Annotated in this window: 50 protein-coding genes and 1 pseudogene (2 of these 51 cut by a window edge); 24 read left to right on the top strand and 27 right to left on the bottom strand. The window is 62.7% G+C overall.

What is annotated here, in order from left to right; translation table 11 throughout:
- On the top strand, positions 1–180 hold the end of the coding sequence (locus tag ACF8RA_RS19235; protein ID WP_392462249.1) for an HD domain-containing protein. Its footprint begins 477 nt before the window's first position; only the last 180 of its 657 coding nucleotides appear in the window; its start codon lies beyond the left edge, outside the window; the stop codon is at positions 178–180.
- Positions 181–209: 29 nt separating this feature from the next.
- Here the strand turns inward: ACF8RA_RS19235 and ACF8RA_RS19230 are convergent, their stop codons facing one another.
- Positions 210–1373, bottom strand: coding sequence for an AAA family ATPase (locus tag ACF8RA_RS19230; RefSeq protein WP_176684693.1), 1164 nt, complete (start codon positions 1371–1373; stop codon positions 210–212).
- Positions 1374–1517: 144 nt separating this feature from the next.
- Here ACF8RA_RS19230 and ACF8RA_RS19225 point away from each other — a divergent pair, with 144 nt between their 5' ends.
- On the top strand, positions 1518–1991 hold the full coding sequence (locus tag ACF8RA_RS19225; protein ID WP_176684692.1) for an anti-virulence regulator CigR family protein: 474 nt from the start codon (positions 1518–1520) through the stop codon (positions 1989–1991).
- An 80-nt stretch (positions 1992–2071) separates the two neighbouring features.
- Here ACF8RA_RS19225 and ACF8RA_RS19220 read toward each other — a convergent pair whose 3' ends face one another.
- The 3 genes from ACF8RA_RS19220 to ACF8RA_RS19210 all read right to left on the bottom strand — a co-directional run bounded on the left by ACF8RA_RS19220 (position 2072) and on the right by ACF8RA_RS19210 (position 5239).
- Entirely contained in the window at positions 2072–2836 is a 765-nt protein-coding gene (locus ACF8RA_RS19220) for a hypothetical protein (protein WP_103444599.1), read from the bottom strand.
- Between the two features lie 64 nt (positions 2837–2900).
- Positions 2901–4178: a bifunctional O-acetylhomoserine aminocarboxypropyltransferase/cysteine synthase gene (locus tag ACF8RA_RS19215; RefSeq protein ID WP_004575388.1), complete on the bottom strand. Its 1278-nt coding sequence runs from the start codon at positions 4176–4178 to the stop codon at positions 2901–2903.
- Between the two features lie 89 nt (positions 4179–4267).
- Positions 4268–5239, bottom strand: coding sequence for a GlxA family transcriptional regulator (locus ACF8RA_RS19210; RefSeq protein WP_392487583.1), 972 nt, complete (start codon positions 5237–5239; stop codon positions 4268–4270).
- A gap of 131 nt (positions 5240–5370) precedes the next feature.
- On the opposite strand from ACF8RA_RS19210, the gene ACF8RA_RS19205 reads away from it, so the two are divergent.
- The gene (locus ACF8RA_RS19205; protein WP_392487582.1) at positions 5371–6012 is read left to right on the top strand and encodes an HD domain-containing protein; all 642 of its coding nucleotides are present in this window, start codon (positions 5371–5373) and stop codon (positions 6010–6012) included.
- Positions 6013–6057: 45 nt separating this feature from the next.
- On the opposite strand, the gene ACF8RA_RS19200 is transcribed toward ACF8RA_RS19205, so the two are convergent.
- The gene (locus ACF8RA_RS19200; RefSeq protein ID WP_392462244.1) at positions 6058–7053 is read right to left on the bottom strand and encodes a 5'-nucleotidase; all 996 of its coding nucleotides are present in this window, start codon (positions 7051–7053) and stop codon (positions 6058–6060) included.
- A gap of 142 nt (positions 7054–7195) precedes the next feature.
- On the opposite strand from ACF8RA_RS19200, the gene ACF8RA_RS19195 reads away from it, so the two are divergent.
- Positions 7196–7681, top strand: coding sequence for a hypothetical protein (locus ACF8RA_RS19195; RefSeq protein ID WP_392462242.1), 486 nt, complete (start codon positions 7196–7198; stop codon positions 7679–7681).
- A gap of 75 nt (positions 7682–7756) precedes the next feature.
- Here the strand turns inward: ACF8RA_RS19195 and ACF8RA_RS19190 are convergent, their stop codons facing one another.
- Both ACF8RA_RS19190 and ACF8RA_RS19185 read right to left on the bottom strand, forming a co-directional pair.
- Positions 7757–8926: an MFS transporter gene (locus ACF8RA_RS19190; protein WP_392462240.1), complete on the bottom strand. Its 1170-nt coding sequence runs from the start codon at positions 8924–8926 to the stop codon at positions 7757–7759.
- Between the two features lie 14 nt (positions 8927–8940).
- Complete coding sequence (locus ACF8RA_RS19185; RefSeq protein ID WP_392462239.1) at positions 8941–10623, bottom strand: amidohydrolase; 1683 nt, start codon at positions 10621–10623, stop codon at positions 8941–8943.
- Between the two features lie 129 nt (positions 10624–10752).
- Between ACF8RA_RS19185 and ACF8RA_RS19180 the strand changes: the two genes are divergently transcribed.
- Complete coding sequence (locus ACF8RA_RS19180) at positions 10753–11373, top strand: TetR/AcrR family transcriptional regulator (RefSeq protein WP_019438822.1); 621 nt, start codon at positions 10753–10755, stop codon at positions 11371–11373.
- Between the two features lie 52 nt (positions 11374–11425).
- Here the strand turns inward: ACF8RA_RS19180 and ACF8RA_RS19175 are convergent, their stop codons facing one another.
- Positions 11426–12325 carry a LysR family transcriptional regulator gene (locus tag ACF8RA_RS19175; protein WP_392462237.1) on the bottom strand — a complete coding sequence of 300 codons (900 nt, stop codon included), beginning with the start codon at positions 12323–12325 and terminating at the stop codon, positions 11426–11428.
- 94 nt (positions 12326–12419) lie between these two features.
- On the opposite strand from ACF8RA_RS19175, the gene ACF8RA_RS19170 reads away from it, so the two are divergent.
- Positions 12420–13595: an MFS transporter gene (locus ACF8RA_RS19170; RefSeq protein WP_392462235.1), complete on the top strand. Its 1176-nt coding sequence runs from the start codon at positions 12420–12422 to the stop codon at positions 13593–13595.
- A gap of 51 nt (positions 13596–13646) precedes the next feature.
- Here the strand turns inward: ACF8RA_RS19170 and ACF8RA_RS19165 are convergent, their stop codons facing one another.
- Entirely contained in the window at positions 13647–14270 is a 624-nt protein-coding gene (locus tag ACF8RA_RS19165) for a glutathione S-transferase family protein (protein ID WP_176684683.1), read from the bottom strand.
- 197 nt (positions 14271–14467) lie between these two features.
- On the opposite strand from ACF8RA_RS19165, the gene ACF8RA_RS19160 reads away from it, so the two are divergent.
- On the top strand, positions 14468–14770 hold the full coding sequence (locus ACF8RA_RS19160; protein WP_392519438.1) for a DUF3077 domain-containing protein: 303 nt from the start codon (positions 14468–14470) through the stop codon (positions 14768–14770).
- A gap of 79 nt (positions 14771–14849) precedes the next feature.
- Positions 14850–15572 carry a hypothetical protein gene (locus ACF8RA_RS19155; RefSeq protein WP_176684681.1) on the top strand — a complete coding sequence of 241 codons (723 nt, stop codon included), beginning with the start codon at positions 14850–14852 and terminating at the stop codon, positions 15570–15572.
- A 75-nt stretch (positions 15573–15647) separates the two neighbouring features.
- Here ACF8RA_RS19155 and ACF8RA_RS19150 read toward each other — a convergent pair whose 3' ends face one another.
- The 6 genes from ACF8RA_RS19150 to ACF8RA_RS19125 form a co-directional block, all read right to left on the bottom strand.
- On the bottom strand, positions 15648–16199 hold the full coding sequence (locus tag ACF8RA_RS19150) for a WYL domain-containing protein (protein ID WP_176684680.1): 552 nt from the start codon (positions 16197–16199) through the stop codon (positions 15648–15650).
- 359 nt (positions 16200–16558) lie between these two features.
- Positions 16559–17191, bottom strand: coding sequence for a BRCT domain-containing protein (locus tag ACF8RA_RS19145; protein ID WP_176684679.1), 633 nt, complete (start codon positions 17189–17191; stop codon positions 16559–16561).
- 16 nt (positions 17192–17207) lie between these two features.
- Positions 17208–17603 (bottom strand): hypothetical protein, encoded by a 396-nt coding sequence (locus ACF8RA_RS19140; RefSeq protein WP_176684678.1) that lies wholly within the window; start codon positions 17601–17603, stop codon positions 17208–17210.
- Between the two features lie 135 nt (positions 17604–17738).
- Entirely contained in the window at positions 17739–18188 is a 450-nt protein-coding gene (locus ACF8RA_RS19135) for a hypothetical protein (RefSeq protein ID WP_392514368.1), read from the bottom strand.
- A gap of 23 nt (positions 18189–18211) precedes the next feature.
- Positions 18212–18682 (bottom strand): RHS repeat-associated core domain-containing protein, encoded by a 471-nt coding sequence (locus ACF8RA_RS19130; RefSeq protein ID WP_256122371.1) that lies wholly within the window; start codon positions 18680–18682, stop codon positions 18212–18214.
- Positions 18683–18772: 90 nt separating this feature from the next.
- Positions 18773–20197 carry a PLP-dependent aminotransferase family protein gene (locus ACF8RA_RS19125; RefSeq protein ID WP_176684677.1) on the bottom strand — a complete coding sequence of 475 codons (1425 nt, stop codon included), beginning with the start codon at positions 20195–20197 and terminating at the stop codon, positions 18773–18775.
- Between the two features lie 325 nt (positions 20198–20522).
- Between ACF8RA_RS19125 and ACF8RA_RS19120 the strand changes: the two genes are divergently transcribed.
- Positions 20523–21935, top strand: coding sequence for an amino acid permease (locus ACF8RA_RS19120; RefSeq protein WP_004575400.1), 1413 nt, complete (start codon positions 20523–20525; stop codon positions 21933–21935).
- Between the two features lie 3 nt (positions 21936–21938).
- Here the strand turns inward: ACF8RA_RS19120 and ACF8RA_RS19115 are convergent, their stop codons facing one another.
- Entirely contained in the window at positions 21939–22118 is a 180-nt protein-coding gene (locus ACF8RA_RS19115) for a hypothetical protein (protein ID WP_028698076.1), read from the bottom strand.
- 114 nt (positions 22119–22232) lie between these two features.
- On the opposite strand from ACF8RA_RS19115, the gene tam reads away from it, so the two are divergent.
- The gene (gene tam, locus ACF8RA_RS19110) at positions 22233–23009 is read left to right on the top strand and encodes a trans-aconitate 2-methyltransferase (protein WP_021783153.1); all 777 of its coding nucleotides are present in this window, start codon (positions 22233–22235) and stop codon (positions 23007–23009) included.
- Here the strand turns inward: tam and ACF8RA_RS19105 are convergent.
- Positions 22999–23370: a DUF2784 domain-containing protein gene (locus ACF8RA_RS19105; protein ID WP_209965292.1), complete on the bottom strand. Its 372-nt coding sequence runs from the start codon at positions 23368–23370 to the stop codon at positions 22999–23001. The two genes, tam and ACF8RA_RS19105, sit on opposite strands and share 11 nt — an antisense overlap.
- 152 nt (positions 23371–23522) lie before the next feature.
- Entirely contained in the window at positions 23523–24392 is an 870-nt protein-coding gene (locus tag ACF8RA_RS19100; RefSeq protein ID WP_020193277.1) for a LysR substrate-binding domain-containing protein, read from the bottom strand.
- A 243-nt stretch (positions 24393–24635) separates the two neighbouring features.
- Between ACF8RA_RS19100 and ACF8RA_RS19095 the strand changes: the two genes are divergently transcribed.
- The 5 genes from ACF8RA_RS19095 (at position 24636) to ACF8RA_RS19075 (ending at position 30814) form a co-directional block, all read left to right on the top strand.
- Complete coding sequence (locus ACF8RA_RS19095; protein ID WP_392462226.1) at positions 24636–25952, top strand: MFS transporter; 1317 nt, start codon at positions 24636–24638, stop codon at positions 25950–25952.
- A gap of 14 nt (positions 25953–25966) precedes the next feature.
- A complete protein-coding gene (locus ACF8RA_RS19090; protein ID WP_392519437.1) occupies positions 25967–27358 on the top strand; it encodes an FAD-dependent oxidoreductase in 1392 nt (463 codons plus the stop codon).
- Between the two features lie 97 nt (positions 27359–27455).
- Positions 27456–28169, top strand: a complete 714-nt coding sequence (locus ACF8RA_RS19085; RefSeq protein ID WP_004575404.1) for a YebC/PmpR family DNA-binding transcriptional regulator — start codon at positions 27456–27458, stop codon at positions 28167–28169.
- A gap of 137 nt (positions 28170–28306) precedes the next feature.
- Positions 28307–29251, top strand: a complete 945-nt coding sequence (locus tag ACF8RA_RS19080) for a LysR family transcriptional regulator (RefSeq protein ID WP_129931941.1) — start codon at positions 28307–28309, stop codon at positions 29249–29251.
- Between the two features lie 150 nt (positions 29252–29401).
- Positions 29402–30814, top strand: a complete 1413-nt coding sequence (locus ACF8RA_RS19075) for a DOPA decarboxylase (RefSeq protein WP_392519436.1) — start codon at positions 29402–29404, stop codon at positions 30812–30814.
- Positions 30815–30881: 67 nt separating this feature from the next.
- Here the strand turns inward: ACF8RA_RS19075 and ACF8RA_RS19070 are convergent, their stop codons facing one another.
- Entirely contained in the window at positions 30882–32255 is a 1374-nt protein-coding gene (locus tag ACF8RA_RS19070; RefSeq protein ID WP_176684672.1) for an MFS transporter, read from the bottom strand.
- Between the two features lie 289 nt (positions 32256–32544).
- Here ACF8RA_RS19070 and quiC point away from each other — a divergent pair, with 289 nt between their 5' ends.
- Positions 32545–34452 carry a 3-dehydroshikimate dehydratase QuiC gene (gene quiC, locus ACF8RA_RS19065; RefSeq protein ID WP_252459962.1) on the top strand — a complete coding sequence of 636 codons (1908 nt, stop codon included), beginning with the start codon at positions 32545–32547 and terminating at the stop codon, positions 34450–34452.
- Positions 34453–34517: 65 nt separating this feature from the next.
- On the opposite strand, the gene ACF8RA_RS19060 is transcribed toward quiC, so the two are convergent.
- From ACF8RA_RS19060 to ACF8RA_RS19050, 3 genes are read right to left on the bottom strand one after another with little or no spacing between them, the layout of a single operon-like run.
- Complete coding sequence (locus ACF8RA_RS19060) at positions 34518–35186, bottom strand: bifunctional 2-polyprenyl-6-hydroxyphenol methylase/3-demethylubiquinol 3-O-methyltransferase UbiG (protein WP_176684670.1); 669 nt, start codon at positions 35184–35186, stop codon at positions 34518–34520.
- 11 nt (positions 35187–35197) lie between these two features.
- Positions 35198–36550 (bottom strand): chromate efflux transporter, encoded by a 1353-nt coding sequence (gene chrA, locus ACF8RA_RS19055; RefSeq protein WP_176684669.1) that lies wholly within the window; start codon positions 36548–36550, stop codon positions 35198–35200.
- 17 nt (positions 36551–36567) lie between these two features.
- Entirely contained in the window at positions 36568–37431 is an 864-nt protein-coding gene (locus ACF8RA_RS19050; protein WP_176684668.1) for a sensor domain-containing diguanylate cyclase, read from the bottom strand.
- A 200-nt stretch (positions 37432–37631) separates the two neighbouring features.
- Here ACF8RA_RS19050 and ACF8RA_RS19045 point away from each other — a divergent pair, with 200 nt between their 5' ends.
- On the top strand, positions 37632–38117 hold the full coding sequence (locus ACF8RA_RS19045) for an isochorismatase family protein (RefSeq protein ID WP_020190308.1): 486 nt from the start codon (positions 37632–37634) through the stop codon (positions 38115–38117).
- 26 nt (positions 38118–38143) lie between these two features.
- Here ACF8RA_RS19045 and ACF8RA_RS19040 read toward each other — a convergent pair.
- Positions 38144–39913 (bottom strand): annotated as a pseudogene (locus ACF8RA_RS19040) (AMP-binding protein).
- Positions 39914–40119: 206 nt separating this feature from the next.
- Positions 40120–40818 (bottom strand): pirin family protein, encoded by a 699-nt coding sequence (locus ACF8RA_RS19035; protein ID WP_392462224.1) that lies wholly within the window; start codon positions 40816–40818, stop codon positions 40120–40122.
- A 185-nt stretch (positions 40819–41003) separates the two neighbouring features.
- Between ACF8RA_RS19035 and ACF8RA_RS19030 the strand changes: the two genes are divergently transcribed.
- Positions 41004–43508 (top strand): UvrD-helicase domain-containing protein, encoded by a 2505-nt coding sequence (locus ACF8RA_RS19030; RefSeq protein ID WP_339443994.1) that lies wholly within the window; start codon positions 41004–41006, stop codon positions 43506–43508.
- Positions 43509–43515: 7 nt separating this feature from the next.
- Here ACF8RA_RS19030 and ACF8RA_RS19025 read toward each other — a convergent pair whose 3' ends face one another.
- Complete coding sequence (locus ACF8RA_RS19025) at positions 43516–48405, bottom strand: NEL-type E3 ubiquitin ligase domain-containing protein (RefSeq protein ID WP_392462222.1); 4890 nt, start codon at positions 48403–48405, stop codon at positions 43516–43518.
- 182 nt (positions 48406–48587) lie between these two features.
- Between ACF8RA_RS19025 and ACF8RA_RS19020 the strand changes: the two genes are divergently transcribed.
- Positions 48588–49514, top strand: coding sequence for an alpha/beta fold hydrolase (locus ACF8RA_RS19020; protein ID WP_176684665.1), 927 nt, complete (start codon positions 48588–48590; stop codon positions 49512–49514).
- Positions 49515–49590: 76 nt separating this feature from the next.
- Positions 49591–50010 (top strand): VOC family protein, encoded by a 420-nt coding sequence (locus tag ACF8RA_RS19015; protein WP_176684664.1) that lies wholly within the window; start codon positions 49591–49593, stop codon positions 50008–50010.
- Positions 50011–50161: 151 nt separating this feature from the next.
- Here ACF8RA_RS19015 and ACF8RA_RS19010 read toward each other — a convergent pair whose 3' ends face one another.
- Positions 50162–50731 (bottom strand): hypothetical protein, encoded by a 570-nt coding sequence (locus ACF8RA_RS19010; RefSeq protein ID WP_176684663.1) that lies wholly within the window; start codon positions 50729–50731, stop codon positions 50162–50164.
- 369 nt (positions 50732–51100) lie between these two features.
- Between ACF8RA_RS19010 and ACF8RA_RS19005 the strand changes: the two genes are divergently transcribed.
- Positions 51101–52012, top strand: a complete 912-nt coding sequence (locus tag ACF8RA_RS19005) for a LysR family transcriptional regulator (protein WP_176684662.1) — start codon at positions 51101–51103, stop codon at positions 52010–52012.
- 45 nt (positions 52013–52057) lie between these two features.
- Here ACF8RA_RS19005 and ACF8RA_RS19000 read toward each other — a convergent pair whose 3' ends face one another.
- Positions 52058–52531, bottom strand: coding sequence for a YMGG-like glycine zipper-containing protein (locus ACF8RA_RS19000; RefSeq protein ID WP_176684661.1), 474 nt, complete (start codon positions 52529–52531; stop codon positions 52058–52060).
- Positions 52532–52681: 150 nt separating this feature from the next.
- Here ACF8RA_RS19000 and ACF8RA_RS18995 point away from each other — a divergent pair, with 150 nt between their 5' ends.
- The 3 genes in view from ACF8RA_RS18995 to ACF8RA_RS18985 are tightly spaced (each overlapping or abutting the next) and all read left to right on the top strand, a layout consistent with a single transcriptional unit that may run on beyond the window.
- On the top strand, positions 52682–53278 hold the full coding sequence (locus ACF8RA_RS18995) for a paraquat-inducible protein A (protein ID WP_014860839.1): 597 nt from the start codon (positions 52682–52684) through the stop codon (positions 53276–53278).
- A complete protein-coding gene (locus tag ACF8RA_RS18990) occupies positions 53275–53904 on the top strand; it encodes a paraquat-inducible protein A (RefSeq protein ID WP_176684660.1) in 630 nt (209 codons plus the stop codon). The genes ACF8RA_RS18995 and ACF8RA_RS18990 overlap by 4 nt, the downstream gene beginning before the upstream one ends.
- Positions 53904–55323, top strand: the 5' portion of a protein-coding gene (locus ACF8RA_RS18985; protein ID WP_176684659.1) for an intermembrane transport protein PqiB. 221 nt of this gene lie beyond the right edge of the window; only the first 1420 of its 1641 coding nucleotides appear in the window; its start codon is at positions 53904–53906; the stop codon falls past the right edge of the window. The genes ACF8RA_RS18990 and ACF8RA_RS18985 overlap by 1 nt, the downstream gene beginning before the upstream one ends.

Here is a 55323-nt window from a genome sequence, read left to right as displayed (position 1 = left end):
GCCGCGCAGCAGAGGGCGTACCAGGACGGGGCGTATGCCATCGAGCACTTCCAGACCAAACTGCTCAAGCTCGCCTCGGGCTTTAAAACCCAAGAAGGGGCTCGCCTCGCTGCCGAGCGTCATACCCGGCTTGAAACCTTTCTTACTCAGTTCATGGACGAGATTACCGGGGCAGGTTAGTCATGCCGGGTTCGTACCGTCACTTGAATTCAGTCAGCCCAGCGCCACAGCGGCTCATCCAGCAACCCAACCCCCCGCAGCTGGGTTTGCCCTTGTATTTTTTCCAGCTCTAGCACATTGCACCCGTCACAGGCTGCCAGCGCGTTGATTAATGGCGCACTGTGCGATACCACCCAAACCTGGCTACGGCGTGATGCACGAATGATCAGCCGCGCCAAGGCCGGGAGCAGGTCCGCGTGCAGACTGGTTTCCGGTTCGTTCAAGACCATCAGCGATGGCGGCCGTGGTGTGAGCAGGGCGGCCATCAGCAGAAGATAGCGCAGGGTGCCATCCGACAATTCAGCACCCTCGAGCGGGCGCAAAAGCCCGTGCTGGTGCAGCCTTACACTGAACAGCCCGCCAGGTGGCGCATTGATCTCCAGACGGCTGCCGGGAAACGCGTCATTCAGCGCCTCCACCAGATCCTCCACATCGCCAATTTCGATAATGGTCTGCAACGCCGAGGCCAGGTTGCGCCCGTCGTGATGCAGCACCGGCGAGCGAGTGCCCAGTTGGGGTTGACGGCAAGGCGCATCACGGTCAATCCGGAAGTGATCATAAAACCGCCAGCTATTGATGAATGCGCGCAGGTCACCGATTTCCGGTGCCTGGCGGGGCCGGCCGACGATGTTGAAGAAGCTCTCGCCGCTGTCAGCATGCTGATCGAGCACCGCCCAGCTGTTGCCCTCGCGGGCCCGCACCAGGGCGTTCTTGCGCTCGACCAGCAAGGAAGAGGGCCGATAGGCGCCAGCGCCCCAGATGGCCTCGCACTTTATTTCGGGGTCGAGCATGAACGCGGTCGGATACGGCAGGGGAATTGGCAGGCCGAGGGTGATGGCAAACCCGAAGTCCTCGGTGGCAAAGCCCAGGCGCAGGCGCCTGGCTTCGCTCGGATGCTGGCCTTGGATGGGCACTTCGCCGCGCCGCATTCGTGCGCTGGTTTCCGGGCCGGCCCACCAGGTCGAATCCAGCCCGCCTTCACGGGCGAGGGCTTCGACCACACCGCCCTGTGCGGTTTCGGCCAGCAGGCGCAGTGCCTTGTACAGGTTGGATTTGCCGCTGCCATTGGCGCCGGTCACCAGGTTGAGTTGGCCCAGCGGCAGGACCAGGTGGTTGATCGAGCGGTAGTTGCCGATGGCGAGGGTAGTGAGCATGCAGTGCTTCCCAGCGTGGACCAGGCGACCGATTGTGGCCGAGCGTGCCTGCCTTGTCAGCCTCTCTGCTGAGGCTGTTGCAAGTGAAGCAGGCGTGCGCACCGTCTATAGTGTGAGGCAACCTCTCGCGCAAAGGATGCTCACATGGCCAGATCAACAATCATGACAGCCGTTGTCACCTCATTGGCGGTGGCCTTGGCCTCTGGCCCGGCGCTCGCCGACCCGGGTAACGGCAAAGGCCAGGGCCAAGGTCAGGGGCACGGCAAGGGCCAGGCTCAGCATGCCCAGGGCCAGGGCAATCCGGGCGGCCACAAGCAGAGCGCCGGCGGCAATAACTGGCACGGCGGCCCGTCCATCGACCGTGGCGATGTACTGGGCATCCTCGGTGGCCATCGCAACTACTGGAGTCCGGGCCCGGCATTGCCTCCCGGCATTCAGAAGAACCTGGCCCGCGGCAAGCCTCTGCCGCCCGGTATCGCCAAGAAACTGGATGGCCGTCTGTTGGGGCAGTTGCCTCACTATGACGGGTATGAATGGATGCAGGCAGGCGCAGACCTGATACTGGTCGCCGTGGCGACCGGTATCATCTATGAGGTGTTGAACGGGGCGTTCGACTAAGGCCCGGGTGCGAGCAGTCCGCCCGGTCCCTGCAGGCGCTGGCGTGCCTGCGATGGGCTGCGCAGCAGCCCAATGGTCTATCAACGCCGTCGCAACACGGCGGCCAGTCCAATGGTCAGCACCACAGCGCACAGCATGGCCAGCCCGATGGTCACGCCAACGCCCCACGTTTCCAGCAGCCCCGCCAATACCAGATAGAACGCAATCACCCCCACTGCGCCGATCGCATTGCCCCGCACCATCGCCGCCATCCCGGCTCGCCCGCCCTGCACATGGGCGAACACCACCAGTGGCCACGCAATCACCGGAATCGGCGCCAGCATCCCGCTGGTCGCCGGGCCCAGCCAACTGGCCAGGCTGGTGGTGATCATCAGCAGGGAAGTGGCAGATACCATGCGCAACGGGATTTCCCAGTGCCGGTGCCGGGGGCGGGCCAAGGTATCAGGTTTGGGCTCGCGGCCGCTGGCGCGGATCAGCACGCCGATCAGCACCAACGCCACTGCAATCGACAGGTACAGGCTGCCCCAGTGGGTAAAGGCATAGGCCGCCAGGCCATAGAACAGCAACGCCAGCAGTACGGCCACGGCGATGCCGAGTGTGCGCGTGGCCAGCAGGTAGACGGTGTAGGTGGCCTGCACCGCCGCCAGGCCGCCCAGTGCGCCGGGCAGTGCGCCCAGGGCGAAGGCCGTGCCCTGTTCCAGGCACAGGAAGGTCATCACCAGCGCCGAGGTGATCGGCAGGCCGGACAGCAAACCGCCTAGCAGGCCGCCCCAGCGCCGGGAGGCGAGGGAGATGGCCCACATCAGCAGGGGGGTGATGGTGAGTTTCAGGTAAAACAGGGTCATTGCGGGTGCATCCAGGCTTGATGAAGGTGCGCCCGCCTTCGACATTGGGTCGGGCGCGGGTGAATCAGCCGCGGCTGGCCTCCAAGGCCTGGGCCAGGTCGGCGATGATGTCGTCACTGTGTTCGATGCCGATTGACAGGCGCACCATGTCCCGTGGCACGCCGGCCTTCTCCAGTTCCTCGTCGTTGAGCTGACGATGGGTAGTGGAAGCGGGATGGCAGGCCAGTGACTTGGCGTCGCCGATGTTCACCAGGCGTACCACCAGCTGCAACGCGTCGATGAAGCGCGCGCCAGCCGCCTGGCCACCCTTGATACCGAACGACAGGATCGACGCCGGCTTGCCGCCGGTGTAGCGCTGGGCCAGTTCATGTTCGGGGTGGTCGGGCAGCCCGGCGAACTTCACCCAGGCCACCTGCTCGTGGGCTTGCAGGTAATGGGCGACCTTCAGCGCGTTCTCGGTATGGCGCTCCATGCGCAGGGCCAGGGTTTCCAGGCCTTGCAGGATCAGGAAGGCGTTGAACGGCGACAGCGCGGCGCCGGTGTTGCGCAAGGGCACCACACGGCAGCGGCCGATGAAGGCGGCAGGCCCGAAAGCTTCGGTGTAGGTGACGCCGTGGTAGGACGGGTCGGGGGTGTTGAGCAGGGCGAAGCGTTCCTTGTTCTCGGCCCAGGGGAATTTGCCGGAGTCGATGACGATGCCGCCGATGCTGGTGCCGTGGCCGCCGATGTACTTGGTCAGCGAGTGCACGACGATGTCGGCGCCGTGCTCGAACGGCCGGCACAGCACCGGGGTGGCCACGGTGTTGTCGACGATCAGCGGCACCCCGTGGCGGTGGGCGGCCTCGGCCAGCGCGGCGATATCGACGATATTGCCGGCGGGGTTGCCGATGGACTCGCAGAATACCGCTTTGGTACGCGCGTCGATCAGCGCTTCGAGGGCGGCGATATCGTCATGGGCCGCGAAGCGGGTGTGGATACCCATGCGTGGCAGGGTGTGCGCCAGCAGGTTGTAGGTGCCACCGTACAGCTTGGCCACCGAGACGATATTGTCGCCGGCTTCGGCGACGGTCTGGATGGCGTAGGTGATAGCCGCCATGCCCGAGGCTACGGCCAGCGCGCCAACCCCGCCTTCCAGGGCGGCCATGCGCTGCTCGAGCACGTCGTTGGTGGGGTTCATGATGCGTGAGTAGATGTTGCCGGCAACCTTCAGGTCAAACAGGTCGGCGCCGTGCTGGGTGTCATCGAAGGCGAAGGAGGTGGTCTGGTAGATCGGTACGGCCACCGCCTTGGTGGTCGGGTCGGGGCTGAAGCCCGCATGGATGGCAAGCGTTTCCAGCTTCATGCAATCGTTCCTTGAGCGTGGGTGGAAGCGCTCGAGCATGCGGCGGCGAGCGTGCGTGGGTCAAGGGTGTCGCTCTGGCGCGACAGCACTCACCTTGGCCGCCCAAACCGCTTGCGATACTCAGCCGGCGTCACCCCCACATGCTTCACAAACGTTCGCCGCAACGTGTCGGCATTGGCAAACCCACACAGCGCGGCCACTTGCTTTGGCGCCTCCCGCCCAGTTTCCAGTCGCGCCCGTGCGGCACTCACACGTGCCAACTCCACCCAGGCTGCCGGTGTCATGCCTACATCGTGTTGAAATACCCGTGCAAAATGCCTGGGGCTGAGCCCAACCCTTGCAGCCAGGGCGGCAATCCCATGGTCCAGTGCCGGGTTGGCGGCCACGTACCGCTGCAATTCTTGTAGCGCCGAGCGTCCGACAGGTGACGTGCCGCCTTGGCGGCTGAACTGCAGTTGCCCGCCAGGCCGTTTGAAGTACATCACCAGCTGTCCCGCTACCTGTTTGGCAACGTTACCCCCAAGGTCCTCTTCCACAAGGGACAGGGCCAGATCCAGGCCAGCCGTCACCCCGGCGGCAGTACGCAGTTTGCCGTCGTGCACCTGAATGGCATCGGCGTCCACTTGCACCCGGGGATAACGCTCGGCCAGCGTTTGCACCACGGACCAGTGGGTGGTCGCGCGGCGATCATCCAGCAACCCTGCAGCTGCCAGGGCAAATGCCCCGGTGCACACCGAACCGTAGCGGCGGCAAGTATCAGCGCGCAGGCGTAGCCAATCAAGAATGCCCGGGCGCAGGTACTGGTCAGCGGCATGTGGCGTGCCGGCAACCAGCAAGGTGTCGATGGCTCCCAGCGCTTCCCCGATCCAGCCGTCAGCGACCAGTCGGGTGCCGGAAGAGCTGACCAGCGGCCCTGGCTCGCAAGCCAGCAGCAGCAGGCGATAGGCGACACGACCGGCTTGGCGGTTAGCCTCGGCGAAAACATCGAGCGGGCCGCTGGCATCCAGCAGTTGTACGCCGGGCATGGCCAGAATGGCGACGGTCATGGGAGGAGGGGGCATGATGGCTCCAGGCAGTTTACAGCAAGTCCGTTATTCATCGACATTGGCAGTATATGGCGTTACAAGTCAATTGAGGACATTGGCGCGCAGCCGCAAACTGAGCGCGTCATCAACCCACCCAAGGAGCGACCATGTCCTCATCCATCGCCGGTATCCAGGTGCCTGACAGCGCCATGGCCCGGGAAATCACAGAACTTGTGCGCGACACGGCTTCACCACTGCTCTTCCACCATTCCAGCCGGGTTTTCTATTTTGCTGCCCTTGCCGGGCAGCGGTTAGGGCTGCGTTATGACAGCGAACTGCTTTACGCGGGTTGTATGTTCCATGACATGGGGTTGACCCATGAGCACAGTAGCGAATGCTGCCGCTTCGAGGTTGATGGCGCCAACGCAGCGCGTGATTTCCTACAGTGTCGTGGCGTGGACGAGCGCGATGTCGAACGCGTGTGGACAGCGATCGCGCTGCATACCACGCCGGGAATTCCAGAGCACATGCACCCCCTGATAGCCCTGGTAACGGCGGGGGTAGAGACCGATGTGCTGGGGCTGCATCACGAGGGGCTGGGTAATGCCGCACGGGATGCGGTGGTGCAAGCTCACCCGCGTGGGAGGGATTTCAAGGAGGCCATCATCCAGGCGTTTTACGAGGGGATCCGGCATAAGCCGCAGACCACCTTTGGTAATGTGAAGGCGGATGTCATCGCGGACAAAGAGCCGGCCTTTCGGCCGGGGAATTTCTGCAGCATCATTCGTCAGTCTTGTTGGGCAAGCTGAACAGCGAGCCCGCAGACTGCAGCACCCGCTCGCCGGCGAGGCGCTTTATGGCGTGCATGGTAATGCGCAGGTTGGCAGTTGTTCCCGCTCCAGGTCTGGTGCCTGAGGCGAGCGCACTCTGTTCGCCACCCCAAACGGTACATGCACCATCGGCAGGTTCCCCGCTGGCGATTGCAAGTGCGTGCGCTGGTCGTCGAAAAACACATGCGGTTTCAAGATCGACAACACCCTGGGCTTATCCATACCGCCTAGAAAAAAGCACTCATCCGGCGAAACGCCCCAGTCCTTCAAGGTCGTCACTACCCGCTCATGCGAGGGCGCGTTGCGCGCCGTGACGATGGCAATACGCAGGATCCGCTGGTACGTCGGGTCTTCGGCCAGCTTGTGGTCCTCCAGCATGCGTATCCGCGAGAGCTTGCGGTAAAGGTCTGCCAAGGGCCCCGGCGAATGCGGGGTGCCCTTGTGCATGCGCTCGTGTTCCTGAAAGTCGTCCAGGTTGTCGTTGCGCTTGTACACACTCTCTGCCTCGTCGTCGGCAATCACGCCATCGAAGTCGAAGGCCACCCGCAGCTCGGTGTCGATTTCATCATCGTAGATGCGCGTAGGCAGCACACGCCCGGCAGGGTAGTTGGCGTCGATGGCCTTTTGTACATCTTCCTCGTTGGCACTGAGGAACAGCGAAGCATTGAACGCCGGGATGTACTCGTAGGGCGAGCGGCCTGACATGAATGCCGCACGGGTGATGTCCAGCTGATAGTGGCTGATGGAGCGGAACACCCGCAGGCCGGTTTCCGGCGAGTTGCGGGAGAGCAGCACCACTTCCACCGGCAACTGGTCGGGGAACGCCTTGTTGATGCTCAGGAAGCGGCGAATGAACGGCAGCGCCACCCCCCTGGGAAACGGCTCGTCCAGGTTCTGTTCCTGGTGTTGGCGGTACGCCTCGACACCTTGTGTCTGGTAGATGTCATCGGAGACGGAGAGGTCGAACAGCGCACTCGAGGCAACGCCGATGACCAGTTTTTCTTCAATGGGGTAGGGCATGAAGCGGCTCCTGCGAGTGGCTTGAAGGCAAGTGTACGCGCACGCTCTGACGAAAGCCGTCAATTGCACGACTCATCAGTGGATTAGATGATGTCATTTTGATAGCTTCCCGCCCCTTACCGCAGTATCCGGATAGTGATTGATGAACCAGCTACATGAACACGGCACCCTGGCTCCGCTTGCCGAGGCGAATGGGAACAGGATGCACGAGCCCCACCTTGAGGCGGACGCTTCGACCCTGCGGGCCACCGAACACGAAGCACTGCAGGCCAGTATCGAGGCGCTGAACAAAAAGCTGGTGGCAAGCACCCTGGCCCGTGTGCAGAAGGAAGGGGCGATCCACAAGAGCCTTGAGCAGTACCAGCAGCAACTGGCCGCCAGCAACCAGGTTCGGGAGGGGCTGTCCATCACGGTGACCACGGCGCTGAAGAAGCTCGTACTGGCAACCAGCGCCCAGGCAGACCGCATGGACAGTGTGGAGGCACGGTTGACCGGCCTGGCCAAGCACCAATGTGGATGCGCGTCGCAGTCAGCGCCCGGTTGGCCAGCGTATCTGGAACGTCATGCCGTGTCGTTGGTCGCCTTGGCCGTGGCGGTCTTTACGCTGGGGCTGCACCTGCTGCGATAGTGCGACCTGAAGGTGACGCCGAGCCGGCATGAATAGCTAAAGGTCAAGATGTAGTCGTTGCGCGTATCTACCGGCTCATGCGCTCCTTCGACCATGCTCGCGAACTGCCCGCCGATGAACCACGCCGGCCACGCACTTCAGCACATACCCCAACACCACCGCCGCCCCTGCACTGGCAAAGATCATTTCCCGCCCGGCACTCTGTTGCTGCAAGGCCACTAACGCCGGCGCTGCCGCCGCGGCCCCCAGTTGCAGCGCACTGACCCAGGGCGTCAACGTGCCGCGTGGATCATTGGTGGCAATTGCCCCCATGTAGTAGGTTAGCGCCAGCACCCAGCCGAAGTTCATCAGAAACAGAGCCATGCACAGCTGATCGGCATCATGCGTATAGCGCGCCAGCAGGGTGATTGACACCAGTACTACCAGCGAGCCCAGGCCGATCATCGGGCCACGGCTCACCCGTGCGCCCAGCAGGCTGGGCAGGGCGCCGCCAGGCAAGCCACCCAGTATTCCCAGCCCGAACGCCCAGCCCACATCCACTGCGTCGATGCCACGTTCGCGCGCCAACTGTTCGACAAACCCCCACAACGAATAGATGGCCAGCTGCAGGAACAGCATCCCCAGCAGGGCGTAGTGCCCGATAATCGCCGAGCCGCCGCTTGGTTGTGCCAGGCGCACTGGCGTTGCATGCTGCAGCCGTACCGGAATGAACAACGCAGCCACAGCGATCAGCACGAACCAGAAACCCAGTGATGCAATCGCCGTGCGGTGACCGAACTGCTCTGCCAGTTGTGGCAGGCACGTCGCGTACAGGGCAAAGACAGCGGTTTGAATCAGCAGCGACAGGCCGTACGAGCGATCCTGGCCCGGCAGCCGGCCGAGCCCGCTGATCGACCCGGCATACAGCAGACCCGCAGCGATACCACAGGCAAAACGGCACAGAATCAACGTCGTCAAAGTGTCCAGCGCAGCGCTGAGGACGTTCAACATCAGCGCTGCAAAGGCTGCCGCCAGGTACAGCCCACGGCCACCCGGGTGACGCCTGGGTATCGACAGCAGCAGGCAACCGAGCAGTGTTCCGCTCATTTCACTGGAAAGTACCCAGCCCTGTTGGCTCAGGTCCAGATGCAACCGCTCGGCCAGCAGGCCGATGAAGATGGGTTGTACGCCAATGATGATCAGCGCCGTGGCGGCGATGTAGATCAGCGCAGCACGCAGAAGCAGGGTGTTGTTATTGTTGTGCATGGTCGGGTCCGGGGTCAGGCGCGGGGCAGGGTACCTGCATCGTGGGTGATACGGCCGTTCATCACGGTCAGCGCTACTTCGGTATTGCCGATCTGGTAGCGGTCCAGTTCGAACAGGTCCTGCTCCAGCACGATGATGTCGGCACGCTTGCCAACGGTGATCGAGCCGATTTCACGTTCCAGGCCCAGTTGGTAGGCACCGTTGAGCGTATAGGCGGCAATCAGTTGCGGGATACTCAGGCGCTCGTCGGCATCGGGCATCACAGGGGCGTCGGGTTCGCCACTGAGCTGGCGGGTGTGGCCCGATTCGATGTGTTCCACCGGCTTGTGCTGGCATCGGCATTGGCAGACCAGGCCGTCCATGCCGATGGACACGGTCACACCCTGGTCGATGAAGCTGCGGAATTTGTACATCGACGCCCAGCGTGGGTAGCCATAGGCCTGCTGGATGGCCTCGGCGTAGGCGTCGACCACGCCCCACTGCAACTGGGTGTTGGCCATGACGCCGATGCGGCGAAAGCGCGGGATGTCGTCGGGGTGGGTGAGGAAGGCGTGAGTGATGACGTGGCGACGGTCGCGGGGCGGGTTGCTGGAGAACGTGCGCTCGAACACGTCCAGCGCCATGCGCACGGCGGCATCGCCCACTGCATGCACCATCACGTCGATACCGAGGGCGTCGGCCTTGCGCACATGGCCCTCGAACACTTCCTCGGGCATCGTCGTCGAACCGCAGCTATGTGGCTTGTCGCAATAGGGCTCGAGCAGGAATGCGGTGTGGTTCAGCTCGGTCCCGTCCAGCATCAGCTTGAGGGTCTGCGCCTTGACCAGCGGCGAGTCGTAGCGTTCGCGCAGGGCTTGCAGCCGAGTGACCGGGTCGTCCTCGGTGCCCATGTTGATGTAGCTGCCGACCACCCGCAGTTTCAGGCGCTCTTCACGCTCCAGTTGCTGAAGGGTTTCATACAGCAGCGACTGGTCGCCGGCGGGGTCGAGGAAACCGGCATCGAATACTGTGGTAATCCCGGCCGCCACCAGTTTCTCCTGCCAGAAGGGGATCGAGCGCAGGTACAGGTCGATGCCTGTCGGCAGGTAGCCGGCTTCGCTCAGGCGTTGCATCAGTAGCGAATAGGCGGCGCAGTCAATGATCACGCCTGTGGGCTCGCCGGTGATCGGGTCCTTTTCGAACCAGCTGGCGCCTTCTTCTACCGCCGGGGTGTTGCGGTCGATGCCGGCAGCGTTCAGGGCGAAGCTGTTGACCCACATGGTGTGATAGTCGGTGGACAGCAGGCACACGGGCTTGTCCGGACAGATGGCATCCAGTACTTCGCGGCGCAACATGTGCCCAGGCATCAACGGCTGGATCCAGCCCATGCCGGTAATGGCTTTTTCAGAGGGGTTGGCCTCGACGTAGGCCTTGAGCAGGGCCAGCACCTGTTGTGGGTCTGTGTGGTTGACCAGCGCCTGAAAGGCAAAGGCGGTAGAGGAAAAGTGCCAGTGAGACTCGACGAAGCCCGGCAGCACCAGTTTGCCGCCGGCATCCAGCAGCCGCGTGGCAGGGCCGGCGTACGCCATGACGCTGCCGTGGTCGCCCACGCAAACGATGCGTTCGCCGCAGATGGCCACCGCCTCGGCCCAGGGCCTGTGCGGGTCGACCGTGTAGATGCGGGCATTGTGGATAACGAGGTCTGCGGCGGTGGACATGGCAACTCCCGGGGTCAGAATAGAGCATTAGTTTTGAGTTGATTAAAACCTTTAGTCAATAAAATATTTATACGGCATAGCTTTGCGTTATGCTGGGCGCCGACGTGTACGGATCGAAAAGGTGTAAACGTGAGCGGATTGCGCGAGCAGCAGAAGGCGATGCGTCGTGAAACCATCAGCCGAACGGCGCTAGGCCTGTTTGAAACGCAGGGTTACCAGACCACCACCATGGAGCAGATCGCGCGCCTGGCCGCAGTGTCGGTGCCCACGGTGTTTGCCTACTTCGGCAGCAAGCAGGAGATTTTGCTGGAGAAGCTCCGCGAGGCCGACCACCGGGCGGTGACCGAAGCCCGGCGGCGCCTGCCGGAATTCGACGATGCGCTGGAGGCCCTGTGCTGTTACGAAGCGCACTTGACCGATTACGCATTCGAGGTGCTGCCTGCACCGCTCTGGCGCGAGATATTGCCGCCGTTGCTACCGTTGCTGGGGGCTGAGCAGCAGGGCGTGCCGGATGCCTACAGGCGGGTCAATGACGCGCTGGTCAACGAGTTGAAGTGCCTGCTACAGGACTTGTGCGACAGCGGCAGGCTGGCGGCTGGGCTGGACGTGGGCTATGCGGCGTTCCTGATCAACGACTACGGGCACCTTCAGTTGCTGCGCCTTTGCAGCCGCGAGCCGCTGGACATGGCGGCACACCGGGCGGATGTGCGGCGGTTCATGGGCTTTATCCTGGCCGGCATGCAAGCGTGATGAGACTGATCAGGGCGCGCGTGGGCGGCCCTGTCGCGACACGAGGCCGGCCCTACAGGCCGCCAGATAGCTGCTCCACCAGAAAATCCACAAACACCCGCACCCGCGCCGGCATCGCCGGGCCGCCGACGAACACCGCATGAATCGGTTCCCGATCACCAGGGTTGTAAGCCTCCAGCAACGGCACCAGTTGCCCGTTGGCCAGGTCATCGGCCACGGTAAAGGTGCCGATACGCGTCACACCGGCGCCCAGCCTGGCCAACTGCGCCAGCGCCTCGCCACTGCTGCATTCGATATTCCCTTTAACCTTCAGTGAGAACGTATGCCCGTCGCGGTGAAACGGCCAGTCGGGCATCGCGCGGCGGAAGTTGAAGCGCAGGCAGTTGTGCCGGGCCAGGTCTTCAGGTGCAAGCGGGGTACCGTAGCGTTGCAGGTATTCAGGCGAGGCCACCACTACCTGGCCGGTCTCGCCAATGGCGCGAGCGCTCAACGAGCTGTCCGGCAGGTGACCGAAGCGCAGCGCCACGTCGGCCTGGCCGCTGAGAATGTCGGCCACCTCGTCACTGAGGGTCAGGTCAACCAGCACTTGCGGGTAGCGTGCGCTGAAGGCCGCCAGCAGCGGCACTACGGTCAACCGGGCATGGCCCAGCGCAGCGCTGACCCGCAAGCGCCCGCGTGGTACGCCTTGGTCAGTGATGGCTTCTTCCACTTCGAGCATGTCCGCCAGCACCCGCCGTGCGCCGCGCAGGTAGGCCTCTCCCTCGGGGGTGAGGGTGAGCGCCCGGGTCGTGCGCAGCAGCAGGCGGGTACCCAGGCGCTGTTCGGTGCGGGCGAGAATGCGGCTGACCGCCGAGGGAGTCAGGCCCAGCGCCCGGGCGGCAGCAGACAGGCTGCCCTCTTGCGCCACCTTGGCAAAAACCTCCATCTCTCCGGATCTGCCACTGAAGTCCATTTGTGCCTCTCAAGCAAAGGTGGTTCGCAAAAATGCAGTCTAGTGCGCGTTTGAAACGGATCGTAGCATTTGCGGCATAGATAAGGAGCTTGCCATGCGTATCAATCCACCGCTTGTCGCACTCGCCATCGGTGCCTTCGGCATCGGCGTTACAGAGTTCGCCCCCATGGGGATGTTGCCCAGTATCGCTACCGACCTTGGCGTTTCCATTCCTGCTGCCGGGCTGCTGGTCAGCGCCTATGCCATCGGCGTGCTGATCGGCGCGCCGCTGATGACCCTGGCCACGGTGAAGATCCCGCGCCGTTACCTGTTGATCGGGCTGATGGCCATTTTCACCTTGGGCAACCTGATGTCGGCCCTGGCCAGCGACTACGCCAGCCTGCTGGTGGCCCGCGTGGTCACTTCACTCAACCACGGCGCCTTCTTCGGCATCGGCTCGATCGTCGCGGCCAGTGTGGTGCCGCCGGCGAAGCGCGCCGGGGCCGTGGCTGCAATGTTCATGGGTTTGACCCTGGCCACCATCGGCGGAGTGCCGTTGGCGACCTGGTTGGGTGAAATGCTGGGTTGGCGCACGGCGTTCTGGGGTATTGCCGGGCTTGGCCTGGTGGCGATGACCACCCTCTGGTACGCACTGCCCAATGTTGCGTCGCCCAAGGGCGAGGGTGCCATGGCCGAGATCCGTGTGCTGGGCCGCAGGCCGGTTCTGGCGGCATTGTTGCTGACCGTGGTGGGTTCCAGCGCCATGTTCACGGTGTTCACCTACATTGCGCCGATCCTGCAGCATGAAGCGGCGGCGTCCACCCCTTTCGTGACGGCCATGCTGGTGCTGTTCGGTGTCGGCCTGACCTTGGGCAACGTGTGGGGCGGCAAGGCGGCGGACCGCTCGATCGATCGCACCCTGATCCTGTCACTGGCTGGGCTGATTGCCGTGCTGCTGGTGTTTCCGCTGGTACTGGACTGGCCGCTGCCGACCGCCCTGGCGATCCTGGTCTGGGGGGCGGCCAGCTTTGCCCTGGTGCCGCCGCTGCAAATGCGGGTAATGGAAGCGGCCAAGGATGCGCCCAACCTGGCCTCGGCAGTCAACATCGGCGCGTTCAATCTGGGCAATGCGATCGGTGCGGCGCTGGGCGGCGCGGTGATCAACGCGGGGCTGGGCTACCCGGCGATTTCCCTGGCGGGGGCTGCGATGGCGGCGCTGGGGCTGGGGCTGGTGCTGCTGTTTGCCTGGCGGGGGCGAGGGGGGGTAGCTGCGCGGCAGGTTGCGCTGTAACAGGCCGGGACCTTGGGGCGCTTTGCGCCCCTCGATACCCCCTTGCGGGTATTACGGGGTACCGTTTCGGCCATGCAAGTGATAGGCAGGGCGCTCGCTCAGGCGCTCGTAATAATCGCGCACAGCGGGCAGGTGCGGGTGCTCGAACGGCGTTTCGAACCAGCGGTTGACCGACAGGCCGATAGGGATGTCGGCCAGGGTGAACTGGCTGCCGGCCACATAGGCACCGGTGCTGGCCAGTTGGCGGTCGAGGATGTGCATGTAACGCGACCACTCGGCACAACCGGCAGCAAGGGCCTGCGGGTCCTGGTGAGCGGGCGAATGCCTGACCAGCGACATGAACGCATAGCTCCATGAGCGGTTCAGGTCCGAGGCCTGCCAGTCGATCCACTGGTCGATCCTGGCCCGCGCCTGGGCTTCGCCGGGATAGAACGCGGTGGCGCCGTAGCGGTTGGCCAGGTAGCGGATGATGCTGTTGGATTCCCACAAGGTGAAGTCACCGTCCTGGATCACCGGGATCATGGCGTTGGGGTTCAACGCGAGAAACTCGGCGCTGTCAGTGGCCTTGAAGCCGGAGCCCCAGTCTTCGCGCTCGAACGCGATCTCGAATTCGGCGCAGGCCCACATGACTTTTCGCACATTGATGGAAGAGGCTCTTCCCAGTATCCGCAGCATGGTGTTCGTCCTTGTGTGTGGGAAGTTGATCGTCCGCCACTGCCGGGGGCGGGTCAAGGGGCTGAGCGGTGGCTCGGCGCTCCCTGTGCAGGATTCTTGTAGTCCATTTCCTAAAGTGACCGTTTCCACGCCTTTGTCATTGTAATGAGGTAGGCAGCGGCCTAGCCTCTGCACGCGCCTAACCTTGAGGAATGGACATGGACAGCGAAACGCTGAAAAACAGCAGCAAGCCCTCTGTCGTGCGTGCAGCGAGCCGCTTTGGCAATAGCGATGCCGAACTGGTGCAAATGAAACCGCAACTGCCAATACGCACCGCACTGATGGAGGCATCGGGCATCATGGGCTGTATCACCGAAATCACCCGCAAGGCCATCGACAGGCCAGACGACCGCCAGGTGATGATGAAGGCCACGTACTACCTGGCAGGGATGGCCAAGTCACTGATCGACGGCCAGTTGCTGCAGATGCGTCAGGCGCGCGAAGGCGAGGGCGAAGCCTAGCCAGGCTTGCTTGGGGGGCGCGAACTTGGCACCCTTGGGCGGTTTTTATCGTCTGTAACACGACAGAAGGAAGCATGCATTGAGCTGGGACAAGGTGGGGAAGCTTCTCGTCGCCGTGCTGATCGGCCTGATGGTCCTGTTGGCCGCCTACGCGTTGCTCAGGGGCAATCCACGCCTTGAGGCTTCACTGACCTATGCGTACCTCACTTACCCCAGCCAGTTCAGTGAGCGAATCAGCAAGGCCAGCGAGCAGCTGAAGTACGAGCAGTTGCAAGGGCGTATCAACACCATCAGCCAAGGCGGGCTGAGCCAGGACCAGGTCGAGCGGCTGGTCGAAATGGCCCAGGCACCCTATGCCCAGCTGTTCGCCAAACCGTTCGAGGCCGGGCTGGTCGACCACCGTACCGGCCTGCTGATCGAACTGCACAACAGTGGTGATGCACAGGTCCGGCAGGTGAAAATCCGCCTGCCAGCCAAGGGCCTGGTGCAGGTGCGCGATGCTGCCGGCAACGACACGCTGCTGGAAACCGCCATCGCCCAGGTTGATATCCCGGCCATCGAGCCAGGTGGCACCTGCAAGGTGTGGGTGTATTTCGATGCCGACTACTCGCAGATCCGCCATGGCGGGGTCAGTATCAGCCACGCCGACGGTGAAGCCCATGTGCAGGTGTACCGCGAGGTCATCGGTTTTCCGGCCATGGTAGCCCGTTACAGCCGTGAGCTGATGATACTGCTTGGCATTCTGGCAGCCAGCGTACTGGGCTTGGCCTATGCCTGCCTGGCACGTCGTGACCCGCGGTAAAACGACCTGAGCCATTCCGGCGTCGCGTTTTGGCGATGCCGTGGCGTTTCCCGGAACCTACTGACGCCGTTTGCGCTATTCCTTACAGCTCTCTCCATCATGCAGCGCCAGGCTCTGGCGCAATTGTTCTATCATGGCCCCGCGCAGCGCCTGCGGGGCCTGGATGCGGATCGACCCCGCCTGGGACAGCAGCCAGCCCATCAGCGCGCGGTTGTCGTTGACGGTGGCCACCAGCGCGGCGCCGCCGCTAGCCTGCGGCGTCAGTTGCATATCGTCGGACAGGGGTGACTGTTCCAGGCGGCGAGCCAGTGCGTCATCGACCCAGGCACACAATACAACGTGTGTCGGGGGCGCAAGTGCGTCGGGTTGCAGCTGCTGCGCTTCGCCCAGGCTCAAGCCCGGTTGCCAGTACCAGCCATAAGGCATGCCTTTACTGTTGCACTGTAGCGGGAACAGTGCGGCGAGCTCGACCAGGTCGCGCTCGACGGTGCGTTTGCTGGTGGTATGGCCCACGGTTGTCAGGGCAGCCTGCAACTGGGTGGAGCTCATTCCCGGGTGGCGGCCGGGCAGTAACTTGAGCAGTTGCCACTGGCGGGCGATAGTATGGCGGGTCGGGTGGCTGGGCAAAGGGCTCGTCCTTGAGAGCAGGCACGAAGCCTGCTTGGATAGTGGCGTTTAGCTATTGCCAGCATACCTTTTCCCGGAATGGGATCCAAGTTCTCGGGCGTGCTCTTGGCTCGAGGCGTGTCACTCTCTTGCCACAACTACCAATCCCACAAGGGCCCGCTCCCACATGGCACGCGGACCGCTTGCGCGCTGAGTTTTCTGCGCGACTGCGCAGTCAAAGGGGCTGGGCGATGTCCCACAAAGGCCTCGTCTATCGCGTCGAAGACGAGCGTATCGTTGTAGTGATGGTATCGGTTGGCAAGTGCGAGCTTAGCGAGGTCTATCGATCTGCTCAGAAGCGGTGAACGCCATCATGGTCATCAACCAAACGCCGCGCGCTGCCAATGCGCCTCGCTTACGATCGCAATGTTCGCACCTGCTTCCCTGATTTCCACTGCTTTCTTGATCTTCGTGCCATAACTGCTGTGCAGCCACTGCTCGTTGCCAATACTGCCAATGACCAGATAGTGGATCTTCTTGCTCACCCCTGCGGCGATTGAACCCCCACGTTCGACTACCAGTGCTTCGCATGCTTTGCGAGGCCCGTAAGCCATTGTGCCGGTAAACAGGAACATGCGGCCTGCCCACTCCAGTTTGGGTTCGGGGCTATTGAGTGGCAGTGACGTGGGTGAAGAGAATGGGTTGTCGCTGCAGCGCGGCTTGCCGGTGAGCTGCTGCAATAGCTCAAGCAGCTCAGCCGACTCAGCAGCATCCAGCATATTGTCCTTGAGCATGTCGCTCAGGCGCCGGTACAACAAATTGATGACCGGATCCTCAAGATGAACGAGTTGCTGCTCCATCCATCCTTTGAGGAACTCGGCTTCTTGTTGATTGACCTGATTGTCGGCAGTCAGGCCCGCAGCGATTCCAATCAACCCATCAACCGAGCGCTGCGTGATCCGCGCTTCGTGAAAAAAGCGGCTGTTCTGAAATTCCTGGTGAAGATCGACCATTCCCTGTCCCTCGTTTCTATTCCGTCAGGATTAAAGCGTTGGCGTATTTTTCTTGGTCCGCTGTGAAGGTGGTCAGCATGCCGGTGTGATTGCAGGTCAAGGTGAGCTCTGTTCGTGTATCGATGAACAGATCTTCGCCGCGAAGGCCCTGCCATTGCGCCAGATACTTGAGCGAACCGTACTTCATCGGTTTTTTCAAGGCGCGATCATGTCCACCTTTCCAACCTAGCACCGGGAGTGCGCCGTCGACACAGTGGCGAGCAAGTTCTGGCTGAGTCAGGGCCCGCTCCCGGCCAATCTCCCAGCACCGGATCAAGCCCTCGTCGGGCCCTTTCCATGCTTCTTCCCAGGTGATCAAGGGTCGGATGGGCTGATGAATAGGGCGTCGAATGACCCCGGTAGTTCGATCCATGACTGAGATTGTCCGTAATGTTCAGTTGGATCGGATGCTACTAATTGGCCATCATTGTGTCCAGTTCTTCGCCTCTTTGATGTCCTCATGGGGGGCCATACCTACCCTGACAGAAAGGGCCGCCTTGCAGGTGTATTACGTGCGACTCCGAATGCCTGAGGCCTGTTCAACCATAGGTTGAAACCTGACAGGGGTGTAATTGAAGTCTTTGGTTTTATAGATGTTTTGTCGCAAGATTTTGATTCTTGTGTATTGTTTGTCTTGTTGTGGCTTGGGTATCGTGCTGACGGTTCCGCTATACGCTTTTACGATTGTTCGGGTTATATCTGAAAAACGTTGGCCGAACGACAGTTGCCCGTCTGGTCCAGGTTCTCCAGAGTGACAAGCGATTATGTGTATTTTTTCGTAGCGCTCAAAGCTGATTTTTTGGGTGGACAGGTGTTCGTAGAGTGCATCTGCATCCATTCCGGCGACCTTGGATTTTTTTCCGTGCGCATAGATATTGAGCGCTTTCTTTTGCCAGAATCGTTTTCTGGACGTAAATACCGCCAAGTTGTTCTCCCTCAGCAGAACCTTGCCGCGCATATGCCCCGTCGGATCAGAGGCATTTACAGGGTCCCCGCCAGGTAGGCGTAGCAGTTGATACCACCAGCTCCGAATGGGCTCACAGAATCAGGGCCTGCGAATCTCATCAGCATTGGGTTGTAGCCGCGATAGCCGTTACCTAATAAGTAATATGAGGTAACAGGGTCGCAGTACTCTCCCTTGAATCCCGCAAGCATGCCCCCAGCGGCATGAGAATATCCCCATGGATTGAAAACTACCGGTGCCGTGCTGTTGATGGTCAATAGCATCAAGGTCGAGCCTTTCACGTCACACGCTAGCAATTCTGTACGTTCGTTGCCCGATTGTTTATGTGCAGAGAATAGAGCATGAACGTTAGCTCGCAGAATCGAAGATGCACCGCTGTCTTGCAGGGTGGTGGTGATCTCATCATTGCTATATAGATATAACATTTCAGGGGTCCATTCCTTTGTTGTCCGGTAGTAATGGAGTCCTTTATCTGATTCAAGCGTCATGCGCTACTGGTAAAAAAGCCAGGTTGGGCCTGCCCCGTGACAGCGGCGCCCCCACAGGAAGGTGTGGCCCGAAACAGATGCGGAGCGGCCTTACATCCCACTCCGGCGCACATGCTTCACCAGCACCTTCTCCAACAACTCCCACATCGCCGGGTCCGTACTGAACGCCACGTTGAACCGCATCCACCCGGTCGCCTTGGCGTCGACCATGAACAACTGCCCAGGCCCAAGCATGATGCCTTTCTCCAGCGCATCGTCCAGCAACGCTGCACTGTCGGGAATCGCCGGATGGCGGGTCCAGATGTACATGCCTTCATCCGATTCGGTGAACAGTTCAAAGCCCAGTCGATGCAGGTGCCGGCCAACTTCCTGATGCGCCTCGGCCAGGCGCTGGCGCAGGCGCTTGAGGTGCTTGCGCCAGCGCCCGTCGATGATCGCCGCATACACCACGCGCTCCATCACCTGCGAGGTGGTCAGGCCTGAGCGCATTTTCAGGTGCAGCAGTTTTTGCATCAGCTCGGGATTGGCCAGCATGTAGCCGACCCGCACGTTGGGCGAAATGCTCTTGGAGTAGCTGCCCACGTACACCACCTGCTGCAGATGGTCGAGGCTGGCCAGGCATGGCTGTGGCTCGGCGACCATGTCGGCGTACAGGTTGTTCTCCACCAGGCGGAAGCCATGCTGGCTGGCAAGCTGCAGCAGGCGGTGCAACTGCGGTAGCGGGGTGCGCGAGCATGTCGGGCTGTGCAGGTGCGGCTGGGTGAAGAACGCCGTCGGGCGGTGGTGGGTGAGCAATTGCTCCAGCTGGTTCAGGTCGTAGCCGGCCGGTGTACGGGGTACGCCTACCAGGGTTGCGCCTTGGGTCCGCAGGATGCTCATGAGGTTCGGGTAGCCGGGGTCGTCCACCAGCACCACATCGCCTGGGCGTACCAGTGTGCGTGCGGCCAGGTCCAGGGCCTGGCTGGCGCCGTGGGTGAGCATCAGCTGTGCCGGGTTGGCGACGATCGACAGCTCTTGCTGCAGGTTCTGGGCGGTCAGCGCACGCAACTCCATCAGGCCCATGGGGTCGCCGTACCCCGACAACTCCAGCGGGCTGCCTGCCACTTGGCGCAGGCCGCGGCGCAGGCCGTCTTCGTACATCCAGTCGTTGGGCAGCCAACCGCACCCCGGCTTGTACGGCAACTGGCGGATTTCGAAGATCTGCTGCAGGTACCACTCGGAGTTGAACATTGGTCGACTGGTGTCGGCCTCGGCGTTGTGCTGCTCCAACAGGTCGCCCGCCGCACGGTTGACGAAGAACCCCGCATTGCCACGGCTCACCAGCAGCCCTTGGGCAACAAGGCGGTCGTAGGCTTCGACCACGGTGAAGGTACTCACCGAATAGCTTGCGGCAAATGCGCGGATCGACGGGACCTTGGCGCCTGGCTTGAGGGTTTGGTTGTCGATCAGCTCGCGCAGCCCATCGATGATCTGGTTGACCAGCGGGGTTGAGGAGTCTGGATGTAATTCGAACATTCGGGGCCTTCAGGGTGCGTATCGCCTGGCGTTTGCAGGGTGTACTGCATGGGCGACCTATACAGTGCAGTGCGAGATTCATGCCACTGTGCATGGCTCTCTGCGTCGGACATTTTTACATTAGGTGTCGGATATCGCCACATAAAGCATGTTCAGTTCGCCTCAGGCAGTCGTCCTGGGGCGCGTCAGCAGGCCGCCATGGAAGGTCTGCGTGTGTTCGTTCACACCATCCTGCCCGCATTAGCACTGATGTACAGGTGAAATCGCCAGCCATCGGGGTTTCACAGTTTTCCTTGGATAAAAAGAAGCACGGGGTACACAACTGATGGACGCAACATCCACAACCACCACCGCGAAAAGCGGGCATGAGAGCAAGCTCAGTGCCTCGCTGAAGTCGCGCCACCTGACGATGATGTCTATCGCCGGGGTTATTGGCGGCGCCTTGTTTGTCGGTTCCGGCAGCGTGATCCACAGTGCCGGCCCAGCCGCTGTCCTGGCCTACCTGGCAGGCGGCATCCTGGTGGTGCTGATCATGCGCATGCTGGGTGAAATGGCGACTTCCTCGCCTGACACCGGCTCGTTCTCGACCTACGCCGACCGTGCCATTGGCCGTTGGGCCGGTTTTACCATCGGCTGGCTGTACTGGTGGTACTGGGTCATCCTCATGGCCTGGGAAGCCTATGTGGCGGGCAAGATCCTGCATGGCTTCTTCCCCGACGTTAGCGTTAACGTGTTCGTGCTGGCCACGACCCTGTTGCTGATCACCGTCAACTTCTTCAACGTCAAGCACTACGGTGAGTTCGAGTTCTGGTTCGCCTTGATCAAGGTGATTGCGATCGTCTGCTTCCTGATCGTGTGTACGGCTGCCGTGATGAACATCTGGCAGTTCGGTGAAGTGCGTGGCATCAGCCACCTCACCGCCGAAGGCTTCATGCCCAATGGCATCACCACCGTGATCGGTGCCTTGCTCGGGGTGATGTTCGCCTTCCTCGGCGCCGAAATCGTCACCATCGCCGCTTCCGAAGCCAAGGACCCGGCCGCGCAGATCGTCAAGGCGACCAACTCGGTGGTCTGGCGTGTGTGCCTGTTCTACGTCGGTTCGATCTTCCTGATCGTCTGCCTGGTACCGTGGAACGACCCGCACCTGGGTGTTTCTGGCTATGGCGCTTACCGCCGTACCCTGGAACTGCTGGGCGTGCCGTATGCCGAGCTGCTGATGAACTTCGTGGTGCTGACTTCGGTGAGCAGCTGCCTGATCTCTGGCCATTACACCGCATCGCGCATGCTGTTCTCCCTGGCCCAGCGTGGTGACGCGCCGTCGTTCTTCAAGATCACCCGCGCCGGTACCGGTGTACCGGTGTACGCGATCATGGGTTCGTGCGCCGTGGCCGTGGTGTGTGCGTTGATCAACTTCAGCGAGACCCTGCGCCCGAAAGACGTGCTGGACACCCTGATGAACACCACCGGCATGATCGCCCTGCTGGTGTACCTGGTCATCGCCTTCTCGCAACTGCGCATGCGCCGCAAGCTGATTGCCGAGGGCAAGGAAGTACGCCTGAAGATGTGGCTGTTCCCATGGCTGACCTACCTGGTGATCGCGTTCATCGTGGCTGCCCTGGTCACCATGGCCTTCATGCCTGACTACCAGATCCTGGTCATTTCCACCGGTATCGCTGCGGCGGTCGTGGTGGCGATGGGTGTGGTGCACCAGATCCGCTCTGGTAGCAAGCAGCACTAAGCGTCACTCGCGTCTGGAAACGGCCGGCTCCCTTGGGGACCCGGCCGTTTCGCGTTGTTGGGCCTGGGCTTTTTCTGCGGGCATGTGGAAGCGCTGGTTCATCCACGGTGAGCCGAGCAGGGCGGCGGCGGCGATCAGGGCCAGGATGGCGAGGGCGATGTAGGTCTTCATGGGCGTGCGCATGGAAGGACTGACTTCAAGCATAGGTGATCAGTTCCGGGGTAATCCTTTTGCAACCGTCCCTCCGGGCGACAGATGGCATATGCTAGGCACATAGCCTGCCCAAAGGAGCCGCACATGGCCTGGTCCGCCACTCAGTATTCCCTGTTCGAAGACGAACGCACGCGCGCCGTACGCGACCTGATTGCCGCCATCCCGCCACGGCCGGTGCGCCACGCCACTGACTTGGGGTGCGGCCCCGGCAACTCGACCGAGGTGCTGCTGCAACGTTACCCTGACGCCCAGGTGACGGCACTGGACAGCGACCCTGACATGATCGACAAGGCCCGTGAGCGCAAGCGGCTGTGCATCCCGCGTGTGCGCACGGTCATTGCCGACATTGCTGGCTGGACTGCCCCCGAGCCGCAGGACCTGATCCTGGCCAACGCCTCGTTGCAATGGGTACCTGACCACGCCTTGCTGTATCCGCACCTGGTGCGCCAGCTCAGCGAAGGCGCCAGCCTGGCCGTGCAGACCCCGGACAACCTCGACGAACCAGCCCACCGGCAGTTGCGCGAGATCGCAAGCCAAGGCCCCTGGGCGGCGAAGTTCGCCGACTTGCAGCTGCCGCCCCGGCACAACGCGGCGTTCTACTACGACTTGCTCAGCCCGCTGTGCGCACGGGTGGACGTGTGGCGCACCACCTATCATCACCCGTTGATGGGCGGCGCCGAAGCGGTAGTGGAATGGTTCAAGGGGTCGGCGTTGCGGCCTTATCTGGCCAGGCTGGATGAGCAGGAGCAGGCCGACTTCCTGCAGATGTACCTGCAGGCCATGCAGCGCGATTATCCGCCGGCCTCTGATGGCAAGGTCCTGTTGCCCTTCCCGCGGTTGTTCGTGATCGCTACCCGCTAGGGCGGCGCCAGCGCCAGGCCACGTAGCTGTAGATGCCGAGGTTCAGCGCCAGTACGAGGGTGCCCAGCAACAGCTGGATCTGCGGGGTCAGGCCGGCGGGGTAGATCAGTGGCCAGACGTAGTGCTCGACGAAGCTGCCCTGGTAACCTGCGTCACCGGCGGCATTGCGCATGTGGTTTTCCCAAGTGGTCAGCGGGCAGCCCAGGTGCAGGCACTCCACCGCCAGGCCCCAGGCCAGGACCGGCAGGTGCAGCAACAGGGCAGGGCGCCAGCGCAGCACCAGCAGCCCGCCGAACAGCACCAGCAGGATGAAGGCCAGGTGCAGCAGCACCAGGGTGTCGGCGGCAAGGCGGTAGAGCATGGGTTGGGTGCCTGGATTGGGGTTATCCCAGCATAGTTGGGTTGCCTGATCTGGCCCCTTCGCGGGCTCGCCCGCTCCTAAAACGACACAGGTTCCGGATGCTGTGCAGGACCTGTGGGAGCGGGCGAGCCCGCGAAAAGGCCAGCACAGTGCTACACCCCTTCCTCGACCATCTGCAGGAAAGTCGCCACCACCCGGCGCGTACGCTGCTCGCTCAGGCACACCAGGGTCTCGGTCAAATGCCGCTGGCAATCCACTATCGGCAACGCACACACTCGTGCATCGGCACCAAACTCTGCCGCCGATACCACGCCCACACCAATGCCTACCACCACCGCCTCTCGCGCCGCTTCCCGGCCCTCCACCTGGATCGCTGCGCGTATCCGCAACCCGGCGCGTTGCATTTCTTCCTCCAGCGTCTGCCGCGTCACCGAGCCGGGCTCGCGCAGCACCAGTGGCGTGTCATCGAGGTCGGCCAGGCTGATCGAGCCGCGGCTAGCCCATGGGTGGTGGTGGGAAACGAACGCCACCATCGGGTCACGACGCAGCGGCAGGCAATGCAGGCGCTCATCGTCGACATCCCGGCCCAGCAGGGCCAGGTCGGCCTGATAGCTGAACAGCCGCGCCAGCGATTCGTCGGTATTGCCCGTTTCGATCTTCACCTGGATCCCCGGATAGCGCTGGCAGAAGCGGGCGATCTGCGGCAGTACGTGCACCGGCGCATCCACTGCCAGCACCAGGCTGCCGGTCTGCAGCGCACGCGAGTCGTGCAGCAGTTCCTGGGCTTCGGCCTCGCAGGCGAACAGGCGCTGGCTGATGCCCAGCAGCCGCTCGCCAAGGTCGGTGAGCTGCACCGAGCGTTTGTTGCGGTGGAACAGCAAGACGCCGAAGCGCTCCTCCAGTTTGCGCACCTGGTCGGACACCGCAGGCTGGGTAAGAAACAGCTTTTCCGCAGCGCGGGTAAAGCTGCCGTGGACGGCCACCGCGTGGAAAGCCTTGAGTTGGGCGTGGGAAACCGACATGACGACCTCAGTAACAAGCTGAGCTTATTTGTGTAATACGATAAATCGATTTTATTTATCTTACAGCAACTGTTTCCATGTATTTCAGCCCGACGCTGGCACCACGAATGCCGCCAGGGCGATGGTGCCTACTCGGCGCCACCTGACCCGATGACAGCCTCGTCATCGCTGTGCGTAACACAAGAACAAGACAGGCGTTTCTTCACATTCTGCCGGCACACTTGAGCAAGAGGTCAGACTTACATGAATCATTCCCTAGCCGCGTTCAAACGCTGGCGTATCCAGATTTTCGCCATCACCTGGCTGGCCTACGCCGCCTTCTACTTCACCCGCAAAGCCTTCTCGGTGGCCAAGCTGGGCATCGCCGAAGACCCAGGCTTCATGCTCGACAAGGCCGCCATGGCCAACCTGGACGCCATCTACCTGGCCGCCTATGCCGTGGGCCAATTCACCTGGGGCATGCTTGCCGACCGCTTTGGCCCGCGCGTGGTCGTGTTGGGCGGGTTGCTGATTTCTGCGGCGGCGGCAGTCGTGATGGGCAGTTACGCAACTTTCCCGATCTTCGCTACCTGCATGCTGGTACAGGGCCTGGCGCAATCCACCGGCTGGGCCGGCTTGTGCAAGAACATCGGCAGCTTCTTCCCGGCTTCGCAGCGCGGACGGGTGCTGGGCCTGTGGAGTTCCTGCTATGCCTTCGGCGGCCTGGTGGCCTCGCCGTTCGCGGGCTGGTGGGCCTACACCCTGGTGGGTACCTGGCATGCGGCGTTCTTCTCCAGCGCGGTCGTGGTGGCGCTGGTGGCGGTGCTGTTCTTCTTCCTGCAGCGCAACAAACCCGAGGACGTCGGCTTGCCGGCGGTTGAGCCCGAGCCGCAAAGCATGGCCCCGGCCGACAACCTGTGCAGCGTTTGGGCGCCACTGCGGGAAATCCTGCGCAACCGCACGGTGTTGACCCTGGGCCTGGCGTACTTCCTGCTGAAGCCGGCGCGCTACGCCATCTTGCTGTGGGGCCCTGTGATCGTCTTCGAGCAGATGCCCTCGGTGGGCAAGGTGGGCGCGGCAATCATCCCGACTGCTTTCGAACTGGCCGGGCTGCTTGGCCCGATCATGATTGGCCTGGCCTCGGACAAACTGTTTGGCGCCCGGCGCATGCCGGCCTGCGTGATCAGCCTGGTGCTGCTGACCGTGACACTGGCGTTGTTCATGGCGGCCATGCACACCGGCAGCGTGCTGCTGGTGGTGGCCCTGCTGTTCGTCATGGGCCTGACCCTGTACGGGCCGGACTCGATGATCAGCGGCGCTGCAGCCATCGACTTCGGCACCGCCAAGGCCGGCGCCACCGCAGCAGGTTTCGTCAACGGTTGTGGGTCGGTGGGCGCGGTACTGGGCGGGTTGCTGCCGGGTTATTTCGACGGCGTCACGGTGTTCATCGTGTTCGCTGGCTGCGCGCTGTTCTCGGCGCTGGTGTTGCTGCCGCACTGGAACAGCCGGCCGGCCATCAGCCCGCAAGGCACCGACGTGGCACCGAACACCAGCATGGCAATCAAGCCAATGCGTACTTAAAGGAAAGCGAGCGAATGAGACCCTTCTGGCTGCAACAGGCCCTGGATACGGCGCAGGAGGCGGTATGCCCGCCGCTGCAAGGCGATACCCGTTGCGATGTGTGCATTGTCGGCGGCGGCTACACCGGCCTGTGGACGGCGCTGATGCTCAAGGAGGCGGTACCGGCCCTGGATGTGGTGCTGATCGAGGCCGACATCTGCGGTGCCGGTGCCAGCGGCCGCAATGGCGGGTGTGCGTTGTCCTGGTCGGCCAAGTACTTCACCCTCGAACGCCTGTTCGGGGGGGAGGAGGCGGTGCGGCTGGTGCGCGAGTCGGAGCGCAGCATCGCAGACATCGGTGTGTTCTGCACGGCCAATGGCATCGACTGCGACTTCCGTCTGGACGGCACGCTGTACACGGCCACCAACGCAGCCCAGGTCGGTGCCACCGACGCGGTGATCGCCGCGCTGGAGCACAAGGGCATCAACTCGTTCCGCCGCTTGCCGCTGGAGCAGGTGCAGCGCCTGGCCGGTTCGGCACGGCATCTGGAAGGCTGGTTCTCGCCGGCCGCCGCCACTGTGCAGCCGGGCAAACTGGTGCGCGGCCTGCGCCGGGTGGCCTTGCAGCGCGGCGTGCGCCTCTACGAAGGCACCGCCATGACCGGCCTGGAGCACGGTGCCCCGGTGCAGGTACGCACGGCCCACGGCACGCTGCGCGCCGACCGTGTAGTGCTGGGCCTCAATGCCTGGATGGCGCGCGTCTTCCCGCAGTTCGAGCGCAGTGTGGCGATCGTTTCCAGCGACATGGTCATTACCGAACCGTGCCCCGAGCTGCTGCGCCAGATCGGCCTGGACAGCGGGATCAGCGTGCTCGACTCGCGTATTTTCGTGCACTACTACCACAACACCTCCGATGGCCGGCTGATGCTCGGCAAGGGCGGCAACACGTTTGCCTATGGCGGGCGGATGTTGCCGGTATTCGACCAGCCGTCGCCGTATCGGCGGTTGCTGCGCGAAAGCCTTGGCGGCTTTTTCCCGGCCTTGGCCGAGGTGCCACTGGCGGCCAGCTGGAACGGGCCGTCGGATCGCTCGGTGACCGGCCTGCCATTCTTCGGCCGGCTGGACGGGCAGGGCAACGTGTTCTACGGCTTCGGTTACTCCGGCAGCGGTGTTGGCCCGTGCCACATGGGCGGGCAGATTCTTTCGTCGCTGGCGCTGGGGCTGGACAACCCGTGGACCCGGTCGCCGCTGGTCAAAGGGCCGCTGGGACTGTTCCCGCCCGAGCCGATCCGCTACCTGGGCTCGCTGATGGTGCGCAATGCCATCCGCCGCAAGGAGCAGGCCGAAGATCGTGGTGTGCGCCCACGAAGGCTGGATGTGCGGTTGGCGCGGTTTGCCGCGGCGGCGGGCAAAGCCGATAAAGGCTGATGAGATTTCTTGTCGATCCCATGCTCGAGGGCGTATAAAATGCACCCACTTTTGGCCGGTCGCTTCCTGAACCGGCCGCTGAAACAAGAGAGTCGACATGGGCGCACAGTGGAAAGCCAAACATAGAGAAACAGCGGCCAATGCCAAAGGCAAGATCATGGGCAAGCTGTCCAAGGAAATCCAGATCGCGGCCAAGTCGGGTGCCGATCCCGACATGAACCCACGCCTGCGCCTGGCCATCGTGCAAGCCAAGAAGGCTTCGATGACCCGCGAGACCCTGGATCGGGCAATCCGCAAGGGCGCAGGCCTGGACGGTGATGCCGTGCAGTACCATGCGGTGAGTTATGAAGGTTTCGCCCCGCACCAGGTGCCGCTGATCGTCGAGTGCCTGACCGACAACATCAACCGCACCGTCGCGCAAATCCGCGTGCTGTTCCGCAAGGGCCAGCTGGGTGCCAGCGGTTCGGTAGCGTGGGACTTCAACCATGTAGGCCTGATCGAAGCCACGCCTGCGAGCGCTGACGCTGATCCGGAAATGGCCGCGATCGAAGCCGGTGCCCAGGACTTCGAGGAAGGTGAAGAAGAGGGCTCGACCCTGTTCATCACCGACACCACCGACCTGGACGCGGTACAGAAGGCCCTGCCGGAGCATGGTTTCACCGTGACCGCGGCGAAAATCGGCTACACCCCTAAAAACCCGGTAAGCGCGGCCAGCCTGAGTGCTGAGGCGTTGGCCGAGGTCGAAGCGTTTCTCGAGGCGATCGACGAGCACGATGACGTGCAGAACGTCTATGTTGGCCTGACCGAGTAATCGTCGGGGCCGCGTTGCGGCCTGTTTGCGGGCAAGCCCGCTCCCGCAGGTTTTTCACGATGCTGAACGATGTGAGAACCCTGTGAGAGCGGGCTTGCCCGCGAGAAGGCCCTTGAATTCCACCGCAGGGAGCCTGCATGAACCCCACCTTCGCCTCCCTCAGCCTCGCCCACCTGCGCACCCTCGACCACCTGTTGCAGCTTAAAAACCTCAGCCACGCGGCCGAGCGCCTGGGTGTCAGCCAATCGGCCCTGAGCCGCCAGCTGGCCCACCTGCGCGAAGCCTTCGATGATCCGTTGCTGGTGCGCCAAGGGCGTGGTTACGTGCTTAGCGAACACGCCGAAGCCCTGGTCGAGCCTTTGCGCCAGGTGCTCGAAGAACTGCACGCGCTGCGCCAGCCCGCCATCTTCGACCCGGCGCGTTGCGAGCGGCGGTTCTGCCTGGCCGCTTCGGATTATGTGGCCGAGCACATGCTGCCGCTGCTGGTGGCGGCGCTGGAGCGCGAAGCGCCAGGTGTGTCGCTGGAGTACCGCACCTGGCAGGCCGGCCAGTACGCCTTGCTGGCCAGCGGAGAAATCGACCTGGCGACCACCTTGTTCGACGAGTCGCCGCCCAACCTGCACGGACGGCTGTTGGGTGAGGACCGCGCGGTATGCCTGATGCGCCAGGATCACCCGCTGGCCGCGCAGGCCGCGCTCAGCCAGGCCGACTACCTGGCGTACAAGCATGTGCGCATTTCGGGTGGTGGCGACAAGGACAGCTTCATCGATCGGCACTTGCGTGCACAAGGCCTGCAGCGGCGGGTCAGCCTCGAAGTGCCGTTCTTCTGCGCCACGGTACAAGTGATTGCCAACAGTCAGGCCGTGGCCACGGTCCCCGAGCACATCGCCCGGCAGCTGAGCCGTTTGCATGACCTGGCCTGGCGACCACTGGGCTTCATCGACCACAGCCAGCGGTACTGGGTTGTGTGGCACCAGCGCCTGCAGGCCTCGGCCGAGCACCGCTGGTTGCGTAACCGGGTATTCGAGTTGTGGCGCCAGTCGCAGTTTGGTGTGCAGGGCGGGCATGCAGGTTCGCCATAGCAGCTATGCGGGAAGCGGGGTTATTCGGCCGGGGATAGGTGCCTAGACTGGGGGCATTGTGTTGATTGTGCGGCTTCTTCGCGGCTGTAGGAGCGGGTTTACCCGCGAAAGGGCCTGCACAGGCAATGGATAACCCCCAGGAGAGCTAGCGTGACCCCCGAACAATTCCGCCAGTACGGCCACCAACTGATCGACCTGATTGCCGACTACCGCCAGACCGTGGGCGAACGCCCGGTCATGGCCCAGGTCGAACCTGGCTACCTCAAGGCTGCCTTGCCCGCAACTGCCCCTCAACAAGGCGAACCTTTCGCGGCCATTCTCGACGACGTCAATAACCTGGTCATGCCCGGCCTGTCCCATTGGCAGCACCCGGACTTCTATGGCTATTTCCCTTCCAATGGCACCCTGTCCTCGGTGCTGGGGGACTTCCTCAGTACCGGTCTGGGCGTGCTGGGCCTGTCATGGCAATCCAGCCCGGCCCTGAGCGAACTGGAAGAAACCACCCTTGACTGGCTGCGCCAGTTGCTCGGCCTTTCTGCTCAATGGAGTGGTGTGATCCAGGACACCGCCTCGACCAGCACCCTGGTGGCGCTGATCAGTGCCCGTGAGCGCGCCACCGACTACGCCTTGGTACGCGGCGGCCTGCAGGCCGAAGCCAAGCCGTTGATCGTGTATGTCAGCGCCCACGCTCACAGCTCGGTGGACAAGGCTGCACTGCTGGCAGGTTTTGGTCGCGACAATATCCGCCTGATCCCCACCGACGAACGCTACGCCCTGCGCCCAGAGGCACTGCAGGCGGCGATCGAGCAGGACCTGGCTGCCGGCAACCAGCCCTGCGCCGTGGTTGCCACCACCGGCACCACGACGACCACTGCCCTCGACCCGCTGCGCCCGGTGGGCGAAATCGCCCAGGCCAATGGGCTGTGGTTGCACGTTGACTCGGCCATGGCCGGTTCGGCGATGATCCTGCCCGAGTGCCGCTGGATGTGGGACGGCATCGAGCTGGCCGACTCGGTGGTGGTCAACGCGCACAAATGGCTGGGTGTGGCCTTCGATTGCTCGATCTACTACGTGCGCGATCCGCAGCACCTGATCCGGGTGATGAGCACCAATCCCAGCTACCTGCAGTCGGCGGTGGATGGCGAGGTGAAGAACCTGCGCGACTGGGGCATTCCGCTGGGTCGTCGGTTCCGCGCCTTGAAGCTGTGGTTCATGTTGCGCAGCGAGGGTGTCGACGCATTGCAGACGCGGCTGCGGCGTGACCTGGACAATGCCCAGTGGCTGGCGGGGCAGGTCGAGGCGGCGGCGGAGTGGGAAGTGTTGGCGCCAGTACAGCTGCAAACCTTGTGCATTCGCCATCGACCGGCGGGGCTTGAAGGGGAGGCGCTGGATGCGCATACCAAGGGCTGGGCTGAGCGGCTGAATGCGTCCGGGGATGCTTATGTGACGCCGGCTACACTGGACGGGCGGTGGATGGTGCGGGTTTCGATTGGTGCGCTGCCGACCGAGCGGGGGGATGTGCAGCGGCTGTGGGCACGCCTGCAGGACGTGATCAAAGGCTGAAGCCTGTACGGTACATGTGTGAGCGGGCTTGACCGCGAAGGGGCTGCAAAGCAGCCCCTGCAATCTATCAGTGACTCACTGCCTGAAAGCTACCTTTACGGCTGGCTTCATAGGCTGCCTTTTCCATCGGCTTGGCCTCTGGGTTGCCCAGGTCTTCCATCGCCAGGCGGTGGGTTTCCGGGGCAATGTAGGCCGCCAGGGCGCACACGCCGGTGATGAAGAAGGCCAGCCCACCGACTACCAGCGGAATGTTGTCCGAGCCGGGTGGGGCGACCATTGCGAACAGCGCGGGCAGCATGGCGGTGAGCATGGTGCCGATGTTCTGCGCGATGGCCATGGCCGTCACGCGGTAGCGGGTGTGGAACAGCTCAGGGTAGAAGCTTGGGAATACCGCGTTGTAACCCTGGTAAACCATGCCCCACATGACGATCGAGGCGGCGAACGCCATTGGCACGTTCTGGATGCTGATCGCATACAGGTAGACGAAGGCCAGCAGGCCTGAGCCCAGACAGCCAGCGATCATGGTCGGGCGACGGCCGATCTTGTCCGACAGGTTGCCCACGAACGGGATCACCAGCACCGCGACGATGTTACCGACCACCGGAATCCACAGGTACACACTCTTGTCGAAGCCGATGCCATACGCCGGCTGCACCGCATAGGCCGCACCGAAGATGGTGGCCACGACCGGGATCACGTTCATCAGGGCCATGAACATCACCAGCACCATGTGCTTCCAGCTGTGGCGGAAGGCTTCGCTGATGGGCGATTTGACAACCTTGTCCTGTTTCTCTTCTTGAACGAACGCTGGGGTCTCGTGCACTTCCTTACGGATGATGAAGCCGGCAATCAGCACGACGGCGCTCATCAGGAACGGAATGCGCCAGCCCCATTCGGTAAAGGCTTCGCTGGGCATGAAGTAAGCCAGTGGCAGGAACACCGCTGCCGCCAGGACCTGGCCCGCTTGCACACCTTGCAGGGTGAAACTGGCGTAGTAGCCTCTTCGGCCAAACGGCGCGTGCTCCATGATCATGGAACTGGCACCGGAAATTTCCCCGGCCACGGCAAAGCCCTGGATCAGTCGCAGCACAACCAGCAAGGCCGGTGCGAGGTAGCCGATGTCGTGGTAGGTGGGTAGCAGGCCGACAGCCATGGTCGACAGGCCCATCAGGAACATGCACAGCAGCAGGACGTTCTTGCGACCGCGGGTGTCACCCCAGTGGCCCAGAACGAAGGCGCCGACCGGGCGTGCCAGGTAGCCCACGCCATAGGTGGCCAACGAGGCAATGATCGCCATCTTCGGGTCGGTGTTGGGGAAGAAAATCTGCGGGAAAATCAGCGCAGCGGCCTGGGCGTAGATGAAGAAGTCGTAGTACTCGAGTGCCGAGCCTATCCATCCACTGGCGGTCGCTTTCTTTGCTTGCGAGCTGGAGTGAGCCATCGTTGTCTCCGTTGTTATTGTTGTTTGCGCAGGTTCCGCCAGAGGTTATGCCAAGGCAGGAGGCAACGGTCGGTGTGCCTGCGTCTGTGGTCCATGTTGACCACGGGGCCGCGGTCTAGCAATTCGCTAAAACGGGTTTTGTGCGATAATCGAACGCAAAACTAACCATTCCGTACAAAGAGATTGAAGCGTCGACTTTACCTGCGAATAATCGATCGTGCCATAGACTGTGACAGGGGTTATTTGCCCGAATGGCACCGTATTCCTCCAACAACAAGGAACTCCCGCCATGCAGCGTTCGATCGCTACCGTGTCCTTGAGCGGCACTCTGCCGGAAAAGCTCGAAGCCATCGCCGCCGCCGGTTTTGACGGCGTCGAGATCTTCGAAAACGACCTGCTCTATTACGCTGGCAGCCCGCGCCAGGTGCGCCAGATGTGCGCCGACCTGGGCATTGCCATCACCTTGTTCCAGCCTTTTCGCGACTTTGAAGGCTGCCGCCGTGACCGCCTGCAGAAAAACCTCGACCGCGCCGAACGCAAGTTCGACCTGATGCAGGAACTGGGTACCGACCTGGTGCTGGTGTGCAGCAACGTCCAGGCCGATGCCCTGGGTGACGAGCAACTGTTGGTCGACGACCTGCGCCTGCTGGGCGAACATGCCGGCAAGCGCGGCCTGCGCATTGGTTACGAAGCGCTGGCCTGGGGCCGCCACGTCAACACTTACCAGCAAGTGTGGAACCTGGTGCGCCAGGCCGACCACCCGGCACTCGGGGTGATCCTCGACAGCTTCCACACCTTGTCGCTCAAAGGTGATCCAAGCGCGATCCGCGACATCCCCGGCGACAAGATCTTCTTCGTGCAAATGGCCGATGCGCCAATCCTGGCCATGGATGTGCTGGAGTGGAGCCGGCACTTTCGCTGCTTCCCGGGGCAGGGCGAAATGGACATGGCCGGTTTCCTGGCGCCGATCCTCGCCACGGGTTACCGTGGCCCGCTGTCGCTGGAAATCTTCAATGACGGCTTCCGCGCCGCACCGACCCGGCAGAATGCTGCCGACGGCTTGCGTTCGCTGCTGTACCTTGAAGAGCAGACCCGCTTGCGCCTGGAGCAGGAAAACACGCCGATCGAACCTGGCGTACTGTTCACCCCGCCGCCGGCCAGCGCTTATGACGGCGTGGAGTTCCTGGAGTTCGCGGTCGACGAAGCCGTCGGCGCGCGCCTGGGCAACTGGTTGAAGCGCCTGGGCTTTGCCGAAGCCGGCAAGCACCGAAGCAAAGAAGTGCAACTGCTGCGCCAGGGTGATATCAACATTGTGCTGAACGCTGAACCGTACTCCTTCGGCCACAACTTCTTCGAGGCCCATGGCCCGTCGCTGTGCGCCACTGCGCTGCGGGTCAAGGACCAGCAAGCGGCCCTGAAGCGGGCCACCGCTTTCCGTGGCCAGCCGTTCCGCGGCCTGGTCGGCCCCAACGAATGCGAAGTGCCGGCCGTGCGTGCGCCCGATGGCAGCCTGCTGTACCTGGTAGAGCAGGGCACTGCCGGCCACACCCTGTACGACACCGACTTCAGCCTGGACAAGAACGCAGCCGCGACCGGCGGCCTGCGCCGCATCGACCACATGGCCCTGGCCCTGCCGGCCGAGTCGCTGGACAGCTGGGTGCTGTTCTACAAGAGTTTGTTCGACTTCGCTGCCGACGACGAAGTGGTGCTGCCCGACCCGTATGGCCTGGTCAAGAGTCGCGCGCTGCGCAGCCAGTGCGGCACCTTGCGCCTGCCACTGAATATCTCAGAAAACCGCAACACCGCCATCGCCCATGCGCTTTCAAGCTACCGTGGTTCGGGCGTGCATCACATCGCCTTCGATTGTGACGACATCTTCCGCGAAGTGGCGCGGGCCAAGCTGGCAGGGGTGCCACTGCTGGAAATCCCGCTGAACTACTACGACGACCTGGCGGCGCGTTTCGATTTCGACGACGAGTTCCTCAGCGAACTGGCGTACTACAACGTGCTGTACGACCGCGATGCTCAAGGTGGCGAGCTGTTCCACGTCTATACCGAGCCGTTCGAGGAGCGTTTCTTCTTCGAGATCATCCAGCGCAAGGCAGGGTACGCCGGTTACGGCGCTGCCAACGTCGCGGTGCGCCTGGCAGCCATGGCCAAGGCCCGCAGCGGAGCAGCGCGCAAGCCGGTGCTGTAGCCTGCCCCGGCCTGCCTTGTGGGAGCGGGGTGAACCCTGCTCCCACAGGATTGTTACGGCCCGATTCAGTGACGCTCAGCCACCATCAACAATGACTGCGGCACCGCGCTTTGCGGGTGCTGCGGCTCCTGCAAACCGACCAGTCGCAACCCTGCCATGTCCAGCGCATTCAGCCAGCTGGCCAGGGTGCGGAAATACCAAGGCATCGGTTGCCATTCCCCGGCGAACCCGGCAAAAGACTCCTCTCGCCAGCCATCCTGATAATCCCCGCCGGCCATGCTCCACGGGTGCAGGGTCTGGATCACCAGCGCACCGCCTGGCACCAGCAACGTCCGCATTGCCGACAACAGTTCAATGATGTCCTGGTGCAACAGCGCGAAGTTGGCGCAGATCAGGTCATAGTCCTTGCCCACATGCACCTTCGCCTCAGCCAGCTGCGCATAGCTGGCCAGGTGCACCTCACACGCGCCCGCAGCTCGCGCTGCATCCACCAGCGTTCTGTCGCCGTCGACACCCACCGCCTCGATACCCCGGTCGGCCAGCGCGCGCAGCAGCCAGCCCTCACCGCAGCCCAGGTCGAGCACCCGTTCGGGCTGGCGGCCAAGGATGGCCAGCAGGATGGCCTGGTCAGTGACCTGGCGACGGCTCTCGATGGCGCCGTTGCGTACGGCGTCGATCCAGGCCTGGGCGTTATGGTGCCAACTGTCTAGCAAGGCGTCTTCAGGGTTGCGCATGATCGGCTCCATCAGCGGAAAAGGTGAAGGGCGAGCCCGGCAACGGCGCAGCCGATCAACACGTGTATCACCCCGCGCTTGTAGCGGAACAGCGCCACCGCCGCCGCGAGCGCTATCACAGCCGAGGACCAGTGGAACGCGCCATCGAACCCGTCCGGCCACAGCACGTGGTAGCCGAAGAACAGCGCAAGGTTGAGTATTACGCCCACCACAGCCGCAGTTATCCCGGTCAACGGGGCGGTGAACTTCAGTTCATTGTGGGTCGATTCCACCAGCGGGCCTCCGGCGAGGATGAACAGGAACGAGGGCAGGAAGGTGAACCAGGTCACCAGCCCCGCTGCCACTGCGCCCGCGAGGAACGCCTGGTGGGCGCCGAACATCGGCTGCAGGTAGCCACCGAGGAAACCGACGAAGGCCACCACCATGATCAGCGGCCCGGGCGTGGTCTCGCCCAGTGCCAGGCCATCGATCATCTGCGTGGGCGACAGCCAGCCATAGTGACCGACAGCCCCTTGATAGACATAGGGCAGCACCGCATAGGCACCGCCGAAGGTCAGCAGCGCTGCCTTGGTGAAGAACCAGCCCATTTGCGTGAGTGTGCCGTGCCAGCCAAAGGCCGCCATCAGCAGACCCATGGGCAGAAGCCAAAGCGCCGCAACCGCCAGCAGCAAGGTCACCAGGCGGCCCCAACTGAAGCGGGCGTGCGCGGGGATCGGGGTATCGTCGTCGATCAGCGCCGGGCGCTGGCGGGTGCTGGCGGTGCTGTGGCCCCCACCGGGCGTGAACTGTGCCGGTAGCAGCCGGCCGCCGACGTAACCCAGCAGTGCGGCCGTCAGCACGATCAGCGGGAAGGGGACGTCAAGCGCGAAAATGGCCACGAACGAGGCCGCGGCAATGGCCCATAACCAGCCGTTCTTCAGCGCCCGCGTGCCAATGCGGTGGGCGGCATGCACGACGATGGCGGTCACGGCCGGCTTGATCCCTGCGAAAATCCCGGCGACCACCGGTACTTCGCTCCAGGTCAGGTACACCCACGACAGGCCGATCAGGATGAACAGCGAAGGGAGCACGAACAGAGCACCGGCAATCACCCCGCCCCAGGTGCGGTGCATCAGCCAGCCGATGTAGGTGGCCAGTTGCTGGGCCTCGGGCCCGGGCAGCAACATGCAGTAGTTGAGGGCATGCAGGAAACGCCGCTCACTGATCCAGCCGCGCCGCTCCACCAGTTCCTGGTGCATGATCGCAATCTGCCCGGCCGGGCCGCCGAAACTGATGAACCCCAGCTTCAGCCAGAACAGCAATGCCTGGGCCAAGCCGACAGAGGCGGGTGCTTGCCCGACAGTACCTTGCAGGTGTTCATCCATGCGGTGTGCCTTTGCCTTCAGCCAGTCGCAGCGCGTTGGCGCTTGATTTGGTACATGTGCCCGTCAGCATGGCGCAGTAGCATGTCGGCATCGTTGCCGTCTTCGGGAAAGCAGGCCACGCCAATACTGCAGGATGGTGCATCGATGCCGGCAAACTCGGCGTCGAGCGGTTCGGCCATGACCGCGAGAATGTGCTGTACGTGCGTGGCAATGGCCTCCGGCGACGGGCAATCGGGTAACAGCACGGTGAATTCGTCACCGCCCATCCGCGCTACCGTGCCAGCTACCCCCACGCAGCTTTCCAGGCGCCGGGCCAGTGTGCACAGTACCCGGTCACCCACGCTGTGGCCGTGGTTGTCGTTGATCTGCTTGAAGTCATTGATATCGAGGAACAGCAAGGCCAGCCTGCGGTTGTGACGCCGGGCCGCTGCCAGGGCGGTGTCCAGCCGTTCATTGAACATGGCGCGGTTGGCCAGCCGGGTCAGTGGGTCATGATGGGCGAGGAAGCGCAGTTCGTCTTCGGCCTCGCGCTGGGCGGTAACGTCCCGCGCCACGCCGATACGCGCCTGGGCCTCATCGGACCAGCAGGCCGCCCACAGTATGTGCACCACGCTGCCATCCTTGCGAAGGTAACGGTTGCAAAAGTCGTAGTGCGGCTGGCCGTTCATTACCCGCATGATCGAGGCGCGCGTGGCCGGGAGGTCGTCAGGGTGCATGTAGCGGGTGATCGGCGTGCCGATCAGTTCGCAGGCTTCGTAGCCCAGCAGCGTCTTGCAGGCATCACTGACGAACACGATCTGGTTGTCCCTGTCGACCACGAATACCGTGTCCAGCATCAGGTGGATCAGCCTGGGGTACAACGCTTGCAGGTCTACGGGCATGGCTCAGGGTGTCCGCGGCAGGGTGACCGATCATAGCCTGAAGGAATACGTCGCAGCTACGGCAGCCTTCATGGTCAGGCGTGTCAAGGTATTCGGCGCCGCGTGCGCCGGCAGTCGGTGGGGGGAGCAACGATTGGTCATCAAGCCCCGGCGCCACGCGGTATACTCCGCGCCATTTTGCATGATGGCCGGAGTACGCTATGCGCCAGGTTTTGCTCATCGTCGATGTTCAGTCCACCTTCAGCCCGCCCGAGTGGCTGGTCGATGGCTTGCGGCGGTTGTCAGCGAACATTCCCACCATAGCCTCGGTCGAATTGCACGATGAACAGGTTACGCCGTTCGAGCGTCAGCTCGGTTGGCACCCTGCGGCCGAGGACGAGAGCCTGGTCGAGGCCGACCAGGTGTTCGTCAAGCATGGTTACGGGCAAAGTGCCGAAGCTATCGAGTACATCCGGCAACTGGGTGTAGAGCGGGTGCTGGTGTGTGGGCTGCAGACCGAAACCTGCGTGCTGGCCGCCGGCTTTGCCCTGTTCGATGCAGGGCTGATGCCCACGCTGGTGACAGACATGACAATAGGGTCATCGCTGGACCGCTCGGGCAAGCTGGGGACCGACCTGTGGAAGCACCACTTCCGCCAGGTCACCACCTCGGCCGAGGTGCTGGCTGAACTGGCCGGACGAGAATAGTGCATGCGGTGGCGGGTCATCTTCGTTCAGGCAGAGGTGGCGCGTTCAGCTGGATCGGCTCCACGCGCCTGCGGGTAAACAGCAGACGTAACAGGGTATTCCAGCAATAGCTCACCAGTACCCCTCCAGCGAGTGCCAGGGACACCTCGAACAGCGGGTGCCTGAAAACATGTTCCGCCACCGACTCGAATTGGAAATGTGTCAGGTAGATATACAAGGTAGACGAAGCGATCACCGCACCTGCCCGTGCAACCAGGGCGGGTACTGGCACCGAGCGGAACCAGACAAGTGCCAGTATCGCTGGCAGGGCGATGTCGACATAGCGTGTGAACGCTTGCCAGCCAACACCGGCAACCGCCATCAGGTCCAGCTCGGCAACCACCAGCACGGCCACCGCACTGGCCACCCATTTGCGTGAGGGCGTGTCGGCATGGTGGACGGCCATGCCCAGCACCATCACCGCCAGAAAGTGCTGGGGTACCCGGTTGAGCAGGACACTGGCGTCGAATACGAACTGGTTGAGGAGTACATCCAGCGCTACCAGCGCACAGGCAGCGATGATCAGCCAGCGAAACGGGTCGTCACGCAGCACCTGGCGCACGCGCCTGATCGACAGCACCAGGCCGATGATCACGATCATCTGCACCAACACTTCGATGTACCATGTAGTCAGGCAACTGGCCGGCGAGCGCCTGGCGCAGTTCGTCAGTTCGGGTGGCCTGCTGCGCGACGCAATAGGCCACCAGCCGGGTTGATGCAGCGTCGTGGTTGGCCAGGACCACGCATTGCCCTATGTGCGGGAGACGGCTGATGGCGTTCTCGATCTCCGCCAGCTCGATGCGATGCCCACGGATTTTCACCTGGCTGTCAGCGCGCCCCAGAAAACTGGCGCTGCCATCGGCCAGGTAGGTGCCCAGGTCGCCAGTGCGGTAACAGCGGTCGGCCGCGTCGGCGGTGAACGGGTTGGCGATGAATCTGGCTTCGGTCAGCCCTGGGTCGCCCCAGTAACCCCGTGACAGATAGGGGCTGCGGATCAGGATTTCGCCTGTCTCGCCCTCGCTGACCAGCTGGTTGTCCGGGTTTATCACCAGCAATTGTGCATCGGCAATGCCTTTGCCCAGGGGCACCCGGGCATTGTCCATTTCCGGGTCGAGGGTGTGGAAAGCCATGGCCTGTGGGGTTTCGGTGGTGCCGTAGAAGTTCACATTGACGGCATTCGGTGCGATGGCGCGGACCTGCTGGTACTGCGTGGGGCTGAGTGCATCGCCACCCCAGAACAGGTAGCGCAGCTGGTCGAGAACCTGGCGGTTCATGTGAGCGCCTGTTTCGATCAGTTTGCCCAGCGGCGGGGTGAGGTGGATCACGCTCACGCCATGCTGGTGAAGCCAGCTGGCCAGCTGTGAGGGGTCGGTCAGGGTCGACTGGGCCGGGCAGGCAATGGTCGCGCCAAGCGACAGTGGCGTGAACACGTCGCGGTATACCGGGTCGTGGCCCAGGCCGGAAAGCAGCGAAAAGGTGTCGGCCCGGGTCAAACCATGCTGGCGCACATGCCAGTCGACGAAGTGCACCAGGGTGACGATGACCACACGATCGGTGCCGCTGGCGGCGTTTTTTACCAGAAACGCGGCAATGCCCGCGCTGATCTGCTCCAGTTGGGAGTAGCTGCAGGTTATATGCTGGCCAATGATGGCAATGGCCTCCGGGCAACGGCTGGCCTGTTCGATAAAAGCGTGCTGAATGGGCTGTTCGGCACGGTATTCCAGGCACAGCGTCGGGTTCGGGCGCAGGTCCGGCATGATGATCGAGTGCTCCGCATGACCGTTGGGCTGGCTGGTAGCACAACGCTAGTGCAGGCTGGCTGATGGCGCCAATGTTTGATGGCTGCCTTGCGGTAGCCGGGGAGGCCCAAGGCCGCAAGCCAGCCCCCACAAGACCCTGCTGAACCGGGTTGTTCTATGGGGGCAGCCCTTCGCTGCTACATGGATTGTCGCAGGCTGGGTTATCAGGCCACATCCACAAGTACGATCTCGCTGTCCTCGATGGCGGTCACCCGCAGCACCTCTTCCTGCTCGATCGCCACGCCATCGCGCGCCTTGGCCCGCAGCCCGTTGACATCTACCAGCCCCTTGGCCGGCACCAGGTAACCCCGGCGTGCGGCATCGAAGCGGTACTCGGCGGTATCACCCGCCCGCAGGGTGGCAGCCACCAGGCGGGCATCGGTACGGATCTGCAGGCTGTCCTCGTCACCCGCGCGGCCGCTGGCCAGGGTCACGAAGCCTTCGCCGCGTTCGCCTTTGGGGAACGGCCGGCTACCCCACTGGGGGGCTTCACCGGTGCGCTCCGGCACGATCCAGATCTGGAAAATACGTGTGTCGATGTCTTCGAGGTTGTACTCGCTGTGCACGATGCCGGTACCGGCGCTCATCACCTGAACATCACCGGCCTCGGTGCGGCCCTTGTTGCCCAGGCTGTCCTGGTGGCTGATCGCGCCTTCACGCACATAAGTGATGATTTCCATGTCGCGGTGCGGGTGCGGCGGGAAGCCGCTGCCGGCTGCGATCAGGTCGTCGTTCCAAACCCGCAGGTTACCCCAGTGCATGCGTGCCGGGTCGTAGTACTCGGCAAACGAGAAATGGTGGTGGGCGTCAAGCCAGCCATGGTTGGCGTGGCCGAGGCTTTCGAAGGGTCGTAGTTGCAGCATGGTCGTGCTCCTCAAATCAGTGGAATGGGGCCATGATGCGCCAAAGAAACATCGAAAATAAGCGTAAATATCGGCTTAAAACAATCTGTTTGATAGATGTATTTTCTGCTGCACTTTATTCGCTTCATCGCCTAATCCACTGATCTGCAAGCATTCGCTGGCGATTTTTCGTCGATGCGGCGAACATGCCTGCTGTTTTGATTTTCAACGGAGTGACCGTGGCCCACGAGCAACCCCTGGCCCCCGCCGACCTTACCCCTCCTGCCCAGTTGCCCTGGTTTCGTCGCCTGGCCGCCCGCTTGCTGGGGCGTGGCCTGACCCGCCTGCAAGCCCAGCACCGCGACTCGTGGTTCCTCGGCCACGTCACAGGCCAGCGCACTGGCCATGCCGATGGTGTGCGTGAAGGGTTCGAGCGTGGTCGGGTGGAGGGCTATGAAGCGGGGCGCCAGGTGCTGGTGATCCGCGATACGCGCCCAGACAGCGCCGCCGTACCAGGCCAGGATGACAACTTGTTCGACGACTGGCGCCTGCCGTTGACGGCCGAGTTGAAAAAGCGCTTCAAGGCCGACGTCGCCCAGCGCCTGCCCGCCGAAGCCCAGCCCAGCGCCGCGCAATGGAAGCTGATCTTCAGTGACACCCCGTCTACCTGCGTGGTGGCAGGCGCCGGCGCAGGCAAGTCCACGTCGCTGGTGCTGCGCATTCTTTTGCTGCGTCATTACCTGGGTTACGAGCTGGATGCGATGACCGTGGTCACCTTCACCCGCGAGTCGCGCAAGGACTTCATCAAGCGCCTGCTGCAGGTGTTCGCCCTGTGGCAGATCAACCTGCAGCCTGCGCAGGCCCGCGAGCTGGTGCGCACGTTCCATTCGCGCATCCTGCCGCTGGTGCGCAGCCTGCCGGGCTTCGGCCAGGTGCGTGCATTTGAAACACTGGGCCATGAGATGCCTGCCGGGCGTGAGGCCGAGGCCGACAGCAACCCGTTCGACCTGCGCCTGAACGATGCCCAGCGCCAGCAGTTGAACCAGTGCTACAGCAGCTTGCTGGGTGAAAGCCCGCGTTTTGCCGAGCTGGTCGGGCAGTTGCGCAGCGAAGCCTTGCAACTGAAGCCGCTGGACCCGAACAACCCCGATGTGCAGAAGCGCGCACAGGTGACCCAATTGGCGGCCCAGCGCGACGAAGAACTGTGCGACGTGATCGAGGACCTGTGGTTCGCCGCTGGCGTCTGGCCGATCAAGGGTATCGAGCCCTGCCGCGAAACGGTCGACATCCGTGGCAGCCGCTTTTATGTGCATGGCCGCCTGGAAGGCCAGGGGCCTTTGGTGGTGCTGGGCTTCGACCCCGCACAAAGCGCGCAGTACCAGCGCCCCGGCGCCAAGCTGACCGTGCGTGCCGAGTGGGCGGTCAAGCGCACACTGTTGCAGGCGTTCTGCGACAGGCCACTGATCTGGCTCGACAACTACGCCATGGCCCGGCGCCTGGCGGCATCGTTGGCAGGCGATGCCGTGGCCGGCCCTGGCTTTGAGTACAAGGTCAAGGGCGAACTGGCCCCGGCGCCGCTGCTGGATGCGTTCGTCAGTGCGGCCAATTTCATCGAAAACCTTGGGTTGGAGGTGAACAATGCGGTGGCGGCGATGAGCTTCCCGTCTGGCGATAGCGATGCACTGTTCTTCGAGGCCCTGGCGCTGTACTGGAAGGCCCTGGAAGCGCACCTGCTGGACCAGTCGCCGCCGGTGATGAGCTACAACCGCATGTTCGCCCTGTTTGGCGAGAACAACCCGGAAAACCTGCACCTGCTGCCCGATCCGTTGCTGCGGCCGCTGGCGCACCTGCTGATCGACGAATTTCAGGACGTGTCGCCGCAGATCGTCAGCTGGTTGCGTGCCAGCCTTGCTGAAATACGACGCCGCGGCCCGGCCATGCATACCGGCCGCCATGCCCAGCATTCGTCGTTGCTGTGCGTGGGGGACGACTGGCAATCGATCTACGGCTGGCGTGGCAGTTCGCCCAAGTATTTCATGGAGTTCACCAAGGCGTTCCCGTCGCCGGCCAACACGCGGGTGATGCTGGTCGACAACTACCGCTGCCAGCAACAGGTGATCGATGCGGCCGAACATCTGGTCAAAGGCACCCCGGCGATTGCCGGCAAGAAAGCCCGAGCCAGTGGCCCGGCGGCCGAGTTGCCCGGCTCGCCGGTCAAGGTGTTCGACCGTGACGAGGCTGCGTTGGGCGAAACGCTTGTCGAGCACTACCAGCGGGGTGAGACGGTCATGATGCTGTACCGCAAGGGCAGTGACCGGGCCTTGATGAACGAGCACCTGCAAAGCGTGTTGCACGCCGACGCGGCGCTACCGGCCGAGCAGCGCCGGCTGCGTCAGCTGACCTATCACAGCGCCAAGGGTTTGCAGGCCGATGCGGTGTTCATGCTGGGTGACTGCCAGTACCTGACCAGCTCACCCTACAAGAACCAGGTATACCGCCAGGCCGGGCTGGGCAAGGCAGGTGATGCCCAACCGTTCGATTCGGCACAGAAGGAAGAAGTGCAGCGCTTGGCGTACGTGGCGGTGACCCGTGCAGTGCGGCACTGCTACTGGCATGTGGAGGCCGCCAGCGGTGACGCCGCAGCGGCTCCACGGGCGTCCAGCCAGGTCGATGGCAAGCAGGCCTTCTTCGAAGACCTGCGCGGGCAGTGAGTGGGGTTTAGCGGCCGATTGTTTGCGTCTGACGGGTGAGACTGGTCAGCAGACCGGTTTCAACCTGCTGCTGCTCGGCAGTCAGCGCGTCCACGCCCTGGCGATACTGCTGCTCGTTGATCACGACGCGACGCAGAACGCCTTGAGCATCCACGGGGCTTTCAGGCATCACCCTGGCCAAGGCTCGGAGCACAGAGCTGTCCAGGGACGTTACCGGGTCGGCGGTTTCATCCAGGCAGTAATAGAGATAATCAAGGCCTGGCCGCCAGAAGTCGGTGATCAGGCTGAACTGTGCCGCATGCTCTCGTTTCAAGTACTCGACCCAGCCCGGCTGCTGGTTCAGCCATTGCTCCCGGGCGGTGGCATCCCTGTCCAGGGAAAGGACCGCAGCTTGCACCCTTTCGATGACTGTATCGTTGATTCTGGCCGTATGGCGGTACAGCATGCCTCGGCTCGGCTCAGGGTAGTCCAGCGCGCTGGCCAAGGACTGGCGCAGGGCCAAGCGTACCTCGACATCGTCCACCAGCCCCGTTTGAAGTTCGCTGTCTGGAAAGGCTGAGGGGTCGTCGAGCTCATCATAGGGGGGGAGGTTTTCATCGAAGACCCCATCGAGCAGCGCCTGTTTGCGCAAGGACCTTCTCCAGCTGATGCGGTCGGCCAGTTGATTGACCTGACTGCGTCGATACAGCTTGCCATACAGGCTCAGTAGATCAGCCGGTCGACTACCGGCGACGGCTGCCGCTTCATGGGCAAGCACTTCTAACTCCAAGGCACTGAACGCGTCGGCACCTGCGTCGCCACAGGTTGGCGGGAATTCGCCGGCCACGATGGCGAGGCGCTCACGCAGCGCGGTGTCGTGGGCCGCGTCATCCAGCAGCTTCCAGACGCGTGCCCTCAGGGCCTCGCCATCACGCTGCGCTTCTGCTGACTGGGCAAGACGTTCGAGTACGCCCAGCAGCGCTGCGTTTTCACCTTGGTCGAACAGGTCGCTCCACAGTTGCTCCTCGGCACTGCTCGCCTCGCCACGGAAAATGCCTTGCCACAGTGGCACGTCTTCTGCGTGCTCGAATACGTTGACGCCGCTACTGCCCAAGCGTGCACGTGTCTGGGCTTCCAGGGTGTTGTAGTTGAACAGCCAGCGGCGCTCCGGCAAGTGCGCGGCGACATCGCGGGCAAACGGGGTACGCAGCACGCCAGGCAGGTCTGGCAGGGTACGAATGCGGTTGGACGAAAGGTTCAGATAGCGCAGTTGGTACTGGGGCTGGCTCATCAGGACTGTCAGGCTGTCAGGCCACTGCTGCAGTTCGCAACGCTCAAGTTCCAGGTGGACAAGACGCGCCATGAAGCGCAGGTCGGGCGCCAGTCGCAGTGGGTTGCCTGACAGGTGCAGTACTGTGGGGTGGATCATGTCCTGAAACTGGGCGGCAAGGCTTTCGTCCAGGGTGATTTGATTGTGGCCCAGGCCGAGGGCATCCAGGGGCAAGCGCGTCAGGAAGCCCAAACTGGTGGTATCGAGTTGCAGCCGGTTACGGCTGAGCCACAGTAGCCGCAGGCCGGGCATTGCCGCGATGGCCTGTTGGGCGCTGGGTGAAAGGGTGGTCAAGCCATTGTCAGTCAGGCCCAGCTCGCGCAGCCGCGGTGCTGACCTGAGCGCCTCGAACAATGTTTCGGCATCGATGTCCGGGTTGCCGACGATTTCCAGGATTTCCAGGTTAGGGAAGTTTGCCAGGAAGCTGCCCTCCAGGTGCCGCATCTGCAGCCCCTCGAGCCTGAGATTACGGATATGCGGCATGCGTGCAGTGAAAGCGGGTAGCGCTTCGAGTTGCATACGGTCCAGTACCAGTGTTTCGGCTTGCACGCCGCCTTCACGGCGCGAAGCACTCATCAGTCGCTCGGTGCATTGCTGGCGATCAAAGCGCTCTTCAAGGGTGCGGGCGGTGCTTACCCAGCGGTTGAGATCCCGGTTGAGGGTACGCTGCTCGACTTCCAGCTGGTTGATCGCGCTACCCAGGTCGCCTCCTCGAGCCAGTTCGGCTTGCAGCCCACTGATTTGCTCGCTGCTGAGTTCAGGGTAGAGCGCCCGCAGTCGACGTGCAGCTGGCAAGGCTCGTCCTTGCAAGCCACGGCCGCTAAGGGGATAGCCCAGCTGGCCGTTGGCCAATCGCAAAGGGGAGCGGAACCTGGGGTTGATGGGCTGTTGTCCAAGCAGTGAGGCACAGTGCTGGCGATCTCCAAGGGCGAGTTGCAGCAACCGGGCCGGGTCAGCCTGCGGGTGCGCGGCTTGCAGCGCCTGTTTGATGCGTAGACTGTCGTCGTTGGCCAGGCTGGGCCTGAACAGGCCGAGGAGGGCGCGGTCAAGCCGTGCTCGAGCTTGCAGAAGGCGTGCTTCCTCGGCAATGCGAAGCGGTACCCGCCCGTTTGTCAGGCGTTCCCGTTCGCCGTTGCTGATGTTGGCAAGCAATTCTTCAAGCGCGCTGTCCGGCAACCCGGGAAACTGCCGGGCGAGGGTTTGTGCGATTGGCGGGCGTGTGGGACGGCGTCTTTGGTGCAGGCTCTCGAACAGCGCCTCGCGATGCTGTTCCAGATGTTGCGCGAGCTTGTTGTTCAGTGCGGACGCTCGGCGCTCGGTCGGTGTGTCACCGAGCAATTGCTCAATGGCTTCTTCATCCATTTGATCCAGCACGGTCTGGCTCAACTGACCATTGTCCAGATCGGTACGGGTAACTTCGATTTCCACCTGGCCCAGCGTGTCAGGAGGGCCGTAGCGCACCGATTCGCCCCAGGGCTCTGGCCCTTGGTAAACCTTCAGCACCTTCCCCTCGGGCCACCCCGGCAGGCGCAGCAACTCGGGCAAGGCAAAGTTCTTGTACGCAGCCAGCGGCAACCCATGGCGTACACAGTTGATGATCTGTTGTGTCTGATTGTCCAGTTGCAACCGCTGCAGCGTGTCGAGCAACAAGGCGGGTGGACGCAGGCCCGCTGCCTGGGCGCGTCGCAGTACGTCTGGATCGGTACCGGTACTGCGCATGGCATGGTCCAGTTCGCTGTCGTCCAGGCCTGCGCCATGGCTGCCGAGGCGGCGCGCGAGCTGTTCGCGGTCCCATTCCAGAGGCTGTTCATGGGCCAGTTGCCAGCGGGCATCACCGTGATGCAGCAAGCGCGGGGCATAGGCCTGCGCATCCTCGGGGTGGCGCACGCGCCACTGCTGATCAGCGTCCTGAAACACCTCGTACAGGGTTCCATCCAGCTTCAGGTAGGTCTTCCCGTCGACGTGCATATGGCCGAGCAAATCGGGTTGAGCCCCCTGAGGAATAGCCACCGTGCTCGCATAGGGTTTCATGTCGGGGTGCCAGAGCACTTCCTTGTCTTCATGCCACACACTCTTCAAAGCATCTACAAAGCCAGAGGCCTGGACAACCCTGGCGCCTGCTGCAAAGCCGGCAATTACCCCCGCGTTGATGGCCAACGATTCCAGCTGTGCCAGTGCCTGCCGGGTATCACCTTCTTCCCAGGCCTCGAACCCGGTGAAAACAGAGCTCATCAGGTCGTAAGCAAAAACGCCTAGCATGACCGTGTTCAGCCCCGGCACGAAGAACGCGGCGACATTCAGCACGTTCATCCCCAGGTCGAACCAGTACTTCAGACGCTCGTGGCGGGCGTTGGCGTCGACTTCGGCGGTAGGCACGGCAATGGTTTTTGCGTCGGCCTTCATGCGCGCAAGGTGTGCGTTGTACAAGGTCGTCCAAGGGTCGGTTCTGATTGGCGAGAGCGTGAAAGGGATCACTGGCATGATTCGGGGTTTGCGTATGCCCGCTTCATCCTCTTCGAACAGCGCGATTTCCAGCTTTCCGGCGAGTTCTTTTTGCCTGTCCTTGTAGGCGAAATGCACCAAGGCTCGACGAAACTCGCTTTGCAATAGTCGACTGCGCAGGTGCTTGCCCGCTTCCTGACGAGAAGCGAACTCCCTTACCGGGTGCTCGCTGTCGCCAGGGATATACACGATGCAGGGGTTCTTGCGATAAGGGTTGTCTGGCCCGATGAACAGTACTTCGTGGACGGGGATATCGAACAGGTTGAAGTTCCAGCACTGCAACGCCTCGTTTTCATAGGTGGGCTGAGGCTTGCCGTCGCACAGTTGCGCAAGCGCATCGAGCCCGGCCTTGCTCAGCAGGCCTTTGAGCTGGGCGATCAATGCCTGGACCCTCAAGGCCTCACGGTTTGCAGCAATCGACAGGCGCTGGATTTCAGCGCGGTTGGCGCCTTCATGGGTTGCAAGCAGGTGGTCTTGATAGCGTTTGCCAAGGTCCAGCGCCCGACAGTGCCTGACGAAGTCCGCCACCGTCAGGCCTGCCAGGGGGGTGTCGCTGCCTGCGGCGTTGGTGAGCCTGCTGTAGGGGCCGACTTCGTCCAGCCCCTCGAAGTTGTGCAGGGCAGCTTCCAGCAAGCTGCGTGTTTGCGGCTGGCCTGCCGGGCGAGTAGCCAGCACATCCGCTTCCACGTTAGGGACCAAAGGTGTTTCCACATCGGGAACGCCGACCCAGATGTTGGCATCTGACTCAAAGGGCTGGAACACATACTGCGCCCTGTCTACAGGCACATTCACCTTCAACCGCTCGGTCAGCAGAGGGCTGCAGAACGCAATGATGTCCTTGAACTCGCCCAGCGCCTGTTTGACTTGCGCCAGCCGTTTGTTGCGCGCTTGCAACGCGTTGTGCAATCGCTCACGCGTTGGCTCATCTGCAGTGGCATACCACGAGTAAGGCGTGCCATCGTCATCCAGAAATTCCTTGTGCAGGCCCTGCACCACTTTGCGCGTATGCTTGGGATGGAGCGCCTTGCTCCAGTTCGGTAATGATCGGGTTATCTGGCTTTGATGTAAGGGTGTCGGGGTTGTCATGGTAACCATCTCTTTTGTGGGGGAGACAGTCCACGCTGATCAAGGCGTCGGTGTGCGGTAGATAGTTGTTTGGCAGCGGTCGGTCCTGCGCATGTGCGGGTCGGTGAGGGGCTGGCAGCGAGGGAGGATCTGCGAGAGGGTGGGGCAGGTCATGGTGCAGGCCTCAGCCAAGGAGAATTGCAATGCGTTCGCTGTGCAGCCCGAAAGACCACCTGCTAGACCTCGATGGTATTGAAATAGCGGTCCGTACCTGGGGGGAAGAAGACGGTATTCCCATATTGGCCTTGCATGGCTGGCTGGATAACGCGGCCTCGTTCGAGCGGCTGGCGCCGATGCTGGACGGCTGCTTCGTGGTAGCCCCCGACCTGATCGGCCATGGCCGTTCTGGCCATCGTCGCCACGACAGTGGCTATTACCTGTGGGAGCATGCCGAAGACATGCTGGCGGTGACCGACAGCCTGGGCCTGGCGCAATTTCATGTGCTGGCCCATGGCATGGGTACCGGTATAGCGTCGCTGCTGGCGGCCATGACCAGTGGCATTGCCAGCATGACCTTCCTCGACGGCATGGGTGCACCGTTCACGGTTGCCGAGGATGACCGCGTGCAGCACCTGGCGCGGGCCTACCGGCTCAAGCGTATGGTACAGCGCAGCCAGTTGCCGGGTTTTACCGAGCCGGATGTCGGTCGCTTCGATGACCTGGACACCGCCCTGGCGCAACGCCGCGAGCGGCTGGACACCGAACTGTCGGAAGATGCCGCTCGGCTGCTGGCGCTGCGCGACCTGCTTCAACTGGGCGATGGCTATTGCTGGCGCCACGACCCGCGGCTGGTGTTGCCCGAGCCCATGCCACTGACCGAGCGCGAAGCCTGCGACCTGCTCAGCCAGATCCGCTGCCCGTTGTACCTGCTGTTCGGCCGCCAGGGAGCATTCACCGGCGAGGCTTTCACCCGGCGTCAGGCCGCCTTGCCCAGCCAGGCGAAAGTCTCCTGGCACCCAGGCGGGCACCACTTCCATCTGGATGCGCCGGACCGGGCGCTGGTCGACCAACTGCTGCGAATCCTGACGCGCCATGAAGGGGGCGTACTGCAACGCTTGGTGAATGAGTAGCTGATTCTGGTCACGCCGCGGGAACCTGCGCTATGGTGGCGAACGTTTTCGCAAACACGCCACAAGGAGTCCCGGCATGCGACCTTTCACCATCAAGCACATCGACCACCTTGTGTTGCGGGTCCGCGACCTGTCGCGCAGTGTTGCCTTTTACACCGAGCTGCTCGGCTGCACGGTCAGCCGCGTGCGCGAGGATCTGGGCATGGTGCACCTGGCCACGGGCACCGCAATGATCGACCTGGTGACCCTGGATGGCCCGCTGGGGCAGCCAGGCGGAGCTGCACCGGGGGTGGAAGGGCGCAACCTGCACCATTTCTGCCTGCGCATCGAGCCGTTCGACGAGGCCGCGTTGACGGCCTATCTGGAAGCCGCCGGGGTAAAGGTGGAGCCTGCAGAGAAGCGGTATGGTGCCGAAGGCGAGGGGCTTTCGCTGTACTGCTACGACCCGGATGGTAATCAGGTCGAGTTGAAGGGGCCAGTAGTGCCTGGCGGGTGAAGTGGCGTTTGCCATGGTGGCAGCGACCGGGGATATCAATCACACCTGAAGGTCGAGTTCGGCTGTGCTGGCCTCTTCGCGGGTGAACCCGCTTCTACACAGCTTTCGAAGCCTGTGAAGCAACCGCGAAGAGGCCAGCACAGGCGATCAATCAGTCGAAGTAGCCACGTAGCCCGAATGCATACCCGGTATCCACAGCTGTCGCCTCACCCCGGCTCCAGCGCTTCTTCAACACGAACTCGAACGCCGGCTCGTACAACCCGTCGCGCACCAGTGCCCCCGCCAACACCTCCACGTCATACCAGCCATTGTCCAACTCGATGATCGGCCGTCCTGGCACTTGGTAACGCCCCATCAGGTCACCCAGGGTCTTGGGCGTGAAGTGCTGCAGGATGCGCCAGGTGTACAGCATCAGTGCACCGTGCTCGATCCGCAGCACATAGCCATTGCGCCGGTGCTTCAGGCGGCTGCCGGCCTCGCGCAGGGCTGGTGTGTGGTTGTCGAGGGTGAACAGGATGCGGTAGGGCAGGTTGTCGACACCGGCCAGCGGCAGCACAATACCTTCGCGCACCGCTTGGTCGCCGCTGTCACCGTGAGTGAACGCGTGCGCCAGGTCGTCGGGCAGTTGATGGTCTTGCTTGAAACGCTCAAGCAACTGGATATCGCCGAGCAGAAAGTAGTCGACCAGGTCGTTGAGCACTTCGCTGAATTCGTGGCGCATCTGTTTTCCTTGTGGGTGCGCATTGGGGTAAGGGCAACCGGCTAGAGCTTCTGGGTAATCTGGATCAGGTACGCAAGGGTAGAGCACCAGAGCCTTGGCTTGATCGTCGACGAGGATACTGGTGACCACGATCTTGTAAGCGCACACCGTTTACCTGAGGCCGATGACTATCAGTAAAGACGTTCGGGCATTTTTGACCAGTGGCTGCATTGTCACTGAGGCCCGTTAACCGGATACCAGCAGCCCCTAAGAAAAACCTGTTCAAGGCATAGGTAAATCCTTTGGCTCTCAGCGCCCGCTCAGCGATAGCCAAGGGTAAAGTGTGAGGCATGACCCAGCCTGCCCAGACCAGCGTCAGAGAGGTACCCTGTGGCTGCCTATACCTTGCGACAACTGAAGTACTTCGTCACCACCGTGGAAGCGGGTAGTGTGGCCGAAGCGTCACGCCAGCTGTACATCGCCCAGCCCTCCATCTCTACGGCCATCAAAAGCCTGGAGGAAAGTTTCGGTGTGCAGTTGTTCATCCGCCACCACGCCCAAGGCGTGTCATTGACGCCCAGCGGCAAACGCTTCTATGCCAAGACCAAGTCGCTGCTGCAGATGGCCCATGAGTTCGAACAGAACGCCCTGGCCGACAACGATACCGTCGCCGGGCAAATCGACATTGGCTGTTTCGAGACCGTGGCGCCACTTTACCTGCCGCGCCTGATCGCCGGCTTTCGCCAGCGCTACCCGGGTGTGGACATTCGCCTGCGCGACGGTGAACAGCAGGACCTGATCCAGGGCCTGACCGCCGGTACCTTCGACCTGGCGTTTCTCTATGACCACGACCTGGACGGCACCATCGAGGCCGAACCGCTGATGCCGCCGCAGAAGCCCTATGTGCTGTTACCAGAGAACCACCGCTTTGCCGGCCAGGCCCAGGTCTCGCTGCGGGACCTGTGCCCGGAGCCGATGATCCTGCTGGACGTGGCCCCTAGCCGCACCTACTTCGTCAGCTTGTTCAACGAGATGGGCCTGGCACCGAACATCGTCTTCAGTTCGCCGTCGATCGAGATGGTGCGCGGTATGGTCGGTCAGGGTTTTGGCTTTTCGTTGCTGGTTACCCGCCCGCACTCGGAATACACCTATGACGGCCAGCGTCTGGCGATGCTCGACATTGCCGAGCCGGTGGCGCTGTCGGGTCTGGCTGCGGCGCGGTTGAAGCGAGTCCAGCTGACCAAGCCGGCGCAGTTGTTCGTGGAGTTTTGCCGGGAAGAGCTGGCCAAGTTCCTGAACTGAGCACGCCATGCCACCCCGGCAGGAGCGGCATGGCGTGGCGATTGCTCAGGGGTTGACCTGATAGCCGCGCCCCTGCAGGCAACCGCTGTAGGCACTGGCATGGGCCTGGGTTTTTGCCTCGTCCTGGCCGCGCCGGTCCTGGCGCCGCTCCTGACGTTGGCGCATGCCACCGACCGCGGCCCCGGCGGCGGCCACTTCGCCGGCACGGTTCTGCCGGTATTGCTGCTTGGCATCGTCACCCACCCGGTCATACACCTCGTCATGCTGGTTGCCGCGCACTTGCGCGCCTGCAGCACCGGCGGCGGCACCCACAGCCGCACCGCGAACGCGGCCACCGACATGTGGGTCGCTGGACGTCGCCACGCCATTTGCGGCATTGGTGGCGACGGTATTGCAATCGTTGATATCCAGTTGCATCTGCTGGCTGCTCTGGCCCTTGAGCGGCACCACCGACTGTGCCTGGGCGGTCGATGCTGCGCACAGCAACACCACCAGGTAACTCCACGTGAACGTACGCATGGCACACCTCCACCGGGCGGAAAGCCCGCCTCACAGGATAGTTCGCCTTTGACGCTGTGATGGAAGTTTTGCCCAGATGGTCTACACCGGATATCAGACGCCGTTCCGATTAGCCTCTTGGCCTGATCCAAGGCTACCTGTGGGCAAACCATGAGCCAGACGCAAGATCTGATCATCTGCGAGTATTGCGACACGGTGTACCACCGTGCACCGCTGCTCAAACATCAACGTGCCCTTTGCCAGCGCTGTGGCGGTGTGCTGTACCGGCACAGGTCACTGACCATCGAGCAGCGGCTGGCATTGAGTGTGACGGGCGGTGTCCTGCTGGTGTTCGCCAACTATTACCCGGTGATGACCATCGGCATGCAGGGGCTGACCCACTCGGCCACATTGTGGGACGCCGTGCAGATCCTCAGTCACGGCAGTATCACCTTCATCGCCTTGGTGATGGCGCTGTCGATCATTTTTGCGCCGCTGCTGCAAATTGCCCTGTTGTGCTGGGTGTTGAGTTTTGCTCTTGCCGGCCAGCGTGCGCCCGGCTTTGCCCTGTGCATGCGTGGCCTGGAAAGCCTGAGGCCCTGGAGCATGCTGGAGGTGTGTCTGCTGGGAGCGATGGTGGCGGTGATCAAGCTGGCGGGGCTGCTCGATGTGATCCCCGGTATCGGCCTGCTGGCCTTGGCCGCACTGAGCATGTTGATCATCCACATTGCCGGCAAGGACATCCGCGACTTGTGGGAACAGGTATGACTACTCCGGCCAATGCGCACGACCTTGGCCTGTGTCTGTGCCATGGCTGTGGCCAGGCATGCGACACAAGCAGTGGCACGCACACCTGCAACCGTTGCGGCGCTGTCATTCACCGGCGCAAGGCCAATGCCATCAGCCGTGGCTGGGCTTTTCTGCTGGCAGCACTGATTTTCTACATCCCCGCCAACCTGCTGCCGGTGATGCACACCGAAATGCTCGGCAGCGGTACAGACAGCACCATCGGCGGTGGCGTGCTGGAGTTCTGGGAAGCCGGGGCCTGGGACATTGCGCTGATCATCTTCATTGCCAGCGTGGGTGTGCCCGCCATCAAGTTCTTGTCCCTTGGCCTGCTGCTGTTCACTGCCCAGCGTGGTTCTTCCTGGGCCTGCCGGCAGCGTTCGCAGTTGTACCGCTTCGTCGAGCTGATCGGTTATTGGTCCATGCTCGATGTGATGGTAGTGGCGCTGGTGGCTGCACTGGTACAACTGCACGGGCTGGGCACCATCGAGCCTCGCGTGGGCATTCTGTTTTTTGGCATGGTGGTAGTGCTGACCATGTTCTCTGCGATGAGTTTTGATCCACGCCTGATCTGGGATAACCATGCCAACGAGGGGAGGCCGCATTGATGGGGCAGCAGACTGACAAGCGCGAGGGCGCGGGGCAGGTTGAAGTGCGCACCCGGCGTTGGAGTGTGTCGCTGGTATGGATCGTGCCGATCCTGGCAATCCTGATCGGCGCTTCGCTGGTGGTGCGCAACTGGATGCAGCAAGGACCGGTGATTACCATTTCTTTCCACAGCGGGGAGGGGTTGGTGGCGCACAAGACCCAGGTGAAATACCGCAGCGTGGTGATTGGCGAAGTGACCACGGTGGACTTGGCCGACGACAAGAAGAGCGTGGTGGCCAAGGTGCAGCTCTCCAACGATGCCCGATCGTTTGCCACCCGGGGCGCGCGCTTCTGGGTGGTGCGACCGCGTATCGGCGTGGGTGGGGTTTCCGGGGTGGACACGCTGCTATCGGGCAGTTTCATCGGGGCCGACTCCGGTGAATCGAACGTGCCGGAAAAGTCCTTTGTCGGATTGGAACTGCCACCGCCGATCACCTATGACGAAAAGGGTAAGCGTTTTGTTCTGGTTGCCAGCGACCTGGGCTCGCTGGATATCGGCTCTTCGATCTACTACCGCAAGATCCCGGTGGGCGAGGTGGTGTCCTTTGCCCTCCAGGACGATGGCAAGGGGGTAGAGATTGGCGTGTTCGTGCAGGCGCCCTACGACACGTTCGTCACTGCTGACACGCGTTTCTGGAATGCCAGTGGCATCGACATGCAGATCGGTGCCAATGGCCTGAAGGTCGATACCGAATCGCTGTCGTCGATTCTGGTGGGCGGGCTGGCCTTTGGCTCGCCCGATTTCGCCGCGCAAGCCGAGCCTGCTGCCGACCAGGCCCGCTTCCAGCTATTCGCCGACCGCGATAGGGCGCTGTCGCCTCCGCATGGCCAGGCGCAGTACCTGCAGTTGCGCTTCGACCAAGCCATGCGCGGCCTGTCGGTGGGCGCGCCAGTGGAGTTCAAGGGGGTGGAGTTTGGCCGGGTCACCTCGATCCAGCTCGATTACGATGCTACACGGCAGAGCTTCCCGGTCGTGGTCGATGCGGTGATCTACCCGCAGCGGCTAGGGCCGGTGCACCGCAAGATGCTGGCGGTGTTCAAGCACACCGAGGGCGATATGGAAGGTGCGCGGAAACTGATTGGCTCCTTTGTCGAGCATGGGCTGCGGGCCCAGGCACGTAGCGGCAACCTGATCACCGGGCAGATGTTCATTTCGCTGGACTTTTACCCGGATGCCCCCAAGGTGACCTTCGACATGGCTGCCAACCCCATCATGATCCCGACGTTGCCCGGCAGCCTTGAGCAGTTGCAGGAACAGTTGCAGCGGGTAGTGGAGCGCATTGCCAAGCTGCCGCTGGAAAGCATCGCTGGTAACCTGGACGGCAGCCTGCGTGAGCTGCGCGCCAGCCTCAGGCAGTTCAATGGCCAGACACTGCCGG

Origin of the sequence: Pseudomonas sp. FYR_5 (assembly GCF_043106315.1) — a bacterium.
Classification (GTDB): Bacteria; Pseudomonadota; Gammaproteobacteria; order Pseudomonadales; family Pseudomonadaceae; genus Aquipseudomonas; species Aquipseudomonas putida_Y.
The sequence above is the reverse complement of the archived record's forward strand: the minus strand, read 5'-3'. Positions and strand labels throughout refer to the sequence as shown.

Excerpts from the sequence above, each read along its gene's own strand:
- ACF8RA_RS19230 (WP_176684693.1), bottom strand. The coding sequence starts at position 1,373 with ATGCTCACTACCCTCGCCATCGGCAACTACCGCTCGATCAACCACCTG.
- ACF8RA_RS19225 (WP_176684692.1), top strand. The coding sequence starts at position 1,518 with ATGGCCAGATCAACAATCATGACAGCCGTTGTCACCTCATTGGCGGTG.
- ACF8RA_RS19220 (WP_103444599.1), bottom strand. The coding sequence starts at position 2,836 with ATGACCCTGTTTTACCTGAAACTCACCATCACCCCCCTGCTGATGTGG.
- ACF8RA_RS19215 (WP_004575388.1), bottom strand. The coding sequence starts at position 4,178 with ATGAAGCTGGAAACGCTTGCCATCCATGCGGGCTTCAGCCCCGACCCG.
- ACF8RA_RS19210 (WP_392487583.1), bottom strand. The coding sequence starts at position 5,239 with ATGCCCCCTCCTCCCATGACCGTCGCCATTCTGGCCATGCCCGGCGTA.
- ACF8RA_RS19205 (WP_392487582.1), top strand. The coding sequence starts at position 5,371 with ATGTCCTCATCCATCGCCGGTATCCAGGTGCCTGACAGCGCCATGGCC.
- ACF8RA_RS19200 (WP_392462244.1), bottom strand. The coding sequence starts at position 7,053 with ATGCCCTACCCCATTGAAGAAAAACTGGTCATCGGCGTTGCCTCGAGT.
- ACF8RA_RS19195 (WP_392462242.1), top strand. The coding sequence starts at position 7,196 with ATGAACCAGCTACATGAACACGGCACCCTGGCTCCGCTTGCCGAGGCG.
- ACF8RA_RS19190 (WP_392462240.1), bottom strand. The coding sequence starts at position 8,926 with ATGCACAACAATAACAACACCCTGCTTCTGCGTGCTGCGCTGATCTAC.
- ACF8RA_RS19185 (WP_392462239.1), bottom strand. The coding sequence starts at position 10,623 with ATGTCCACCGCCGCAGACCTCGTTATCCACAATGCCCGCATCTACACG.
- ACF8RA_RS19175 (WP_392462237.1), bottom strand. The coding sequence starts at position 12,325 with ATGGACTTCAGTGGCAGATCCGGAGAGATGGAGGTTTTTGCCAAGGTG.
- ACF8RA_RS19170 (WP_392462235.1), top strand. The coding sequence starts at position 12,420 with ATGCGTATCAATCCACCGCTTGTCGCACTCGCCATCGGTGCCTTCGGC.
- ACF8RA_RS19165 (WP_176684683.1), bottom strand. The coding sequence starts at position 14,270 with ATGCTGCGGATACTGGGAAGAGCCTCTTCCATCAATGTGCGAAAAGTC.
- ACF8RA_RS19160 (WP_392519438.1), top strand. The coding sequence starts at position 14,468 with ATGGACAGCGAAACGCTGAAAAACAGCAGCAAGCCCTCTGTCGTGCGT.
- ACF8RA_RS19145 (WP_176684679.1), bottom strand. The coding sequence starts at position 17,191 with ATGGTCGATCTTCACCAGGAATTTCAGAACAGCCGCTTTTTTCACGAA.
- ACF8RA_RS19140 (WP_176684678.1), bottom strand. The coding sequence starts at position 17,603 with ATGGATCGAACTACCGGGGTCATTCGACGCCCTATTCATCAGCCCATC.
- ACF8RA_RS19135 (WP_392514368.1), bottom strand. The coding sequence starts at position 18,188 with ATGCGCGGCAAGGTTCTGCTGAGGGAGAACAACTTGGCGGTATTTACG.
- ACF8RA_RS19130 (WP_256122371.1), bottom strand. The coding sequence starts at position 18,682 with ATGACGCTTGAATCAGATAAAGGACTCCATTACTACCGGACAACAAAG.
- ACF8RA_RS19125 (WP_176684677.1), bottom strand. The coding sequence starts at position 20,197 with ATGTTCGAATTACATCCAGACTCCTCAACCCCGCTGGTCAACCAGATC.
- ACF8RA_RS19120 (WP_004575400.1), top strand. The coding sequence starts at position 20,523 with ATGGACGCAACATCCACAACCACCACCGCGAAAAGCGGGCATGAGAGC.
- ACF8RA_RS19115 (WP_028698076.1), bottom strand. The coding sequence starts at position 22,118 with ATGCGCACGCCCATGAAGACCTACATCGCCCTCGCCATCCTGGCCCTG.
- tam (WP_021783153.1), top strand. The coding sequence starts at position 22,233 with ATGGCCTGGTCCGCCACTCAGTATTCCCTGTTCGAAGACGAACGCACG.
- ACF8RA_RS19105 (WP_209965292.1), bottom strand. The coding sequence starts at position 23,370 with ATGCTCTACCGCCTTGCCGCCGACACCCTGGTGCTGCTGCACCTGGCC.
- ACF8RA_RS19100 (WP_020193277.1), bottom strand. The coding sequence starts at position 24,392 with ATGTCGGTTTCCCACGCCCAACTCAAGGCTTTCCACGCGGTGGCCGTC.
- ACF8RA_RS19095 (WP_392462226.1), top strand. The coding sequence starts at position 24,636 with ATGAATCATTCCCTAGCCGCGTTCAAACGCTGGCGTATCCAGATTTTC.
- ACF8RA_RS19090 (WP_392519437.1), top strand. The coding sequence starts at position 25,967 with ATGAGACCCTTCTGGCTGCAACAGGCCCTGGATACGGCGCAGGAGGCG.
- ACF8RA_RS19085 (WP_004575404.1), top strand. The coding sequence starts at position 27,456 with ATGGGCGCACAGTGGAAAGCCAAACATAGAGAAACAGCGGCCAATGCC.
- ACF8RA_RS19080 (WP_129931941.1), top strand. The coding sequence starts at position 28,307 with ATGAACCCCACCTTCGCCTCCCTCAGCCTCGCCCACCTGCGCACCCTC.
- ACF8RA_RS19070 (WP_176684672.1), bottom strand. The coding sequence starts at position 32,255 with ATGGCTCACTCCAGCTCGCAAGCAAAGAAAGCGACCGCCAGTGGATGG.
- quiC (WP_252459962.1), top strand. The coding sequence starts at position 32,545 with ATGCAGCGTTCGATCGCTACCGTGTCCTTGAGCGGCACTCTGCCGGAA.
- ACF8RA_RS19060 (WP_176684670.1), bottom strand. The coding sequence starts at position 35,186 with ATGCGCAACCCTGAAGACGCCTTGCTAGACAGTTGGCACCATAACGCC.
- chrA (WP_176684669.1), bottom strand. The coding sequence starts at position 36,550 with ATGGATGAACACCTGCAAGGTACTGTCGGGCAAGCACCCGCCTCTGTC.
- ACF8RA_RS19050 (WP_176684668.1), bottom strand. The coding sequence starts at position 37,431 with ATGCCCGTAGACCTGCAAGCGTTGTACCCCAGGCTGATCCACCTGATG.
- ACF8RA_RS19045 (WP_020190308.1), top strand. The coding sequence starts at position 37,632 with ATGCGCCAGGTTTTGCTCATCGTCGATGTTCAGTCCACCTTCAGCCCG.
- ACF8RA_RS19035 (WP_392462224.1), bottom strand. The coding sequence starts at position 40,818 with ATGCTGCAACTACGACCCTTCGAAAGCCTCGGCCACGCCAACCATGGC.
- ACF8RA_RS19030 (WP_339443994.1), top strand. The coding sequence starts at position 41,004 with ATGCCTGCTGTTTTGATTTTCAACGGAGTGACCGTGGCCCACGAGCAA.
- ACF8RA_RS19025 (WP_392462222.1), bottom strand. The coding sequence starts at position 48,405 with ATGACAACCCCGACACCCTTACATCAAAGCCAGATAACCCGATCATTA.
- ACF8RA_RS19020 (WP_176684665.1), top strand. The coding sequence starts at position 48,588 with ATGCGTTCGCTGTGCAGCCCGAAAGACCACCTGCTAGACCTCGATGGT.
- ACF8RA_RS19015 (WP_176684664.1), top strand. The coding sequence starts at position 49,591 with ATGCGACCTTTCACCATCAAGCACATCGACCACCTTGTGTTGCGGGTC.
- ACF8RA_RS19010 (WP_176684663.1), bottom strand. The coding sequence starts at position 50,731 with ATGCGCCACGAATTCAGCGAAGTGCTCAACGACCTGGTCGACTACTTT.
- ACF8RA_RS19000 (WP_176684661.1), bottom strand. The coding sequence starts at position 52,531 with ATGCGTACGTTCACGTGGAGTTACCTGGTGGTGTTGCTGTGCGCAGCA.
- ACF8RA_RS18995 (WP_014860839.1), top strand. The coding sequence starts at position 52,682 with ATGAGCCAGACGCAAGATCTGATCATCTGCGAGTATTGCGACACGGTG.
- ACF8RA_RS18990 (WP_176684660.1), top strand. The coding sequence starts at position 53,275 with ATGACTACTCCGGCCAATGCGCACGACCTTGGCCTGTGTCTGTGCCAT.